This is a genomic window from Flavobacterium sp. XN-5, from assembly GCF_008033395.2.
GTDB classification, from domain to species: Bacteria; Bacteroidota; Bacteroidia; order Flavobacteriales; family Flavobacteriaceae; genus Flavobacterium; species Flavobacterium hiemivividum.
Map to the genome: position 1 here is coordinate 1 of NZ_VOGZ02000008.1, position 57,671 is coordinate 57,671.

Sequence of the window (57,671 nt, forward strand, 5' to 3'; positions counted from 1 at the left end):
GCTGTATGTTGCTCCTGAAACTAAAGGTGTTGTAAGGTTCAAAGTTGAACCAACACATAGTGGGCCATTATTCGATGCAGTTGGTGTTGCCGGTATCGGGTTAACAGTTGTTGAAATACTATTACTAGTTGCAGGATTTCCAATAGGGCATGGAGTTATGTTTGATGTTAAAACAACTGTAACAACCCATCCGTTCTGAAGTTGCGATGTTAGAAAAGTATTACTTGAGCTTAGAGTACCAATGTTTAAGCCATTTACTTGCCATTGATATAAGGGACTAACACCTCCGTTTGTTGGAGTTGCTGTAAAGATAACAGACTCACCTGCGCAAATAATGTTGTCGCCATCACTTGAAGATATACTTACACTCACAGGTATCAATGGATTTACCGCAAAGTCATTTACACTTATGTTAGTTACTGCACCAGCGGTAATTGTAATTGCTCCTGTTATTGCATCATTAGGTAATGTTACATTAATCTCTGTATCACTTATTACTGTAAAAGATGTAGCTGATAGTCCGTTAAATAATACGCCATCAACCTCTGTCGGTACTTTAAAACCGCTGCCATTTATAGTTATGGAAGCCCCTGAATTAGAGCAAGCGCTGCTAGGAGTAAAACTTGATATCGTTTGTCCAAAACTAAAAAGAGTGCTCAGAAACAATAAAATTATGAAGAAGTATTTTTTTTTCATGAGACCTACGATTTAGATTCAAAACAATTATTATTTCTGAAAAATGCAGAAGGTGGGTGCCGAGTCAATTTTATAAACAAAACAATAATCTTTACTTTAGGTAAAATATTTACAAAAAATAAAAAATGGGCTAAATTATTTTATTGTTTAATTTATGAGATTTTTCTTCTTAAATTAAAATGTAGATTTGGCTTATCTGACTTAAAGTTAGGTGTTTGAAATGTATTTTTTGATTTTTACACTTGTTTTTCGATGAACGGATTTTATCTATCGACGAATCACCTGTTTAAAAAATACATGAAAGAATTTTCTATGCTATAAGTCTGTGTAATACCAAAAAAAAACTGTCTTTTCAGACAGTTTTTGCTTTTTTTTGACTTGTTTCTTTTAATTTAAGGAATAATTATTTTCTTACTTAAATCTCCTTTGGAAGTTTGAATTCTTGCGATATAGATGCCAGAATTTATTTTCTGGATAGGTAGCTGGATGTTTTGTTGCGATTGATTTTCTGTCTTCCAAGTGTTTATAATCTGTCCAGTGCTGTTATATAACACGACTTTCTGTACTGTTAGATCTAGCGAATAGTTATTGATTATCAGTCTATTGTAATTTCGTGAATGATTGATAATAATGTTAGTTGTATCTATGATTTCCTCTTTTATCGCTAATTTTTTATCGGTAAATCGCAGTGAGAATCTTGTTTTATTTTGGCCTGCAGGAAGAGTAACTTCATAGGTATTATTACGAATGTCATTATAGCTGTCATTTTCCGAATCATAAATAAATATGTTTTGATTTTGATCGAAATTTTCTACTCCATCCAACATAAACTTTACTGTTCCCAAAGCATCAGTTTTTACGCCAATAGGATAGGAGGCACTGGCATTAAAATAGCCCACTCCTTGAATGATTAATTCCGATTCGTTTGTTAAAAAATAAATATCATTTGGTAGATTATCAAAACTGGTTCCATCATATCCATAATCAATACCATCAGTCGCTTTTTCATTCATAAAGCCTAATAAGAGCTGTTTGTGGTAATCGTTACGGGAGTTAAAGCCCAAACGAATTCTTTTGATATTATCTTCAAAAATTATGTCGCTATTGTTATTTTTCCATGTTTCCTTTTTAGTTTCTTTCATTTTATACAAGACGTTCGATGAATCATTTTCTTTAACGAAGGTTCTCTGACTGTTTTTAAAAATTAGAGTACTAGTTGTGGAGTTTGGACGACCACCAACAAAAAAGCCTTGACCCACAGGGATATATCTAGAAGGAATTCCTCCAGAGGGTGTGCCAGCTTTACTTATAAAATCAACATTTGCCGAGGAGGGCGCGATACCTCCAGTTAAATTACGGACTGCATAGCCTCCTTGATAGTCCCTTAGAACATGGGTGTTATTGCTGCTATAATGTTCCCAGAAATATAAAGTTCCATTAGTAACATCACTGGTATTGGAGTCTATCGTATTTAAGTTGTCTTGTATAAAAGCATTTGAGTCTAATGCTGAAGGATAGGGGTTTCCAGCTAATAATAGTTGATTTGGACTAATTGAATTAGTGGAGATCAAGCCATTGTTTGGTTTTCCCACAAAGGTATAGTTTTGGGTATTCGATGTTGCTCCACTTCCTTTTAGGGTGTAGCCTTGACCTACCCTTACAGTTCCGGTTTCACCAATTCGCGTCCAATTCGCATATGCATTACTATAGTTATCAAATTTATAGACCCAATAGCGTGCTAGGCTAATAGGGGATGTCGGGGATCCATCGTAACCGCCAATCCATTTTAAATTTTGTGGTGTCGAGGTAGTTCCGTCTTTCATCACATCTGCAATTGTATAATCAGTATTATTATTAGTCGTATTTATAGGACTAACGGGAGAACTCCAATAATTGTAGTTGAACTTGTTCGATTGTCCTTGCTGATCTCTTTCAATAGACCCAGAACTTGCTGTGTCTAAAATACTTCCTTCGGTTTGTACTAATTGTGACCTGCCAACTAAGTCTATTTTACCATCTAATTTTAAATAATGCGAAATTTCGATTTTATTGTCATTATTTGCTCCGAGTGTATTGCTTTCAACTAGTAATCCTAGAACTGTTTTATTACCAATTGTAGTAATATTGTTATTAGTTTTAATAATGTTCCAATCAATAAATGTAGTGTTGTCAACTCCTAATGTGTTAGGTATATTCCATACATTTCCATAGGTCCAAGTACTATTTGTTTCCCATGCACTATTTGTTGAAGAGGTGTATGGTAGAGGAGCCGTTTCAGGTTGTGCAGTAACAATACCTATTAATTTACCATTGCGATTGTTATTTGTTTTGTCAATTAAAGTTCCATTAATGATATCGCTTGATTGTATCATTGGATAATAACCTTGTAAATTACCCCAGTTAAGTCCAGGGATTATTAAGGGTACGATTGAGCCAAAAACGTTAGAACTATTATTCTCGATTTTTTGGTTCATCATCTGGCGAGTTTGTGCTTCGGTTAAAGCTACATTCCAAATACGCAGTTCTTGCATCCATCCAGTAAAGAAATTAGTTGGAAGATAAGGATATTTATTACTTTGAATCATGGCTCCTAAAATACATTTCGCATCACTATTTGCAATTGGATTAGAACCTGCAACAGCAACTTGCACGCTTACTCCGTCAATATAAAGTTTATAAGATGTTCCGTCATAGGTAACGGCGACATGATACCATCTATTTACGCTAATAGGAAAGTTAGATGTTATTGAATTTCCATTGTTCCAATTAAAAGAAAGCGTATTATTCATCAGTCTTAAATCGTAACCGTCGCTCAAAACAGTTGAATTTCTTTTGGATAAAATAGCTTGAATATTCGTATTTGCAGCGTTTGGTTTAATCCAAACCTCAATACTAAATGCCCCATTACTTAAATTAAAATTATCATTGAAATTCACGTTGTCATCAATTCCATCAAAATCTAACTTATTACAGAGGCCAATACTAACTTGAGCATCATCGATGATCGGAGCGCAGCTTCCGCCGCCATTTGGAATTGTCCATCTGAGGGTGTATATGCCAGTATTTGGGCTTGAAAATTCTGAATTTGGACTTGATGCGTTCGAAAAAACGCCGCCAGACGGGCCACTTACAATGGACCATGTACCTGAGGTACCTTCTGTGGCGCCAAGAGTTACAGCTTCTAATCCGCAAACATCTGGTGTTTTGTCGGGGCCTGCCAAGGCGGTAAAGCACGGGCTGTTTGAGCTATTAAAGTTTACTAAAATAGGTTTGTCAATGAGTCCACCACATGCTGAATTAGGGTCAATTCCTTGTGAAATTGCAGTACTAAAACTAGAATTAGAGATGGCTCCATTCCCCGTAATAGCTCCATTTAGTGCAATGCTAGAGTTACAGCCAGAATTAAATAATGTCGCACAATCAGTTGTTAGTTTAACTTTAAAACTTAAGCTAGCTAATAATGTATTTGGGTCTACAAGTAATGGTAGCGCTCCTACATTCCAAATAATTGATTTTGTACCGTCATCATAATAAGGTGCATTGGCGGGAGTAAATGAGCTATGAATATTTGATGTTAAAATACTACTCACCGTGTACCATGCTGAAGCTGGAATTGGAATCGTAATGATAGTATTTTTAGTGGCCTCAGATCCCCTGTTTTTTATGTCAATTTTATATTCTATTTCGTCTCCTGGTGATGCAGTTAACGGTGATGCAGGAGTTATACCTGCTATAGTGTTAACGACTATTACTCCTTGTGGTTCTGGTATATAAGCATCTACAGACATTGCGAAACCAAAAATAGTATATACCTCATAAGTGGAGCCAAATCTAAATGTGGTAGCCGTTTGATTGTTACCTATAACTGAATTATTAGAATTAGGAATTGTAAACATGCTAAAGTCAACTCCTGTATTGTTTTGTGAAATAGGATCGCTTTTACCTGCTGCCGGTACTGGGAAAATGGAAGAATTAAAGAAGTTATTGATTGTGTTTCCGGAATGGTATAAGGTTAAATAATTAGTTGAGTTGTATGTTTTGTTTGTATCAGCAGTAAGTTTTTGCACTGCCAAATAATCACTTCCAGATGTAGCACGTACATCTCCCTCAGCCGCCATAACCCCTAGTTTCATATTTACAGGACCGGCTCCTACAGTTGTGAATCCAGAAACACTAATGTTTCCGTACTCACCAACTCGAGTCCCACTTACAGTATTTTGTCCATTAACATAAGCATAGCCGTCGAAAAGTGTTACGGCGCGACTTTTCATTATTGGGTTTTCATAAATAACAATCATTACCCAACCACCGGATAATCCTGGATTATTATTCGTTCCTTCTGTTAAAGCGATGTCGGCAACAGTATATGCTCCAGGGCCGTGTGTTTTTACATAATCCGTTACTTCTTGGTAACCAACAAAAATTCCACTTTGCGCACTTCCGGGAAAACGGATTTCGGAACTCACTCCTTTAGGTTTTGCCGTTATGGTAGTATAGCTCGAAGCTCCTGGTCCCTTTAAAGAAATTGCTTTTTTGTTATAATTTTTTGTTATCGAGTTTTTTGTTACTGAAAAGGACTCATTGGCGTCATCTGATTTTCCTGTCCAGTAGAGTCCTGCAAAAAGTACTTTCGAACAATTTTGACTCGCGCTATTTTCTCCTGAATTAGAAACTTCAAGAGTGGCCATAGAAGAATTTAAAGTAGTGTCATCACCATCAATATCAACGTATTTCATTAAATTCCCTTCGTTGTTAGTTGTTGAACTGTAGTTATTTAGTGTTAAGTTAGTATTACCTAACATGGTAAAATCTCCCTTAATATTATAAATTACTTTTGAAGGTGTTGCACTGGAAGTTCTTTGCGTAAAATTAACCTGTGGAGCGGTAACTGTTTGAGCAGTAATACTATTTGTCTTTACTAATAAAATTAGAAAAATAATCAGGCGTATAAAATGTTTATCTGTTTTTCTTAGGTAAAGTTTTTCCATAGTTTGAATTTAATATTATAACTATTGTGTTTGTAATATTTTAAAGACAACCTTGAAACGATAATTGATTCATAGATTTTTGGGGGTCTTTTAAAAATGTAAAAATACAATTTCAGTCAAATAACGCCGATTAAATGCTTAAAAAAATCGATTAAATACATATTTCATTCTATAAAGAAAGAAAATACTTATTTTTATTTATCACTGTAAATACTTGATTTTAAGTATAAAGTAATTTGGGAGTTTTACTTTTGATTTTTTTAGTTTGAAGGATGATATTTTATTGTAATTGCTCACGCCTTTTAAATGTATATTTTAGGAGTGCTAAGTTTTCTTTTTTTTAACTAAAATAAAACAGATTATGCTTTAATAGAATAAATAAGAGTAGGTGTTTATGATAAATCCTTAATTAATGTTTAATGGTTTGTAAGTGGTTTTAGTGGAGCAATTTTCGAACCGTTTTGAAGATGATTTGAAGAAATTGAGTTAAATCTAGTAGAACATAAATTCGTACTAATTATGATTAAATATTAAAATGAGTAGATATCAATTCCTTATTTTTGTAAATTTTTTATCAGCTGAGGGATATTATTGGATTCCGACTTTAAAAAGTTAGGGTCTCACTAACTTTTACCAGATGAGAATGAGTGTTAGCTAAAGCTCAGAACGATTTTTGATATTCAAAGTTTCGTAGATAATTTTAAGATGGTATTTTACTGTATTTTCCGAAATAAACAAATCTACACCAATCTCTTTATTTGTCTTACCTTCTTTTACCAAAGCAATAATTTGACTTTGTCTTTCGGTTAATTTATAGTTGTCAAGGTTTATTTTTGCTTGTTCTACTTTATTAAGTTCTTCTCTAGCATGTTTCAAATTATTACGGACATTATTAATTTCAAGGGCTGCAAGGGTGCGTTTATGTTTGGTAGATCTGAAATAATAAAACAAAAATAATAAAACAACCACTAGTACAACAACAAGAATCATACGGATAAGGTTATGACTTTTGCGATCAAGATCTTTTCGCTTTTGGAGTAAGTCTTTTTCTATAAGATTTAATTTTCCACTTTTATTAAGGGCATCGTATTCTGTTGATAAACGCAATATTTTTTTTTGGGCAAGAAAGGCATTTTCATTATCACCAATTTCGTTATAGAAATGGGAGATATCATCATACATAGCTATGACATAAATAGTCATTTTGTGCTTTTCTGCATAATGCAATCCCTTCTTGAAGTTTTCAATTACTTTATCATTTTGTTTTTGATGCCTGTATAACCCTATTTTTTTTCGGTAAATAAGTGGAAGATGTTTTGGCGCACTTTTTAATAAAATTTCTTCGGCTTCATTTAAATATCTTTCAGCTTTACTAAAGTTTTGCTTACGTATTTCCATTGTGCCCAAAATGGATAAATAGAATGCAACTGTTGTATCATCAAGGTAATGCAAATATTCTTTTGAAATACTAGGTATAATTTCAGTAACCTTATCAAATTTCAGTAAGTCAAAATGAATTATTAATCGTTCTACGTTGACTTGAATCTTTACTTTCTCTTTTTGTGAGCTTAAAATGCCCGCCTTTAGCGCTAAATCTAAATTGTTTAATGCTTGCGGATAGTTAAATAAACTTTTATAGATTAAATATTTTTGATAGTAAGCATTGTACAAATCGTAAGGAGACGATTTTGTATCAGTGATAATGTTTTCTAAAATAAAAATCGATTTTTCGTAATTATTCTTATCGTTTAATACTGCAATTTCTGCATTTAGCTTTGTGTAATTAATTTCATTGGCTCTGTTATTTTGAATTGACAAAAAGAAGCTTAGAAGAATGATTTTTCGTAACAAAAGATTGACTTTAAATAAGTGATAATTCGCAAATAGGTGTAATTTTTTCCTGAAAAACATAGACATTCAGACTTATTGAATAATGATTTATCAGTTTACTAAACAAATTTAGTTTTTTATTCCCGTAAAACACAATAAAGAGAAAAGTACTACATTTTTTTTTTAGTTGCAACTTCTTAGTTTGTTTATATATACACATGTAATTATTTGTTTTACTGCTGTTTAAGTTCTGGACTATCCATAGGGTAGTTAGCGTGTTTTATTATTTATTTATTAAACTACTCTTATACTACCCCTTTGGTTTTATGATTCTTTAATTGATTTATAGACTTTTGTCATCGTTAAAAAACTAAAAGTGAGTATAAAAATAGATTCTCGATCACTTTTATAAGTTTTATAAAATCACAATTATTATGAACAAAAAAAAAATTCTATTAGCATTACTTTTCTCTGGATGGGTACTTCAAGCCCAAGATCGAATTGGAATTGCATTTATTCCCATTAGCTATGATCAAAATACAATTTTATCTACAGATGCTAAGCTTGTACAAGAATCTGTAGTTAGTTCTTTTGTTGCTGCTAAGAAATTTGCTGTAGTCGATAGAGAGAAATTGGTAGAGTTGGAAAATGAAAAGAAATTGCAAAAAACAGCATCTTTCATTGATAGCAAAGCAAGTATCACCGAGGGTATAAGTAAAGGAGCTAGCTATTTGATTGCAACATCAATATTAGATTTAAGACATTCGGAGGTTAAAAAAGGATGGGAGTCAATGTTGCAGTTGCAAATTAAAGTACTAGACGTTTCTACAGGTGAAATTTTGGCGACAGAAAATATTAGTAGTGCGTTTATTACTCCAGAAAATATAGTAGTAGATTCTCGTAAAAATTATGCTACTAAGGAAGAAATTAAAGCAATTGAGCAACAAGAAGAGGGTCTGCAGGAGTTGCAAAAACATAAGGGAGAGGCTTTTACAAAGTCTTTACAACGGTTAATAGAGAATGTAAGAAGGTTTTCAAATGCTAATTTTCCCATCAATGTGGAAATACTGAATTGGGATTCTAAAAACAAAAATAGATTTGTACTATCCTCTGGTAGTAAAATAGGGATTTATCCAGGTCAACTTTTGGATGTGATGCAAGTTACAGAAGCTACAGTGGGAGGAAAAACGCTTCAGAGAAACCAGAAAATTGCAATTGCTTGCGTAGTAAAAGTTGAAGATGATAACTTTTCAGAAGCGGTAATTATTTCAACAGAGAAAAATTATAAAAAAGTTCGTGAGAGCGATAATCAATTGAAAATAGTAACAAGATAAACATTAATATATAAAAGTTAAAAAATATGAAAAAAATTTACTTAGCCTTAGTGGTACTGGGATTAACATTAGCTAGTTGTTCGAAAAAAATGTATAACCCGTATTCTAATTCAGAGGTCATTAAGCACTCAACCCAAGGATCTGTAACTCTAAGAGGAACTGGAGATGAAGTAGATAATAAGAAAGGAAAAGGAGAAATTGTAGCTCTTAAATTAGCGCATAAAAAAGCACTTCAGCAATTGTTCTATTTAGGATTCACGGGAACAGATTTTAAAAATCCTATGATTCGTGCGGGACAATCTGTTGAGGATAAACATAAAGCTTACTTTGAGCAGTTTTGGAATAAAGGATATGAGCGTTTTATTACAAATTCCACTGTTACTTATTATAATTGTGTCCAAAAGCAAAATTGTATCAGCGCTATGTCTGTATTTACGGTTAACTATAATATGTTACGCAAAGAGTTAGAAGACAATAAGATAATTAATAAAATAGGTTTCTAATGCAAGTTCTAAAAAAATATATTAATAACCGGTTTCTATTTGTTTTCGTTTTGTTGCTATGCAGTAAAAATAATTTTGGGCAAGCATCACAAATTGCAGGTACTCAAAGTGCTGAATCTACTCGAGCTGCAGCAAAAATTATGGTAGTTCCCTACACTAAACAAAACGAAGATGTACGTACAGTTTTAGATGAAAACCCTCATATTAGAACAGCAGTTTCAATGGTAAAAGAAGCATTTGATCAAAGAGGATGGTCTACTGTTGATTTTGTTGCCAACCTTAGAGCAGCTCAAGCTAATGCCGCATTTACATCTGATAGGCAGTCCACTTTTAAATCAGATTTGCTAACGTCTTCCGGTGCTGATTTTTATGTTCAAGTTGATGTACAAATTACTTCGGATGAAACAGGAACAAATACGGTATTGAATCTTACGGCATTTGAAACACATACTGGAGCAAGTTTTTCTAATAAAACAGGTAGTTGTAAGTTTATGAGTACTGATTACGAAAAATTGATTAGTAAATCATTTGAAGGAATCCAAGAAGAATTTCTAAATACATTGATGGTCAAGACTGATGAAATACGCGAGATTGGTCGTGCTTGTGTGGTTGAGTTTAACTTAGATGAAAATACAGGAACCGATTTTGATAGTGAATTAGCATCTGGGGAATACCTGAATGAACTTATTGAAGATTGGATTTCCACGAATGCTTATAAAGGTAGAGCAAATTTAAGCGGAATATTAGAAAATAAAATGCTTTTTGATGAAGTCAGAATACCACTTTATGATCAAGAAACAAATAAACCGTATAATATTAACCGATTTGCATCAGAGGCAATTAAGTATCTTAGGAGCAAAGGAATACAAGCTACTAGAAATATACATGGACAAAAGATGTATGTCACTATTAAATAGTTTTTATGAGATTTAAAGGAAATAAAAAAGCATTGATGTGCCTATTGATTTGTTTGTTTTATCCGTTTTCTGGATTTAGTCAAACGGATAGTTACAAAGCAAATTATTCATTTGTTCAACCAGTAGGCAATCAAGTAGCTAGCGAAAGACATTATGAAAACTTGATTGCAATTGTAAAAGAGACCTATTCATCTAAAAACATTTTTTCAAATCAGAGTCCTTTTGTGATCGTACCAAGGATTAGTATTATTAGCGAAAAGGTTGCAGGAGAAGTTCAGATCGTAAAAGTTGTAAAACTAGAAATAGGATTGACCGCACAAGGAAAGGATGATAACTATGTTTTTAATAAGTTTAAAAAGGTATTTACAATAACGGCAGATGATTCGAGAAATGCTATTTCTAAAGCATTAGAATCAATAAGACATGATCCGAAAATTAAAACATTCATTGATCAAAGTAATAGTAGTATTTTGTCTTTTTATGAAAGTAATTGTAGTGTTATTTTGAAAACTGTAAAAGTGAATATTGATCGACAAGAATATGCAAAAGCATTTGATTATCTAAGATATGTTCCGGAAAGGGTTAGTTGTTTTAAAGAAGCAGAAGGAATTATCACTAAGATTTATTTAGATTCTAAAGAAGAAAACTGTCGTAAGTTCCTTCAAAAAGCTCATAATGCAGAAGCTCAAAAAGACTACAATAAGGCCTTGTTTTATTTGCAGTTTGTTGACACAAATGTGGCATGCTATACCGATGCATCTGTATTAGTGAATAAGATAGGTGAGCGTGTTGACGAACAGGTTTTACGTGATTTTGAGATGGAAAAGCTTGTGTTTAGTAAATTAACCGATCTTAAAAAAATGGAAATTATAGCTAAAGAGATCGATTATTTAGCTGTTACAGTTAACGAATAATTATTTGGATCTTAACTAGATAATATTTTTAAAATAATTTTAACCAAATGAAGGCTTAAATCGCTCTGTAAATAATGAAATTGACATCAGCTGTGATAAATGATAGCCTAATCAGGTTTTAAATTTTTTAAAATTCATAATCTAAAGGTAGAGAACATTAGAAAAGAAGAAGCTGTGTTTAAATGCGTCCCGATAAATGAATAACTTTTCAATTTTTCAGAAGGAATGGGGAAATGATGAGAAAAATTGGAACTGATGATTACCTATTATTTCGAGAACGAAAAGTGAAATATAAAACATTTATGAATGATCACTGTAAAGCGTTTACTCATTTCCGTAAAGGAGTTAATATTAAAAGTGATTTAAGATTAAGTAATCTTAGACAAACGTTGCGGTGATGAATAAATCAAGTTATGGGAGTTGATACTAAAGTATTATTCTCATAAGCTTCTGATGGTGTTTTGAAAGAATATTATATAGATACTAAAATTTAACTGCGATTGAAAAGGACGCATTAGGCATTAAAATATTTGGTTAAAATAGTATCGTAATAATATAAAAAGACGTAAATAAAATTTGAAAAATCATTTACGTCTCTTTTTTTATGTTCAAAATCGAGATGATTTTAAAAAATACAAGGATTAATTTATGGGTTTAACCTGTTTGAGTTGGCTAAATATGTGTATTTAATTTCTAAATTTTGATAATGATTTAAAATCTTTCTCACTGAAGAAAAAGAAAATGGAAAATCAAGAAGTTTTATTCCAATAAATAACCCTTAAACAGTTGTTGTTTCCGGGTTTGTTTTCTATCGAAGACGGGGTTTGAACCCGTGACCTCAGGGTTATTAAAATTCGAATTTCAGTTGGTTATATATATAATGAAAATTAGATAGTTAAGTGTCGTCTAGATGGATTGTGAATTTTAAAATAATAGAATCCTATTTTTCGATTTTGCTTTTATCAAGCATCATGAACTTTTTAATTTCTTGTCCAGAAATTTTAGGATTAGCTCCTTCTTGGCCAGCTACTAAAGCTCCTACCGCACATGCATAATTCAATGCCTTTTGTGGAGATTTACCTCTAAGCAAGCGCAATAGGAGTGAGGCCAAAAAAGAATCTCCAGCACCCACAGTATCTACCACTTTTACAAAATAACCGCTATTGTAATAAAATTTACCATTATAATATAGAACAGCTCCAAATTCCCCTTTAGTTACACAAAGTTGTTTTGTATTTGTTTTCTCGGCAATGAATTTGATATTTTGTTCAAACGAATTATAGGGTGAATCCAATTCTCTGCTTATTTCGCGCAATTCCTCATCATTCAACTTTATAAAGTCAGCTTTTAGCATTAATGAGTTAATTACTTCTTTTGTATAGTATGGAGCTCTTAAATTTGCATCCAAAACTTTATATTTTGCCTTGTCCAAAAGAGCAAATAAAGTTTTACGAGAGACTTCATCTCTGGATGCTAAACTACCAAAAACAAAAACATCTGCTTCAGTAATCAGTTTTTCCATTCCTTCTGTTTTTTCAATTTTGTCCCAAGCAGATGGATATGCAATATCATAGGAGGCATTCCCTTTTTCATTAATCATTACATTAACAACTCCCGTTTTATATTTTTCACCGATTTGAATTTCGTCAACATTAATTTTGTTTTCTTTTAAGAAACTGACGATTTCATCTCCATTTTCATCCGCGCCAACACGACTTATCATGTTCGTTTTAACTCCCATAGAATTCATTCGCAAAGCGACATTTAATGGAGCTCCTCCAATTTTTTTATGAGTAGGAAAAACATCCCATAGTACTTCCCCATAACATACTGCACTTAAAGCGTTCTTTTTCTTCATAGTAAAATTTATTAAAATTAAGAATAAGTATAATAACGACCTATTCAATAAAAAAATATAAGTTAAAGGCAAGAATAATCCTTGCCTTTAACTGTATTAAGTTAACATCCAACAAACAGTTTTATTCTTAATAACCTGGATTTTGTTTGTATAATCCAGCCGTAAAATTAATTTCTCTTTGTGGTATTGGGTAATATTCATCTCGGCCCGCTGTAAACTTCGCATTTGCAAGAAAGTCTCTTTTTGTTTTTTCTTCAGTAAGATAAGCATTCAATACGGGTTCAGCGATTCCCCATCTTACAAGGTCAAAAAATCGAGGGCCTTCCATACCAAACTCTAATCTTCTTTCAAACATCAATGCTTTCATTGCATAATCTTTTGATGGAAAAGCCAAGTATGGAGAAATTTTATAAACATCTGATGCACCTGCTGCTAATGGCATTGATTTACTAGCTGCAGCTCTCGCTCTTACAAGATTGATAAGAGGTAAAGCTTCATTGTGACGGTTCAATTGAATTAAAGCTTCGGCTTTAAATAATAAGACATCTGCATATCTAATGAAATCAATATTTTTAGACGTTCCAATAAATGGTCCGTTTTTTACATAACAAGAGCAGTCTGGCGATTGTTGTTCTTTCATATTCCCAAAAAAACCATAAACACCTGGATCTCTAGCCCAACTGAATTTGTAAACCATATCACCCGCATTTTTCAAGGTGTTTTTGTATTTAAATGGTCTTCCAGGAACACCTACTGTATGATCAATTCGCGGATCAAGAGTTACTCCAGCCGTTAGCGGAGCATTACCATTCGCATCAATTGTTTTAAAAATATCAGAATCATTAAACGTTTCTAATAATGGCAATCCGTTTGCATCTGTTTTAAAAGCATTCACCATATTTTGACTCGCTAAGTGAAAACCACAACATCCATAAAGAGAAGTTCCATGTGGAGAGTTTAATCCAGTTACAAAACTTACTCTTCCTGTATTTGTACCATCATTGATAGAAAACTGAACAGCCCATATAGATTCTTGTCCATTATCATTTCCATCCAAGAAGTTTTTTGCATAATCAGTTTCTAAACCACCTGTAACCGCATCGGCATAATCAATCACTTCCTGTAATCTTGCGGTATTTATGCTAGTTACTTGATGATTGTCATTTTGCTGATAGGCTTGGTACAATCTTAGTTTTGCTAAATAGGCCGCCGCTGCATTCTTATCAGCTCTACCCACTTGCTCTTGTGCTTGTTCTAAATTATTAAAGGCGAAAACGAAATCCTCCGCTATTTTATTCCATAATTCATCACTTGTCAAATCATTTGATGTCTTTAATATTTGCTCCTTAGATAAATCTTCTGATATATATGGAACTTTATTAAATAGTAATTTCAACATAAAATGCGAATGTGCTCTTAAAAAACGTAATTCTGCTTGCCTTGTTTTCTTCTGTGGATATTCAGCTTCGGTCAATCCATTTATAACAGACAAAGCAAAATTAGCTCTTGAAATGGCCTTATAATGGTTTGTCCAAGTTCTAGGTAACATAAAATCTCCATAATCAGCAATAGTTGTATTGTATTGTTCGTAACGATCAATTACATCTACATCACCACGACCGCCACCGCCTTTGTAAGCATCATCAGAACGCACACTTCCATAAACCCATTGATTGGTTATTGGCCCTACCATTTCGTCATTTCCTATTGCAGCATAAGCTGCAGTAACAAGAGCATCTGCATTTTCGGCTGTTGCAACACTTTCTGAAGTCAAGACTCCTGTTGGTTCATAATCTAAAAAATCGGAGCTACATGATGCCAAAAATAAGATTGACAGGCAGCTAATAACTATTTTATTATATTTCTTCATGATAATTGCTTAAAAATTAATGTTTAGACCTAATGAAAATGTAGTTGGAACTGGTATTCTATTTACATCTGTGCGCTCTGGATCCTGTCCTATATATCCTTTTGGTGTAAACCAAAATAAATTCTCTCCTTGTGCATAGACCCTACAATTTGTTATGAATCCTGTTTTTTCTACTAATTTCTCAGAAAGTGTATATCCAAGTTGCATGTTCCTAACTTTGAAATACGAGTTGTTTCTAAAAAAATAATCAGATGCTTGATTGTCGTTATTCGCCAAAGAAAGGGAAGGAACATCTGTGTTTGTATTCGTAGGTGTCCAAGCATTCAAGGTTCCAGGTCCCGCATTTTCTCTACCTTGAACAAAATTATTCCAAAAGATATATGGATCTTGTCCAATACGGCCTGTAACTCCTGATCCAAAGACAGAAAAATCAAAATCTTTATAAGCTAAACTAATGTTGATTCCATATTCTAGTTTTGGCAATGTGCTTCCAATGAAAGTTCTATCTTCAGAATTTATCACACCATTACCATCAAGGTCAATATATTTAATTCCTCCTAATCTGGCAGCCACTTGTGTAGCATGTGAATCTATGTCAGCTTGACTTTGAAACAAACCGTCAGTTTTGTATCCAAAAACTTCAAACTGTGAATGTCCTACGATTGAATTAGTCGCTGTCCCAGGATAGGCAGCTCTTACCTCTTCTGGTAATTCAGTTATTTTATTCTTTGTTGCACCAAAATTAGTAGTCACATTAAAAGTCAAGCCGTTATCCAAGGTTTCACCATAACCTACGCTAAGTTCCCATCCTCTGTTTGCAGTATTCGCACCATTTACAGAACGTTGTTGTCCTTCGCCAACAGCGGACGCTACAGGTGGTACAATCAAGATACCTTCGGTTTTTCTAGAGAAATAATCAAATGATCCTGATAATTTATTTGCAAAGAAACCAAAATCTAAACCAACATTATATTCCTTAGTTGTTTCCCATTTTAATCCTGAATTTACACCTTGTATAGATACAAAACCAGAAGGTAAATTTCCAGTATTAGCACCATTCAAATCGTAAGCTGTACCCACATTATAATAAACGTTAAAAAAATCAGGGAAATATACATTTTGATTAGGACCATATCGCGTTTCAAACAAACCAAAACGAGCATTGTCACCAATAGATTGGTTCCCCACCTCTCCGTAACCGGCACGTAATTTCAAGTTTGAAACTGCCGTAACATTTTTAAGGAATTCTTCATTGTTAATTCTCCATCCTGCTGTTACTGCTGGAAAAATACCATATCTATTATCTTGTCCAAATCTTGAAGATCCATCTCTACGAATGGTGAATGAAGCTAAATAACGATCTGAAAAAGCATAATTAAATTTTCCGAATTGGGAAAGCAAACGACTTCCTGTTGTTATTCCGTTATTAGTTCTTGCACCAGTTGCTGCTGCAAGTGTAAAATAGGATTCTGATTCTACTGCAAATCCTTCAGCACGAGCAAACAATGAATTGAAATCTGTTTTAGTTGATTCAGTTCCAACAAGAATTCCAATTTTATGATCTGAAAGTTTTAAATTATAATTCAAAGTGTTTGAAATGGTTAGACTTGAGTATTTATTAGTGTCTATGTTTAAACTATTTATATTTCTAGTAATAAATCCATTGTTTACGGTTGGTTCAATGTCTTTACGTTTAAAATCATTAAAATCTATACCAATACTGTTTCTAAAAACTAATCCTTTTACGATGTCAATTTCAGTGAAAACATTACCATATAAGGACATTTTTCTAGAATTATCCCATCTATTTAGATATTGCATCAACAATGGATTATTTCTATCTGAATATCCAGATCCAATAGGACCTCCATACGCTCCAGTACTAGTATAAACTGGAATAGTAGGAGCAAGAGTTATTGCTAATCCTGGCGTTGGCGCACTACCAACATCATTAGCTGCGCTTCTTTCGTCAGATTGTGTAAATTGAGAGTTAACTCCAAATCTTACTTTGTCATTAAACAATTTAAAATTAGCATTAAGTCTAGCAGAATATCTGTCATAGTCAGTATATTTTAACATCCCTGAATTATCCAGATATCCAAGATTTAAAACTGCATTTGCTTTTTCAGATCCTCCAGAAACAGACAAATCGTTATTTACAAGTAATCCTGTTTGATATACTGTATCTTGCCAATCAGTATCACCTGCAGGCACGTTCATGTCACCTCCTACAAATGGTTTTACGCTTACGCTATTTAAGATTGGATTAGCAAAATTATTATTCCAATCAAAATTATAAATTTCGCCATACCCACCAGCTGGATCAGCACCATCATTTACAGATGCTTGCCATAATACTTTACCTCTGTCTAGAGCATTAAGCATTTTATAGCGTTGTTTCTTTTCAGAAAGGACTGAAACGTTAGTACTAAATGAAACCGAAGTAACGTCCCCTTTAGCTCTATTCTTAGTGGTTACAATAATAACTCCATTGGCTGCTCGAGAACCGTAAATAGAAGAAGCCGATGCATCTTTCAAAACTTGAACGGATTCGATTACACTAGGACTTAAACTCGCAAACACCTCTGGTCTTACGGTAGGAACCCCGTCAATTACATACAAAGGATCGGTATTTCCCAAGGTACTAACTCCTCTAATCAAAATTTTGCTATTTGCACCACTTGGATCTCCTGATTTTTCAATTGCCAGACCAGCAACTCTCCCTTGGAGTGCTTGCATAGCATTACCAGAGCTCATACTTTGTCCTTCTATCGGCTTCAAATCCACGACAGTTACCGCTCCCGTTAAATCGGCTTTTTTCTCTCTAGAGTAACCAGTTACAACAACATCATCTAATTTAAGAGACTCTGATTTTAATGAAACATCTAAATTAGTTTGTCCATTAAGCTTAATAGTTTGTGTAGCAAAACCTGTATAGCTAAATATTAATGTTGCATTTTTATCTACATTATTAATTGTAAACCTACCGTCAAGATCTGTAGATGTACCTATATTTGTACCTGATACCAGTACTGATGCTCCTGGAAGAGTCATCCCATCATCTGCGGAAGTTACTACTCCTTTGATTCCTATGTTTTGGGCCGATAAAGAAATAAAGGACCCCATCAGGATTAAGTAAAGAATTATCTTGTGTTTCATAATTAAATTGGTTTAGTTAAAGTTTAGTTGGTTAATTATTAAGTTTTCAATGGTATATTCTGCATTAGCATTAGAAACCGTGAAATATTGCATTGGTTTATCTGGAAAAAATATTTCTGTCATAACCGTCTTTCCATTATTATAAAATATTTCAATTGAAGTTTTGTCAACAATTACTCTTACATCCATTTTATCAAAGTCACCTATAAAAGGAGCTTTTGAAATGTTTTTTGCAAAAACATCAGAAAAAGCTAAATTTCCAGATTTTGATCGATCGATAAAAAAGTAATTATCTTCTTTATTGATTCCGAATTGTAGTGTATTTTTTGAATCATTTGAAAATGAAAAAGTGTAAACATCCTTTTTTAGATCCTTTATAGTAAAGCGGATATCTAGTTTCGATAAATCGACTAATCCCTTATCTATTATCACTGTTTCTCTATTTATTTTAAGAGATTCTTTTTTAATAGTCTTAGCAATATAATTTTGTAATTCTTTTACCGGTTTAGAGGAGACGATAAAGTGACCGTCCTCTTTTATAAGTGCTAATTCTCTAGGTATCGTCATAGAACTTCTCCAAGTTTCAGTTGGTACTTTTTCTGCATAATTCCAATTTGACATCCAACCTATGAACAATTTTCTGCCATCAACCTCAGATATATTTGCCCAAGTTACCCCAGCATAGTTGTCTCTTCCGTAATCAATCCAAAGTCCTTTTTGTTGTTTTACATCTTTGGCAAAAGATTCATCCAACGTGAATGTTTTTCCGTCAAAATCACCAACAAAATATTGAGTAGCAGAACCACCATTAGGTCCTCCTGGGTTAATACTTAATAACATTACCCATTTGTATTCATCAGTGCCTTCAACTTGCATCGGAAAAAAATCTGGGCATTCCCAAACACCTCCATGAGCTCCAATGTTTTTCCCAAAATCTGAAAGTAGCTCCCAGTCTTTCAAATTTTTAGAACCATAAAACATAGTCTTATCTCCCGCTGCCAAAACCATTAACCATTTTTCATGAATGGCATCCCAAGTTATTTTAGGGTCTCTAAAATCTTTAATATTTGGATTTTTAATAATAGGATTAGCATCATATTTTGTCCAAGTCAATCCTTCATCTAATGAATATGCAATTCCTTGTGACTGATAGTTAGTTTCCCCTGCTTTTTCCATTTTCATATCGTGGTAAGTAAACATCGCAACCATAGGAGGATTTTTCAAGCTCCCAAAACCTGAAGTGTTATTTACATCTACAACTGCACTTCCAGAAAAGATATATCCTTTTTCATCTGGGTAAAGGGCGATTGGTTTTTCTGTCCATGAAATAAGATCTGTACTTATTGCATGTCCCCAATGCATAGGTCCCCAAACATTTGAATCTGGATAGTATTGATAAAAAAGATGGTAATAGCCATTGTAATAAAACATCCCGTTGGGGTCATTCATCCAACCTTTTTGCGGAGTAAAATGAAAATTTGGTCTATACAATTCTGCTTCTGTATAATCTTTCTTTTCTGTAAATAATGATTGCTTACAACCTACTAAGAGAACCATTCCCATAATACAACACAAGAGCCTGAAAAATTCTTTTTTAATTACTGTTTTCATAATTTTTTATTTAATTAATTTTTTACTCAATTCTTCCAAAGAAATTCCTTTTGTTTCTGGCATCATAAAAGCAACAAACAAAAGTTGAAAAACCATCATTACTGCAAAAAACAAAAACACTGTACCAGGGCCTACTGTAGAAAATAAATATGGAATTAATGATGGAATTATAGCCGCTAGAACCCAATGAGTAGTACTCCCAAAGGATTGCCCTGATGCTCTAAGATGGTTCGGGAAAATTTCTGAAATAAATACCCAGATTACTGCACCCTGACCTATTGCATGTGCTGCAATAAAAAGAAACAAAAATACCGGAACTGCCATGCCTTCCCAATGAAGGAAGAAAGCCATTGCTACTAAACTAAGTGATATGATATACCCGACAGAACCTATGTACATTAAAACCTTACGTCCCAATTTATCAATAAGAAAAACACCCAGCAGCGTAAAGATTAAATTCACGACACCAATACCTATACTGCTTAACAAGGCAGTACTTTCGCCAAGACCGGCTTCCTGAAATATTCTACTTGAATAATATAAGAATGCATTAATTCCTGACAGCTGGTTGAAAAAAGCCATTAAAAAAGCCAATATCAAAGGAGTTCTGTATTTTTTCAAAAAGATAGTATCGTTTGCAATTGCGGCGTTGTCGTTATCAAGCTCTATTTCCTCCTTCATTTTTTCGTAGTCAGCTTCTTGCCCCATCAACTGCAAAACTTTTCTGGCTTCATCATTTTTAAATTTAGATAACAGCCATCTAGGACTTTTAGGAATAAATAAAACCAGCAATACATATATTATAGCCGGAAATGCTTCAACACCCATCATCCATCTCCATGAGTTTTCTCCAATGTCTTTCAATAAATAATTAGAAAGAAAGGCAACTAAGATTCCTAAAACAATATTGAATTGATAAAACGCTACTAATTTTCCTCTGTCCTTTGCGGGAGCAATCTCTGAGATATACGTTGGCGCAGCAATTGTTGAAGCACCAACTCCGATACCTCCAATAAATCTAAAAACAGCAAAAACAATCGGATCATTTGCAAAAGCTGAACCAATGGCTGAAACCAAAAATAAAATTCCAATCCATAATAAGGTATTCTTTCTTCCTATTTTATTAGTGGGTATTCCTCCAAATATGGCACCTAGTACCGTACCCCATAATGCCATTCCCATGACAACTGTCCCGTGAAAAGCATCAGATGAATTCCAAATCGATTGTAAATTTTTATCGGCTCCTGAAATCACTACAGTATCAAAACCAAAGAGGAAACCTGCTAGTGAAGCTATCAAGGCCCAAGACGCTATTTTTTTCATTATGTATAATTATTATATTGAATTGCTAAATTATGTTTAAAAAAAACAATAATAATTTACAGATGTTACAATGTCATACGACGCCTATAAAAAAACGCAATACCTATTGCTATAGCCTTTAATTCCAGCGGATTTAACTTTAAAAATTATATATGCTACTTCGTTGTAGTTACAGTTATGTTACAAAAAGTAGAATCATGTTACATGGTTATTAATGATAATAAGAAATTAAAAGGACATCAATACTCGTATATCATTAGTCTTAAGGTTTATTTAAATAAAAGTTAAACATTGGGGTTGGTGAGTAGAAACAAAAAAACCATCAAAAGTATATTTTGATGGTTCTTAATGTTAAAATACGTCTATTATTAGGTAGGTTTTAAAAGAAGATTAAATTCAGTAAATAATAATGTACAGACAATTTATAGGAATATAATAGAACGGACAAAGCTCACATTAGCACCATAAAACTTATTTATAATCGTGTTTTCTAATTTTTGAATTCCTTTGGAGACACTCCAAATTTATTTTTAAAAGTAGTTGAGAAATAATTTGGAGAAGAAAATCCAACTGCATATGCTACTTCAGAAATAGTTTGATTCGAATTTAGAAGCAGTTCCTTTGATTTATCTAATCTTATATTATTGATATGATCACTTACACTAATCCCTAAAATCGCTTTTACTTTTCGATATAATTGCACGCGAGAAATATTCAAGTCTTTAGCTAAATCCTCGACGGTATAGATAGAATTATCAATATTTGAAGCTATTAGCTCATTAAGTTTTCTAAGAAAATTCTGTTCTGAAGTTCCGAAATTAACATTCTCATTATTTGCAATATTAGCAATGTTATTAGAATAATAAAAGCGTAATTTTTCTCGGTTAAAGAGTAATCCTTTTATGGACTGAACCAGTACTTTTAAACTAAATGGTTTTGTTAGGAAAACATCGGCACCACTTTCTAGGGCTTTCAGATAGGAATCCTGGTCATCTGAGGCAGTAAGAATAATTATCGGGATATGAGAAGTCCTTAAATCTTTCTTGAGAATTTCACAAATTTCAAATCCATTTTTTCCTGGCAAATTCAAATCACACACTATAACATCAGGTACCATATCTAGTGCGCGTTTAATTGCATCAGAGCCGTCAGCGGTATAAATAGAAAATTCAACAGACAGTTTTTGAGTCATATAATCAAGTAGATCTACATTGTCTTCGATACATAAAATAGAATATTTATCATCTGAATTTGCAACTTCTCTGTTTGGCAGAACTTCTTCCTCAAGATAATCATTCTGATTAACGAAGTCTAAAGCTGGGGTGTTCACTATACTTTTAGGATCTAAATGTTCTTTTCCTAATTGTAATGTTATAATAAAATCAGTTCCATTTTTCGATTGAACTTCGACGCTTCCCTTATGTAAATCAACAAAACTTTTGGTGAGATGGAGACCAATACCAGAGCTATTTCTAAAATTGTTGGAGCCTTGATAAAAGGCACTAAACACCTCTTTTAATTCATTTTCCGGAATTCCAATCCCAGAATCTTTAAAATAAATCTTAACCTCGTTCTTCAGTTTGTCTTCATTTATCACAATAGAAATCTTACCTTTTTCTGGAGTGAATTTAAAGGCATTGGAAAGCAAATTAAAGTATACTTTGTCCATCAGATTTCGATCAATATAAACCTCAAGATCAGGATTGTTTGTCACCAAAGAGAAATCGATACTAAGTTTCTTTGCTTCTCTTTCAAAATCCGCAATAATACTATTTGAAAAATCAAACAAATTAGTGATTGAAGCTCTTAATATAAATTTTTTGTCTTCAACTTTTCTATAGTCTAATAATTGATTGATTAATCGAAGCAACCTTCTAGAATTATTATACATCAAAGTAATCTCTTTATTTACTGAATTTCCTTTGCTTTTAAGCTCGGTTCCCAGAGACTCTACCGAACTTAAAATTAAAGTCAAAGGTGTTTTAAATTCATGTGACAAACCCATAAAGAAGTTTAATCGTGCTTCATTACTTTGTTTTAATTCCTCTGAGTATTGTTTAATTTCATTTCTTTGACTTTTAATTTTTTTGTTTCTTATTTCTAATTCCTCTTTTTTACGGCTAATCGCAATGCGAGAATAGATGCTGTACACTGCTAAACACAATGTTAAAATAAATAATGCAAATAATAGTTTCAATAAATTATTTTGAGTTGCATATTCCTTCCCTTTGCTTTTAATGATATTTTGCTGTTCTTCAATATTTGACTGTTGGATTGCTATTCTGTCAAATTGATTACTCATAATATCTGCGTTAAGCGAATCTATTATTGTAGTACTAAGTTTGTTTTTTTTGGGAACTATTTCATTATATACAATTTTCAAGGCTAATTTTATTGCTTCACTACCTCCTGTAGGGTACAAAATAGTTGCACTCAAAACTCCTTCTTTAACCAATTGAATCCCTCCAAAGGGACCATTGAGACCATCAACTCCAATAAATTTTAATTTATTTCCTAAACCTTTACTTTTAGCTGTTTTCCAGGCATTATATGCAATAACATCATTATAACAAAATACATAGTCTATATTTTGTAAGCTATCTAATAATGTGGTAAATTCTGTTTTTGGATATTCAGAGTCCACAGAACCTACTGTATGTACTTTGATTCCTGGGTATTTACTAATAATTTGTTTAAAACCTTCACTCCTTTCTACTCCTGGAGAAGTTGTGTGATCTCCTTTAATTTCAACTACAGTAGCATTCCCTTTTGACGAAGCAGCAACATGTTTTCCCGCTAAACGACCAACTTCAATATTATCTGCACCTATGTAAGTAGTGTAATTAGTTGTGTTTGCCTTTCTGTCTATTAAAATAACAGGTATACCGTTAGCCCTGGCTTTTTCTATAACGGGAACAATAGAGTCAGATTCGAATGGAGAAATTATTATTACATCAACTTTATTATCAATAAACTTCTCAATATCAAGAATTTGTTTTTTAGCCTGGTGATGCGCATTATTTATAGTCAAATTGACGTGGGGGTGAAGAGAGGCCTCGACTTCCATTGCATGATTCATTGAAACTCTCCATAAGTCATTTCCAACACTTTGTGAAAAGCCTATTGAAATTTCACGTTCTTCTGTAGCTGTTGAATTACAAGAGGTCTGTAGGAAAACGAAATTCAAAAGCAGGATATAAAAAAAGATGCTTCTTGTCATGGTTTGGTTGGCTTATTATAGTATATCATTAACCCATTACGACTAACAACTTTGAACTATGATATAAAATACAGAAGTAGTCCGTTTTTTATATTGGAAAGTATATAACTTTATAGGGGGCAGGGAAGTTAAGAGAGTTTTTTTTTGACTATATTTTCTAGAAATTATTAGAAAGGTTTAGAAACAAATATATAAAAAAAAATGATAGTATGATTTTATTAGTACAATGGTATTTGAAGTTTCTAAAATTGCAGTTACGAAAGTAAAAAAACAACTTTAAATATATTTTATTTCCAGACCGAAAAGTAAAAAATATTACAATTATGAATGATCTATCTAAAGGTTTTTCACATTATAGGAATAAGGCTAAAATTAAGAAAAAGGTTTTTTTGGCGATTTGAGGAAAACTTATTTATCTTGTCTTAACACCTTTGTGCATAAAGAGACTGGAATTTTGTCTTCTCATTCTACTCATGAAGTTTTAAAAACATTTTATCTAGATCCAAAAATATTATCTACAATTGAGGAAGCAGCACTAAAAATTCAAGTCTTTGGATCGTGATACGTCACTCCTTTACGTCACTCCTTTAATCTAGTACGTAATTTTTTTTTTTAATCTATGAATTAGCTTTTTATCTCACTCAACTCACGCGTCTGTAATTATGTCACAAAATTATAATAGATATTTTAATATTGAATAAATTTCAAAAATGTAGCTTAACTTATACTGAAGGTTTTATTTGTATATCCAGTTTTTAGTGTTTGCGATTTTAACATGTTGTAGCAGTGGATATGATTTAATTCAATTTCGATTAGCGAGACTGATTTTTAAGTTACTTAGTTGATACAATCTTTTAATCTCTTCGTTTTTGGAACGTTTCAAGACTTCACTAAACCATTCTTTAGTAGTGATCGTTTTGATGTATATTTTGTTAATATCAAAATTGAAATCGCTATTAAAAAAGGGTGAGAGTGTAAAGTAGAACCTTTTTTTTATTCCTCAAAATCAGCTTTATTCATTTTATAATATTCTAATGGAGATACACCTGCAATTTCTTTAAAGCTTGTAAAGAAAGGGTTGTACGAGGTAAATCCGACCTTTTTTGATAAAGAATCTAACGTGTTATTTTTTAAATAGTTTTGTTCAATTTGATTGATGGCATCACGAATCCGAATTACTTTTTTATATTCAGAAAACGAGATTGTTGAGTGGTATTTAAATAAATAGGAAAGATGACTTTTTGGAATTTTTAGGCTATTCGCTAAGTCTGAAATAGTTAGATCGGAATTTCTAAATAATTCAAATTTCAGTGAGATTGATTCAATTTCCTTAATATAATCAATAATATTTGAATCTATTTTTTCTTTAAGTACTAAATGTTGGTTGTTATTTAATTGAATGTCAGTATTTTTTTTCCAAATATCATTCAAGACTAAAGTGTTATTTTTATTCTCATTAATCTTCTGGTGTAGGACATTATAACCGTAAAGAATTTCTGGAGAGCGTAATATTTTGAACAAAATGGTCAACCAAATCAATGCGGATATCCATTGATAACTGTGTCCTCTGATACTTTCATCAAAATATATTTCCTTTGAAATTGATATGAAAAGTCGGGATATCGTGAGTATTAGTCCAATAAATAAAAAAAGTGTCCAGTTATTTATTAATTTATTTTGTTTCTGATTCACTTTTATATCTCCTTTTCTAGTCCAAATGGTAGTTCTTAATAGTCGAAAACATAAAATGACATACGTAATGGCAAAAATAAAAAAGATCCCATATATTATGATTTCTATTTGTTTTGAATTATGATCGAAATAATCTCGATTGATAGTAGCTAAAAATAGCGCTACGGGAAATATGAAATGTAAAAGCTCCTTTGAATTTAGTTTTCTGTTATTTTCAGATATATTTTTAAAGTACAGATAACAAATTGGTATTACTATCAGTGAAAAGTTTGAATATTTGAAATAAGTAGTTCTAAAATTGGAGTCGAAAACGAAATTGGTCAATCCGGATAAGAAAAAACGTAAAGAAATAATAAGTATAAAAAGAATAATGTATAAGTTCATTATTCTATTGGATTTATAATGTGTAAAAATTAAAAAAGTCGTTATTAATCCAATTAATCCTGTAATTATGAAAAGTAAATTTGAAAGCATTTTTGTTAATTTTTTCTAAATTTAAAATTACAATTTTTTTTTAAAGTTGAATTATTTAGTTGCTATAAATTGAAAAATAACCAAATGTTATTTTAGAATGGTCTTTTTTTGGAAAATTATAACTCCTTCTTAATGTCAATATTTACAATCAGTCGCAATATTTTTTTTTCTCTAATTTATAGTTTTAGAGTTACTAAAAACTGAAAAGTTCTTACTAATCAATTGTATTTCCGTTTAAATGCATTTTTTATCGATGAAACACATTATTTTAAATTAATATTGTCTAAAATAAATTTCATGAGGTACTTACTTATATTTTTTACGGTCACCTTTCACGGGCAAGTTTTGCACCATCAAATGATATCATCTCAAGGTACGTCTAAAATTTTGTCAGATGGAACGGTGATATCTCAAACAATCGGACAGCAAAGTCTCACTGGAACTTCAAACAAGTATTATGTTGTGATGCAGGGCTTTCAACAAAGCTTTTGGGGAAACTATATTGCTTCTAATACAGTTGAAACAATCAAAACAACAACATTTCCTAATCCATTTGTTCAAACAGTGAACTTTGAATTTTCAAAAGTCATTACTGAAGAGATAGATATTAATGTATTTGATTTAGGCGGTCATCTGGTATTTGAACAAAAGAAAAAATCTGATAATTTAATTCTGACCATTACACTTCCTTTCTTGCCGAGCTCACAATATTTAGTTCGATTAAGCACCGCAAGTTTTACACATTTCACTAAAATCATCAAAATATGATAAAAAAATACTTTTTGTTTATTGCTCTTATCACAACTTGTAAAGTTTTTTCTAAGGGATTTTACCGGAATTTAGAAAATAATTTGAATCCTGATGTAACTCAAGCTTCATTTGGACTCCCAAATGTAAACACCTGTACTTTATTCATTAATTTTTATTATTTAGATCTAATAAATCCATTTAATCAGTTTATATGTAATTCCCTTTTTTCTTGTTTTAATCATTTCTCAATAAATAGTAATGACTTAATTCCGTTAGAATCGATCGGATCTACCACGTATTTAAGAAAAGGAATAAGGGCTTAACAATCCTTTAAATTATAATAGTATTCTTTTTTATAGAAACTAATATATTATTTACAATTCTCAAGAAAAGTTATCATTTACACTAATCGAATTTAGAATTCATTTCACTGAAAATTATTGAACCATGAAAAAAATAATTTTATTTTTTATATTTTTTTTATGCGCTAAGAGTTTTGCGCAAACCAATGGGATTACCTACCAAGCTTTAATTCTAAATCCAACAGAAGGAAAAGTATCAACTGCAACTAATACAAATTCACCTTTAGTAAGTAAGGATATTTGTATGCTATTTAAATTTGTTGATGAGTTTTCAAATGTTGAGTATCAGGAAGTTATTAGAACCAAAACAGATCCATACGGTATGGTTAACCTAATCATTGGAACTGGAACACAAACGGCTGGATATTCAACATCTTTCGATAAAATTTCTTGGGATTCAGTACAAAAGAATTTGGTGGTCGGGATAAGTTTTACTGGAGACTGTTCTTCATTTACAGAAATTAGCAATCAACCTTTTAGTTCTGTTCCTTTTGCTTATTCATCAATAAATGCTGTGAATGTTACAGGTGTTGTGGCCTTAGAAAATGGAGGTACAAATGCGACTACAGTAGTTGGTGCTAAAACTAATTTGGGACTTGAAAATGTAGATAACACTACTGATTTGAATAAACCAATTAGTACTGCTTCAAAATTAGCATTAAATTTAAAAGAAGATACTATAAATAAAAGTACTAATGTAACTACAGATGGAAATTCAGATATTAAATACCCAACTGTAAAATCTGTTAAAAACTATGTAGATTCAAGTGTTTCCTTCAATTTATTAGGTTTGACCAATGAAATTTCGAGAGCGACTTTAGCGGAAAATACTATCGCAGCAAATTTGGTTTCAGAAACTGAAAGAGCAACTTTAGCGGAAGCTACGATTGCAACAGCAATAACTGCTGAAACAAATCGTGCGACTTTAGCGGAAAATACTTTAACAACAAACTTAACTGCAGAAGTAAATCGCGCCACGACTGCCGAAGCGACTAAAGAAGATGCAGCAAATAAAAGTACAGATGGAAGTTTTGCTTCAAATTCAGATGTGAAATTCCCAACCGAAAAAGCAACGAAAACATATGTTGACGCAACTGCTTCATCCAATTCTTTGGCTTTAACCAATGAGATTTCTAGAGCGACTTTAGCAGAAAATATTATCGCAGCGAATTTGGTTACGGAAACTGAAAGAGCAACTTTAGCCGAAGCTAAAAACGCAACAGCAATAAATGCTGAAATAAATCGTGCGAATTTAGCGGAAACTACTTTGAAAACAAACTTAACTGCTGAAGTAAATCGCGCCACAACTGCCGAAGCCACTAAAGAAGATGCAGCAAATAAAAGTACCGATGGAAGTTTTACTTCGAATTCAGATGTGAAATTTCCAACAGAAAAAGCAACGAAAACCTATGTTGATGCAACTGCTTCATCCAATTCTTTGGCTTTAACCAATGAAATTTCTAGAGCGACTTTAGCAGAAAATACAAACGCAGCAAATTTGGTTACGGAAACCGAAAGAGCAACTTTGGCGGAAACAAACAACGCAACTGCAATTACTTCGGAAACAACTCGTGCGACTTTAGCCGAAACTACTTTGACAACGAACGTAGCGGCTGAAGTAAACCGTGCGACAAGTGCAGAAGCAACTAAAGAAGATACAATAAATAAAAGTACCGATGGAAGTTTTGCTTCAAATTCAGATGTAAAATTCCCAACAGAAAAAGCGACTAAAACGTATGTTGATGCAACTGCTTCATCCAGTTCTTTGGCTTTAACTAATGAAATTTCAAGAGCGACTACAGCCGAAAATACTTTTGCGGCGAATTTGGTTTCAGAAACTGAAAGAGCAACTTTAGCGGAAGCTACGAATGCAACAGCAATAACTGCTGAAACAAATCGTGCGACTTTAGCGGAAAATACTTTAACAACAAACTTAACTGCAGAAGTAAATCGCGCCACGACTGCCGAAGCGACTAAAGAAGATGCAGCAAATAAAAGTACCGATGGAAGTTTTGCTTCGAATTCAGATGTGAAATTTCCAACAGAAAAAGCAACGAAAACCTATGTGGATGCAACTGCTTCATCCAATTCTTTGGCTTTAACCAATGAGATTTCAAGAGCGACTTTAGCGGAAAATACTATCGCAGCAAATTTGGTTTCAGAAACTGAAAGAGCAACTTTAGCGGAAGCAAACAACGCAATAACAATTACTGCTGAAACAAATCGTGCAACTTTGGCGGAAACGACTTTAACAACGAACCTAACTGCAGAAGTAAATCGTGCGACGAGCGCTGAAGCGACTAAAGAAGATGCATCAAATAAAAGCACTGATGGAAGTTTTGCTTCCAATTCAGATTTGAAATTCCCAACCGAAAAAGCGACTAAAACGTATGTTGATGCGAGTACTTCATCCAATTCTTTAGCTTTAACAAATGAAATTTCAAGAGCGACTTTAGCGGAAAATACTATCGCAGCAAATTTGGTTTCAGAAATTGAAAGAGCAACTTTAGCGGAAGCTACTTTAACAACAAACTTAACTGCAGAAGTAAATCGTGCCACAACCGCCGAAGCGACTAAAGAAGATGCAGCAAATAAAAGCACAGATGGAAGTTTTACTTCGAATTCAGATGTGAAATTTCCAACAGAAAAAGCAACGAAAACCTATGTTGATGCAACTGCTTCATCCAATTCTTTGGCTTTAACCAATGAGATTTCTAGAGCGACTTTAGCAGAAAATATTATCGCAGCGAATTTGGTTTCAGAAACCGAAAGAGCGACTTTGGCGGAATCTACGAATGCAACAGCAATAAATGCTGAAATAAATCGTGCGAATTTAGCGGAAACTACTTTGAAAACAAACTTAACTGCTGAAGTAAATCGCGCCACAACTGCCGAAGCCACTAAAGAAGATGCAGCAAATAAAAGTACCGATGGAAGTTTTACTTCGAATTCAGATGTGAAATTTCCAACAGAAAAAGCAACGAAAACCTATGTTGATGCGAGCGCTTCTTCAAATTATTTGTCTTTAACCAATGAGATTTCTAGAGCAACTACATCGGAAAATGCTATTGCGGTGAATTTGGTTTCAGAAACCGAAAGAGCGACTTTAGCGGAATCTACTTTAACAACAAACTTAACTGCAGAAGTAAATCGTGCTACAACCGCCGAAGCAACTAAAGAAGATACTGTAAATAAAAGTACCGATGGAAGTTTTACTTCGAATTCAGATGTAAAATTCCCAACCGAAAAAGCAATTAAAACGTATGTTGATGCGAGCGCTTTATCCAGTTCTTTGGCTTTGAACAATGAAATTTCTAGAGCGACTACAGCGGAAAATAATATCGTCGCAAATTTGGTTTCAGAAACCGAAAGAGCAACTTTAGCGGAAACAAACAACGCAACAGCAATTTCTTCGGAAACTAATCGTGCAACTTTAGTGGAAGCTACATTAACAACAAACTTAACTGCAGAAGTAAGTCGTTCCACAGCTGCCGAAGCCACTAAAGAAGATGCAATAAATAAAAGTACCGATGGAAGTTTTGCTTCAAATTCTGATATGAAATTCCCAACCGAAAAAGCGACTAAAACCTATGTTGATGCGAGTGCTTCCTCCAATTCTTTGGCTTTAACCAATGAAATTTCAAGAGCAACTTTAGCAGAAAATACTATCGCAGCAAATTTGGTTACGGAAACTGAAAGAGCAACTTTGGCGGAAACAAACAACGCAACTTCAATAACTGCTGAAACAAATCGTGCGACAACTGCCGAAGCAACTAAAGAAGGTGCAGCAAATAAAAGTACAGACGGAAGTTTTGCTTCGAATTCAGATGTGAAATTCCCAACAGAGAAGGCCACGAAAACTTATGTTGACGCTTCTGCTTCTTCAAATTCTTTGGCTTTGACCAATGAAATCACCAGAGCAACAACAGCGGAAAATGCTATCGCAGCAAATTTGATTTCAGAAACCGAAAGAGCAACTTTAGCGGAAGCTACATTAACAACAAACTTAACTGCTGAAACAAATCGTGCGACAACCGCCGAAGCTACTAAAGAAGATGCAGTAAATAAAAGTACAGATGGAAGTTTTAATTCGAATTCAGATGTGAAATTCCCAACCGAGAAAGCGACAAAAACATATGTGGATGCGAGTGCTTCATCCAATTCTTTAGCTTTAACCAATGAAATTTCAAGAGCGACTTTAGCAGAAAATACCATTGCAGCAAATTTGGTTTTAGAAACTGAAAGAGCAACTTTAGCCGAAGCTACAAACGCAATAGCAATAAATGCTGAAACAAATCGCGCGACTTTGGCGGAAACGACAAATTCAACAGCAATAACTGCTGAAACAAATCGTGCGACTTTAGCGGAAGCTACATTAAAAACAAACTTGACTGTTGAAGTAAATCGTGCCACAGCTGCCGAAGCGACTAAAGAAGATGCTGTAAATAAAAGTACAGACGGAAATTTTACTTCGAATTCAGATGTGAAATTTCCAACAGAAAAAGCAACGAAAACGTATGTTGATGCAACTGCTTCATCCAATTCTTTGGCTTTAACCAATGAAATTTCAAGAGCGACTTTAGCAGAAAATACTATCGCAGCAAATTTGGTTTCAGAAAACGAAAGAGCAACTTTAGCGGAAGCTACAAATGCAACGGCAATAACTGCTGAAACTAATCGTGCAACTTTAGCTGAAACTACTTTATCGACTAATTTAACTGCAGAAGTAAATCGTGCCACAACCGCCGAAGCGACTAAAGAAGATGCAGCAAATAAAAGTACAGACGGAAGTTTTACTTCAAATTCAGATGTGAAATTCCCAACAGAAAAAGCAACGAAAACCTATGTTGATGCAACTGCTTCATCCAATTCTTTGGCTTTAACCAATGAGATTTCTAGAGCGACTTTAGCAGAAAATATTATCGCAGCGAATTTGGTTTCAGAAACCGAAAGAGCAACTTTGGCGGAATCTACGAATGCAACTGCAATAACTACGGAAGTAAATCGTGCGACTTTGGTAGAAACTACTTTAGCAACGAACTTAAATACTGAAGTAAATCGAGCAACTGCTGTCGAAGCTACAAAAGAAGATGCTGTAAATAAAAGCACAGACGGAAGTTTTGCTACTAATTCAGATGTGAAATTCCCAACAGAAAAAGCGACTAAAACGTATGTTGATGCGAGTGCTTCATCCAATTCTTTAGCTTTAACAAATGAAATTTCAAGAGCGACTTTAGCGGAAAATGCTATTGCAGCGAATTTAGTTACGGAAACCGAAAGAGCAACTTTAGCGGAAGCTACTAAAGAAGATGCTGCAAATAAAAGCACCGATGGAAGTTTTACTTCAAATTCAGATGTAAAGTTCCCAACTGAGAAAGCAACAAAAACCTATGTTGATGCATCTGCTTCTTCAAATTCTTTGGCTTTGACCAATGAAATTTCCAGAGCAACTAAAGCGGAAAATACTATCGCTGCAAATTTGGTTTCAGAAAATGAAAGAGCAACTTTAGCCGAAGCTACAAACGCAACAGCAATAAATGCTGAAACAAATCGCGCGACTTTGGCGGAAACGACAAATGCAACTGCAATAACTGCTGAAACAAATCGTGCAACTTTGGCGGAAGCTACATTAACAACAAACTTAACTGCAGAAGTAAACCGTGCCACAGTTGCCGAAGCGACTAAAGAAGATGCTGTAAATAAAAGTACAGACGGAAGTTTTACTTCAAATTCTGATGTGAAATTCCCAACAGAAAAAGCGACTAAGACTTACGTTGATGCTAGTGCTTCATCCAATTCTTTAGCTTTGAACAATGAAATTTCTAGAGCAACTTTGGCGGAAACTGCTTTAGCAACTAATTTAACTGCGGAAGTAAATCGAGCAACTGCTGCCGAAGCGACAAAAGAAGATGCTGCAAATAAAAGTACAGACGGAAGTTTTGCTTCGAATTCAGATGTGAAATTCCCAACAGAAAAAGCCACGAAAACCTATGTTGACGCATCTGCTTCATCCAATTCTTTGGCTTTAAGCAATGAGATTTCTAGAGCAACTACAGCGGAAAATGCTATTGCGGCGAATTTGGTTACGGAAACCGAAAGAGCAACTTTGGCGGAAACAAACAACGCAACTTCAATAACTGCTGAAACTAATCGTGCAACTTTGGCGGAAAATACTCTATCAACGAATTTAACTACCGAAACAAATCGTGCGACAACTGCCGAAGCTACTAAAGAAGATTCAGCAAATAAAAGCACAGACGGAAGTTTTGCTTCGAATTCAGATGTAAAATTCCCAACAGAAAAAGCGACTAAAACATATGTGGATGCGAGTGCTTCATCCAATTCTGTTGCTTTAACGAATGAGATTTCCAGAGCGACTTTGGCGGAAACTACAAATGCAACTGCAATTACTACGGAAGTAAATAGAGCAACTGTTGCTGAAGCAACGAAAGAAGATGCTGGAAATAAAAGTACAGACGGAAGTTTTACTTCAAATTCAGATGTGAAATTCCCAACCGAAAAAGCGACAAAAACATATGTGGACGCAAGTTCATCTTCAAATTCTTTGGCTTTAACTAATGAGATTTCCAGAGCAACTTTGGCGGAAAATGCTATTGCAGCGAATTTGGTTACGGAAACCGAAAGAGCAACTTTGGCGGAAACTTCCAACGCAACTGCAATCACTTCTGAAATAACTCGTGCAACTTTAGAGGAAAATACTTTAACAACGAACTTAACTGCTGAAGTAAACCGTGCCACAACTGCAGAAGCAACTAAAGAAGATGCTGCAAATAAAAGTACAGATGGAAGTTTTACTTCGAATTCAGATGTGAAATTTCCAACAGAAAAAGCGACAAAAACCTATGTAGATGCAAGTACTTCATCTAATTCATCATCTTTAGCAACAGAAGTTACTGATAGAACTAACGCCGATTTATTAAAAGAAGACAAAAGCAATAAAAGTGTAAGTTTAACTACAGATGGAGCATCAGACACTAAATATCCAAGTGTAAAATCAGTAAAAGATTATGTAGATGGAGAAATCAATACTTCTGAAACTGATACCCAAACGGCATTAAATTTAAAAGCAAATGTAGCTTCGCCAACTTTTACAGGCACCGTTTCTGGAATTGATAAAACTATGGTTGGGCTGTCAAATGTTGATGATACAACAGATGCTAATAAACCTGTTTCTATTGCTACTCAAACGGCTTTAGATTTAAAAGCAAATTTAGTTTCTCCTACTTTAACAGGAATACCAACAGCCCCTACAGCTGACTCAGGAACAAATACCAACCAATTGGCAACCACAGCTTTTGTTACAGCAGTAGCTTCCTCTTCAAACTTTGTAGATTTAACTACAGATCAAACTGTTGCGGGTACTAAAACGTTTAGTAGTACAGTTACTGGAAATTCTTTTGTGAAATCAGGAGGAACCTCAGCACAATATTTAATGGCTGATGGAAGTGTTTCTAACGGAACAGCTCCAGTAAGAGAAGAGGCGGATGAGTTTTCGGCAATGGCATCGCAAACTAGTTTTACTTTAACGCAAACACCATCTGTCAACAGTAAAGTAAGAATGTATGTAAATGGGATTCGAATCAGCAAAACGGCTTATAGTGTAAGTGGGACTACATTAACTTATATTCCTGCGAATAACGGTTCCTATTCATTATCGGTAAACGATAGAATTCAATTTGACTATTTTTATTAATAAATAGCTTCTAATACAGTTATATCATGAAGTTTTCTAAAAAAATATTTTTCTTTTTTTTGATTGTTGCTACTTTAGAAGGTTATGCTCAAAATACTTTGGATGTGTTAGGTTTAGACAATACTACACCTGCTGCCGGAGTTTATAGTTTGAGAAAATTAAGCAGCTCTTACGTTGGTAGTGCGATACAGGTAAGACGCAGTACTGACAATACTACTCAAAATATCGGTTTTGATAGCAATGGAAATTTGGATACCAATTCACTAACTTCATTCGTTGGTTCAGGAGATGGGTTTTTGACGATTTGGTATGACCAAAGTGGGACTGGAAACAATGCAATTCAAAATGCACTTTTAAATCAACCAAAAATTATAACTACAGGAGTTATTGAAAGAGCAAATGGATTACCAACTATTATTTTTTCAGGTTCGCAATTTTTGGTTGTAACATCTACTTCATTTAATAATGATTTAACAGGTTGCCTTATTTACAAAGCCTCCAGTTTAAATACAGGTAGTGGCAGTGCCGAAACCTGGTATTTCATGAATGGTATATTTGGTTCTGAGCAGTCCGGTGGCACTACAGACTTCGCATATGGTATTTACAATAATAAATTCACTGCAGGAAACGGCGGTACACCGGATAATTCTGTAGCAGGAAATACAACCGTAAACGATAATGCTATAAGGTTACATTCCTGGACTAGAAATAGTACAACTGGACAAATAAATTTATATGAAAATGGAACAAATGACGGTACTGCAAATTTTAACACGGGAATTCGTTTAGCTGTTCCATCAGTTGCAATTGGAGCCAATCAGACTTTTAGTGGAGGGCAAATATTTTATAATGGTAATGTGAGTGAGTTAATTTTATTTGCAGCGGTATTAACTACTCAACGTCAGACAATTGAAAACAACCAACGTCTTTACTATATCAGTTGCGCACCACCAACTATCAGCAGTTTTAATAATACGACTAAGACTTATTTTGATACCAATTATACTATTGTTCCACCTTTAAGTAATAGTTCCGGAGTCTTTACTTATACGAGTAGTAATCTATCAGTAGCAACAATAAGTGGGACAACAGTAAATATTATTGGCCCAGGAAGTACAACAATCACCGCAAATCAGGATTCAGACGGAAGTTTCTGTATTGGAAGCATTTCGTCTACCTTAACAGTAAATGCGATTTCTGTTTTAACAAAAAACGGACAAGTTTCTACAACTGATTTAAAGTATATCAATAAAAATGGGGCTGTAGGGGGTGATTTTGGGGTTAATAAAAATGGGCTCTCTGTACAAACAAAATCTTATGATTTATTAACTGGTTTGGTTATGAATTTGGATGCTGGTAATCCAGCCAGCTACCCGGGAACGGGTACTACTTGGACCGACGTAAGTGGTTTGGGAAATAATGGAACATTAGTAAATAACCCTGTTTATAATTCTTCGAATGGAGGTAACCTTGTGTTTAATGGATCCAATACCTATGTAAATGCACCACTTATAAAAACCGCTTCATGTACATTTTCAGTCTGGACAAAATCAACTTCTGCAACTAATATGTTGTTTAACGCTGGAAATGATGGCTCTGGTCCTGATTTATTTTTCTGGGGTGGTAAAGTGAGTTGGAATACTTGGGATAGCGACAGTAATCCTTTTGGAATTATACCTGCTACGGCAGCAAATGGTAATTGGCATAATTATGTGGTTGTTAACGATGCTGTGTCTAATACAGCGAGATTGTATTATGACGGCGTACTTTATGGAACAACGGCTGGCTACAGAAACGCCTCTGCAAATACTAACTTATATATAGGAGGCTCTAATGGTGAGTGGCCATGGGCAGGTGCAATTGGAAATTTCCAAGTTTATAATAGAGTTTTAAGTCCAGCAGAGATTATTCAAAACTTTAATAATCTTAAATCAAGGTACGGCTTGTAGGTATAATTTAAAAGTGATTCTATTAAAATATTATAACCTCCGATTAAAACATTGTATGTCTCGCCATTATGGATATGCAAACAAAAACTGCACATTAAGTTAAGCTACATTTTTGTAATTAATTTGATTGTTAAATTCTTCAATAGTTGCATAATTCAAAGCAGACTCGAGCGATAGCGAACAGGCGAAGCAATGCCTTCTTTTTCTGTTGTGCCAAACTTCAATGTATTGCTTCGCCTGTTCGCTTCGCTCGGGTCAAAAATTTCCTGTTTCATTTGCTCTTTAGAAATCAGTTTGTTCCCATAAATTAATTCAGTTTTTAAGGGTTTAAAGAAGCTTTCAGCCACAGCATTATCCCAGCAATTCCCTCGACGGCTCATGCTACGTGTTATTTTTTTATCGGAATCAAGAACATTTACAAACTTTTTGCTCGCATATTGAACACCTCTGTCGGAATGAAAAATCAAACCTTCATCAATATTGCGGTTTTTAACCGCCATTTTCCAAGCTCCAAGCGTAGTTTCTTCTGTACTCATTCCGTTATTCAAACTCCAACCGATAATTTTTCTGTCGTATAAATCCATAATAGTGGTCAGGTATACAAACCCTTCTTTAGTTTGGATATATGTAATATCCGAAACCCAAACTTTTGAAGGCATTTTTACAATAAACGCTCTGTTTAATACATTTTGGACAACTAAATAATTATGATTTGCGTTGGTTGTAACTTTGAACTTCTTGCTTAATTTGCTTCGTAAGCCAAGTTCTTTCATATATTTTGTAACTGTAATTGCTTCGCCTGTTCGAGCAAAGCTCTCGGGTCGTGAAACTTTATAGCCTAAATACTGTAATTCCAATGTTATTCTAGGACTTCCATATCTTTGTTTGGCTGCAAAATAAATCAATGTTATCTATTCTTTAATGGTGATTTTTAGTTGTTGTCTTGCTGTGATTGCTTGTTTTTTCCATCGGTAATAACTTCCGCTGCTCACTTGTAGAACTTTGCACATTTTTTCAATCGGGAATAGTTGTTCATTGCTTTTTATGAAACTATAAATCATCGACCGCTCTTGGAAAAAATTCCGATTGCTTTTTTTAATATATCACTTTCTAACTCGGCATCTTTGAGTCTTTTCTCTAGTTCGTGGATTTTTTCTTGCTCGGGAGTGAGTTTTAAATTTCCTTTCCCAGGAAAACTTCCTTCTCCAAATTCCTCGAACTATTTACGCCATTTATACAACTGTGGTGCTGTGACTCCCAACTCTCTGGCGAGTTCTGATACATTTGTTCTATCATAACTCAATTGAACGGCTTTATCTTTAAAAGCTTTGTCATAAATTTTGCGGACTTCTTTCAAAGGCTAAAATTTAGATTATTTCTTAACTTTCTGTGATGGCTAAGTTAGCATGTCCAAAAAACTTATTTAACGTGGGTAAATCAAGTCATGAGTACGGATACTAAGATTTTGTCTTCTCATTCAACAGATGGCGTTCTAAAAGATTATTATTTAGATCCCACAGTTTTGTCTGCAATCGAAAAAGGTGCGTTAGAAATTAAAATATTTGGGTAAAATTTAAAAGGTATTAATGAAAGATTAGTATCATTAATACCTTTTCTGCTTATTATCTAATGATAATTGTTATTTAAATTGATAAAATACCTCACTCCAACTCGTCATTCCACTATGATTAGGTCGGTATTCGATCAAATATTACCCCAATAAAAAACCCTTAAACAGTTGATGTTTAAGGGTTTGTTTGTGTAGCGAAGACGGGAGTTGAACCCGTGACCTCAGGGTTATGAATCCTGCGCTCTAACCGACTGAGCTACCTCGCCAAATGTTCCTGAATAAGTAATCCCTGAACGCGGGTGCAAATATAAACATAATTTTAGAGCACACAAGTATAAATCGAAGAAAAAAAAATATTTTTAAAAACGTTTTTTTTATGGCATTATATTCTATATATTCGAAAAAAATATAAATGTAGCTCATGGATTCAAAAGTACGTTACGAAATAGAGTTTCCAATAAATTCTTCTCCACAATTGTTATATCAATATATTTCCACACCATCCGGACTATCCGAGTGGTTTGCAGATAATGTTAACTCTCGTGGTGAGTTTTTTACATTTATATGGAATGATTCTGAGGAAAAAGCTAGGCTTGCCTCAAAGAAATCAGGGGAAAAAGTGAAATTCAAGTGGGTGGATGGAAATGGAAAAGATACCGAGTATTTCTTTGAACTACATATTTTAGTTGACGAGTTAACCAAAGATGTTTCTTTAATGGTGGTCGACTTTGCCGAAAAAGAAGAAATTGATGAAGCCACACAGCTATGGGAAAATCAAATCTCAGACCTGAAACATCTCATTGGTTCTGTATAGCAAAATCGCATATTATAACTTATATTTGCCCTAAACTAAATTTAGGGCTTTTTTTATGATTAATTTTAATGGGACTATAGTATCTCAGGATACTAACATATTGACGCAGAATCGTGCTTTTCTATATGGTGATGCTGTTTTTGAAACAGTAAAAATCGTAAATTCTAAAATTCTTTTCTTAGAAGATCATTATTTTAGGTTAATGGCGTCTATGCGTGTTGTTCGAATGGAGATTCCTATGAATTTCACAATGGAATACCTAGAAGAACAAATCCTCTCTGTAGCAGCTGCTAACTCACTTTCTAGTTCTTGTCGTACTAGGATCACTGTTTATAGGAATGATGGTGGTTATTATTTACCACAAACTAATACAGTCTCGTTTTTAATTCATTCTATCGGGATCGAAGAAGTATCGTATTCATTCAATGAACAGAAATATGAAGTTGATTTGTTTAAAGATTTTTACATCACTAAACAATTACTGTCTTCGATAAAAACAACAAATAAAATTCTAAACATTACAGCGAGTATTTTTGCCAGCGAAAATGGATTTGATAACTGTTTGTTATTAAACGATAGTAAGAATGTAGTGGAGGCGATTCAAGGTAATATATTTATGGTTACAGCCAATAAATTGATTACTCCGCCGGTTTCTGAAGGATGTTTGAATGGTATTATGCGAAAACAAATTTTAGATTTTGCTGAAAAAATGGATAATTTAGAGGTTGTAGAAGAAGCAATCTCTCCGTTTGACTTACAAAAAGCAGATGAATTATTTATTACAAATGTTATAAAAGGAATACAACCGATAACAAAATACAGAAAAAAAGAATTTGATGTAGTGATAGCAAAAGTGCTATTAGAAAAATTGAATGAGGTAGTAAGCAATACTTAGTTTAAGTAGGGGTTTTCGGGCGCATTAGACCAAATCATATAATCACCGCCTAATTCTAAGATCTGTTCTTTCCAGAAATGCTCGGAGGCTTTGCCGATGATTTTATTTTTATAGTTGTTGTTTGCTACAATCCATGAATTTGAAATCATTTCTAGTTCTAATTGATTTTCTTCCCATCCGGTGTAGCCTAGAAAGAAACGGATATTGTTTTTATTTATTTTTCCGTTGTTGATGAGTGTTTTTGTTGATTCGAAATCTCCGCCCCAATAGATACCATTCGAAATTTCGATACTGTTTGGTATCAAATCTGGGATATTGTGAATGAAATAAAGGTTGTCTTGTTCTACAGGACCGCCATTGTAGATTTTAAAAGAAGCGTTAATTTCAGGAAGTAGATCATGTATCGTATATTTTAAGGGTTTATTGATGATAAATCCTACTGATCCTTCTTTATCATGGTCCGCTAATAAAATGACAGATCTATTAAATGATAGATCTCCAATTATAGAAGGCTCTGCTATAAGTAGTTGTCCTTTTATTAGTTTTTCTGAAATCATTTTCGTTGTTTTTTTTTAATAAATTTAAGAAAAAATAGCAGAAATATCCAAATAAAATCGTTTAAAGACAAAAAAAAACCCTCCATCAGGAAGGTTTTTATTATAATAGGTTTTAAAACTTACAATTAGTTTACTGCACCTTCTAATTCTGCACCTGCTTTGAATTTTACAACGTTCTTAGCTGCAATTTGAATAGTTTTTCCTGTTTGAGGATTTCTACCGTCTCTTGCTGCCCTTGCTGAAACTGACCATGATCCGAAGCCTACTAGAGATACTCTACCACCTTTGTTCAAAGTTCCACTTACATTTCCTAAAAATGACTCTAAAGCTAATTTTGCAGCTGCTTTTGTGATTCCTGCATCAGCTGCGATAGCATCGATTAATTCTGATTTGTTCATAATAATAGTTATTAATTGTTGGTTATAAATAATTGTTAATACACAAATTTAGCAGGAAATCCTTACCGCGCAAGTGTTTCGGCTGATTTTAGTGCGTTTTGTTAATAACTTATTTTTTTTGTTCATAAAACAATGGTTATTTGTTGTGATTTTTGAAAATAACCCTATTTTATTGACTTTAAGAGACTTTTGCCTGGGCAGAAAATGTGACTCCATTTAAAAATTCAGGAGTTGTCATTTTCTTCTTACCAGGAAACTGTAAGCTTAGAATCTGGATAAAACCATTTTCTACTGCAATTTTCATTTCTTTTTTCGTGCAAACCATCGTGCCGATTGCTAAATCATGATCTTCAAGTATTGTTTTAGCATCGTATACTTTTACGTTCCATTCCTCATTTTTATCTAAAAACATGCACCAAGCTGCGGGATACGGACTCAGCCCTCTAATCAGGTTGTTGATTTCTAAAGCTGGTTTTTTCCAATCAATTTTACAGTTTTCTTTGTTTAGCTTAAATGCCGATTTAATATCTGATGAATCGGTTTGAATTGTGGCCCTCACATTTCCTTTTTCAATCAGCTCTAAAGTTTCTATAACTGTCGTACTACCCAAATACATTAAACGGTCGTGTAATTGTCCAGCATTTTCAGTTGGGTCAATTTCGGTTTCTGACCTCATGATCATGGCTCCAGTGTCGATTTTATCATCAATAAAAAAAGTAGTGACTCCTGTTTTTGTTTCGCCATTTATTATTGCCCAGTTTATTGGTGCAGCCCCACGATAATTAGGTAGGAGCGAAGCATGAAGGTTAAAGGTGCCTAATTCCGGCATTTCCCAAACTACTTTTGGTAACATTCTAAAGGCGACTACAATTTGCAAATTTGCATTCAGAGATTTTAATTCTTCTAAAAATGATTCGTCTTTTAGGTTAGTGGGTTGTAGTAGGTGTAAATTATTAGCTAAAGCATATTCTTTTACTGCAGAATATTTTATTTTTTGGCCACGACCGGCAGGTTTATCTGCGGCAGTAATGACTCCTACAACATTATATTTATTTTTGGTTATAGTATCCAAAATGCCAACGGCAAATTCGGGGGTTCCCATAAATACGATTCGTAATTTTTCCATTATAATTTTAAGGTATATTTATTATTCGACTTTATCTGTATGCGTTCGTTTTCTAATAGCTGCTGCAATACAAAGATAATATCCTTTGATTTTTTATTTGTTTTATTTTCAATTTCTCTCGAATTTAAATCTTCGAGAGTTAGTAAGGTAATTATTTCTTTTGAAAGACTGGTGCTATCTGTTTTCTTACTTTTTTTACTAATGCAGTAGGAACAAATACCGCAATCAGTGTTTGTCTTTTCTCCAAAATAGTCTAGAATCAACTTGCTTCTACACGCTTTTTGTTCACTAATATAATGTAATACTGATTTGAGTTGCTCTTTCTTAAGTTGATTTTGGTTTTCTAAATATTTAGAAACTCTAGATATGGTTCTTTCATCTTCCCGAATTTCATTAAAAATCAAAGTGGCATCATTATTTTTTGACTGGTAATCTACAATGTCTTTTTCTTTTAATTTTTGTAAAACGGCTAGTACTTGGCTTTCTGTATGTTTTGATTTTTTTGCGATTAATTGCAAATTAAAGGCGGTTGCCGTATCATAAATTCCAGCGTAAGTTCTAAGGATCGCTAAAATAATTTCTTCGTCGTTGCGATTCAAACTCATGTATCGAATTAGTTCCTTGGAAGGAATAACGAACTGTAACATGATCTTTTCTGAAAATTCTTGTGACAGCGTGATAATCCCTTGTCTGTCCAGAAACTGCATCGCATTATAGGTTTTTAGAACTGGGAATTTATATTTTATACAAAATTGATTCAAGTTAAACGAAAACCGTTCGTTAATGCCTTCTCCGTATGCGATCTGGAAAAAATTACACAACTTATTATACATTTCGTTGAGAAATTTTTTGTCTGGTAGAATGTGAATAAACTGATTTTCAGCCTGTTTAATATCTGAAGGATTGGTTAAGAGTACAGCAAATGCTTTTTCGCCGTTTCGTCCAGACCTTCCTGCTTCCTGATAGTAATTTTCCATATTTTCGGGAAGCTGAATATGAATCACGGTTTTGACATCTGCTTTGTCAATACCCATTCCAAATGCGTTTGTGGCGACAATAACCTGCGCTTTGTTTTTCATCCATAACTGCATGTTTTTATCTTTTTCCCTCGAAGTAAGTCCGCCGTGGTAATAGGTTGCTTTAAATCCTAACGATTGCAATTGGGACGAAATTTCGAGACAAGATTTTCTGTTTCTAACATAGATTATTGAAGATTGAGGATTTTTCTTAAGAATCTGTTCTATTCGAAAAAGTTTATCCTCTACTTCAAAAACCATGTAAGCAATATTTTTCCTAGCAAACGATTTCTGGAAAAGTTGTGGTTCTTGTAAACCGAGTTCATTGATGATGTCTTCTTTAACTTTAGGAGTTGCTGTTGCTGTTAAAGCTAAAAAAGGAACGGTAGGAAAATGGGTTTTTAAGTTGGAGATTTTCAAATAAGCGGGACGAAAATCATGACCCCATTGCGAAACACAGTGCGCCTCATCTATGGTTATCAAATTGATGGGCAGGGCTTTTATTCTGTCCAAAATCCAGTCTGACTGCAAGCGCTCTGGTGATAAATAGAGAAATTTATAATTTCCAAATTGGCAATTGTCCAATAAGTCAATCATTTCATCAGATTTGATTCCACCTGTTAGTGCGATTGCTTTAATGTTTCGCTGTTGCAAATTAGCCACTTGGTCTTTCATTAAGGCAACCAAAGGAGAAACGACTAGGCAAATTCCGCTCTTCATCATCGCTGGAATCTGAAAACAGACTGATTTTCCTCCACCAGTTGGCATCAGAGCAAAAGTATCCTTGCCGCTTAAAACGGAATCAATGATTTCATTTTGCAGCGACCTAAAGGAATCGTGTTTCCAGTATTTTTTAAGAATTTGTAATGCTTCTGACATCAATTATGAATTAGGATTACAAATTTCGAATTACAAATAAATGAGTTATTTACTCAAACAACTAATTACTTAGAAATTTCATCTAATATAAAAAGAATTCTGTTATTTATAGTGTCTTTAGGAACTTCTATAAGAGAATAGCCATAACCTTCGTAGGTTTCTATAAGGTGGCTTTGAATCAATTTTGCTTGTTCGTAGTTTTCGTAACGGGCCTCATCACTTACGTAAATCTCTTCCCAAGGCGGGAGGATAAAAATTTTAGTGTAGACATGTTCCTTACAAATAGTGTCAAAAAAGGCTGGATAGCTGTCCCCGATATAATGCATATAAGCCAAAACATCAGGAATTCCACGATCAATAAAAACAACATCATGAGATTCATTCAACGCATCATTGAATTGTTTTTTTCTTCCTTCAAGAAGTAGTTCGCTGAACAACAAGGGTTTTTCGAGAAATAATTGCTCGATGCCTTGTTTTTTTGCTTCTAAGGTTACCTCTCTGGAAATTTCAGGGTAGCAGCAAAAACCTTTGGCTACTAACCCATTGATAAGAGTACTTTTCCCTGTCCCGGGACCGCCGATAATTACTATGATTTCTTTCTGCACTTTTTGGAAATAAGGCGCAAACTTACTTAAACTTATTGGAAAATTAAAAAATGATTGCGCTTAAAATTATAGTTTTAAGGAAAAATTCATATTTCATAATTCATAATTTACATTTGAAACCGTATATTTGCTATTATTTTCTAATATATACAATGGATAAAAACACCGAAGAATTTTATGCGCGATTAAAAGTAGAGCTGGATAATAGTAATAGCTGGCCTGCTTTATATTTGTTTAAATTTATTGTTCCTTCTGTAAACGATAACGTGGAACGTGTTGAACTGGCTTTTGATTGTATGGGTGCCGTTATTACAACGACAAAATCCAAGACCGGAAGGTTTACCAGTATTTCAGTTGATGTTCAGATTAAAGATTCTCAAGAAATAATTGATAAATACCTGGAAGTTTCTACTATCGAAGGTATCGTTTCCTTGTAAATAGGAAAAAGACTAATTAAAGCAAACGTAAATACTTGTTTTGTTTGTACTTTAAATGAGTCTGTAACACTGAATAAAAATACAATTCACTTATGAATTCAAAATACCAAAAAGAAATCGCCAACGATGTTGTACATCATTTAGAATATAATGCTGAGCGATCGCATTTAATTATTCCGGAATATGGACGTCATCTACAAAAACTTATTGAGCAAGCAGTTGCGATTGAGGATAATGAAGAGCGTAATAAAGCGGCAAAATACATTATTCAAGTGATGGGGAGTTTAAATCCTCATTTACGTGACGTATTGGATTTTCAACATAAATTATGGGATCAATTGTTTATTATGTCCGATTTTAAATTAGATGTAGATTCACCGTATCCAATTCCTTCACGTGAAGTATTACAGCTAAAACCTGACGTATTGCAATATCCACAGAATTTTCCAAAATACAGATATTACGGTAATAATATTAAGTATATGATTGATGTTGCCAATAAATGGGAGGATGGTGATATGAAAAATGCACTAGTGAAAGTGATTGCAAATCACATGAAAAAATCTTATTTGAGCTGGAACAAAGACACTGTTAAAGACGATGTGATTTTTGAGCATTTATACGAACTTTCAGATGGTAAGTTGAATATGATACAAAATCCTGAAGAGCTTATTAGCACAACAGATTTATTGCGCACAAACAAACGAATTTCGAATAAAATTTTACCATTGGGGCAACCAAAAATTCAAAGTAATAAGAATTCAAAGCCAGGTAAATCGAAAACATTCACAAAAAAACAATAATAATCAGAGTTAGTGAGAGATTAAGACAGTACGAAATGGAGGTTAATTCTCCAGTTAATTCGAGATTGTTTTAAAAAATAAACTAAATAAATTTTACTACAAATATATGGGAATTTTCAAAATAGAAGGAGGTATTCGTTTAAAAGGAGAAATTACTCCGCAAGGTGCAAAAAACGAAGCGTTACAAATATTATGTGCTGTACTTTTAACTCCTGAAAAAGTAATAATCAACAATATTCCTGATATTATTGATATCAATAAATTAATTACACTTTTAGGAAATTTAGGAGTAAAAATACAGAAAAATGGTCCTAATTCATATACTTTTCAAGCAGACGACGTCAATGTAGATTACTTAGAAACAGAAGCTTTTAAGAAAGAGGGAGGATCTTTACGTGGTTCTATCATGATAGTTGGTCCGTTTTTAGCCCGCTTTGGTAAAGGATATATCCCAAAACCAGGTGGTGATAAAATAGGTAGAAGAAGATTAGATACACACTTTGAAGGTTTTATCAATTTAGGTGCAAAATTTCGGTACAACAAAGAAGATCATTTTTATGGAGTAGAAGCTCCAAAAGGATTGAAAGGAGCAGATATGCTACTTGACGAAGCTTCGGTAACTGGAACAGCAAACATTGTTATGGCTGCTGTACTAGCAAAAGGAATAACAACGGTTTATAATGCTGCTTGCGAACCTTATTTGCAACAACTTTGTAAGATGTTGAACTCGATGGGTGCAAAAATCTCAGGAGTTGGATCTAACTTATTAACTATCGAAGGGGTGGAAAACCTTGGTGGGTGTGAGCATAGAATTCTTCCTGATATGATCGAAATAGGTAGTTGGATTGGATTAGCTGCCATGACTAAAAGTGAAATTACCATTAAAAATGTAAGTTGGGATAATCTAGGTGTGATTCCAAGTACTTTTAGAAAAATTGGTATTACTTTAGAACGAAGAGGAGATGATATTTACATTCCTTCTCATGAAAATGGATACGAAATTAAAACAGATATTGATGGTTCTATTCTTACCGTTGCCGATGCACCTTGGCCAGGATTTACTCCGGATTTATTGAGTATCGTTTTGGTTGTAGCTACGCAAGCGAAAGGGGATGTTTTGATACATCAAAAAATGTTTGAAAGCCGATTGTTTTTTGTGGATAAATTAATCGATATGGGGGCAAAAATAATGTTGTGTGATCCGCATAGAGCAGTGGTTATGGGACATGATTTTCAATCACAGTTGAAAGCGACTACGATGTCTTCGCCTGATATTCGTGCTGGCATTTCTTTATTGATTGCTGCGCTTTCTGCAAAAGGAACAAGTACGATACAAAACATTGAGCAAATAGATCGTGGTTATGAAAGAATTGACGAACGACTAAGAGCTATAGGAGCAAATATTGTTCGTGTTGAATAATAAAGTGAATAACAAGTAATGACAAATGAACAAACTGCTGTAAAAGCAACTTACTTTAGTATTATTGGAAATACCTGCTTAGCTCTTATAAAAGGCTTAGCAGGTTTTTTTGGCAATTCATACGCCTTGATTGCTGATGCGATTGAGTCCACCACCGATATTTTCGCCTCGTTTTTAGTCTTATTCGGAATTAAATATTCGAATAGACCAGCTGATAAAAATCATCCGTATGGACACGGGCGTGCAGAGCCATTAATCACCTTTATTGTTGTTGGTTTTCTAGTTATTTCGGCTACAATAATTGCTCATGAGAGTGTTTTAAATATTCGAACTCCTCATGAATTACCTAAATCATGGACATTATATGTTCTAGGAGCAATAATTATTTGGAAAGAATATTCCTTTCGGTTGGTTATTCGAAGAAGTATAGAAACAAATAGTTCTTCATTAAAAGCTGATGCCTGGCATCATAGAAGTGATGCAATTACTTCTGTAGCAGCTTTTATCGGGATTTCTGTAGCTTTATTATTAGGGAAAGGATACGAGTCGGCAGATGATTGGGCGGCACTTTTTGCTTCGGTATTTATTATTTTTAATGCCTATCTCATTTTTAGACCTGCATTAGGTGAAATTATGGACGAACATGTATATGACGATTTGATTGAGAATATTAGAGATGTAGCGTTACAGGTTGAAGGAATTATTGATACTGAAAAATGTTTTATAAGAAAAGCTGGTATGAAGTATCATGTCGATTTACATGCAATAGTAAACGGCGCTATTACCGTAAAAGAAGGACACGATTTAGCTCATAAATTAAAAGATACCTTAAGGAGAGAATTACCGGAACTGGGGCATGTTTTGATTCATGTAGAGCCTCATTTGTATGATTAAATAATATAAAAAAAGGAGTTGGATTAGAAAATCCAACTCCTTTTAAGTTTTAGTGCTTTTTTAAGGAATATTTATTCTATAAAAGATAAAACGGCCAATTCGTAGCTTTTTAATCCAAATCCAAGGATAACCCCTTTTGCATTTCCAGAAATGTAGGACTGATGTCTGAAGCTTTCACGAGAATAAGTATTAGAAATATGTACTTCTATAACAGGAGTTGTAATTGCTTTTATTGCGTCCCCAATCCCAATAGAAGTATGGGTATAGGCGCCAGCATTCAATATGATTCCGTCATAAGAAAATCCAAATTCTTGAATCTTCCCGATTAGTTCTCCTTCAATATTACTCTGGTAGTAAGTAAATTCAATTGCTGGATATTTAATTTGTAAAGTAGTAAAATACTCCTCAAAGGTTTGTTTTCCATAAACCTCGGGCTCTCTTTTTCCTAACAGATTCAGATTAGGTCCGTTGATAATACAAATTTTCATAATCGATGTTTTTGTAAAAATAAAAAAACCGTTCCAATTAAAGAACGGTTTTGATATAATTAGTTTTTTATTCTGTTAGAAAAGAAATCCAGCTGAAACTTGAACTACTGAGTTTTTTACTTCAGCATTCTTTGAAGCGTCTGTCAATCCTAGGCTATAACGACCCGCAAGAAAGAAGTTGTTTGTGATTTTAAAGCCAAGTCCTGCATTAGCTGCGAATTCGAATGTGTTAGCGTCTTTAATGTCAAAATTATTTCTTTCGCTTAATAGAAAGGAAGCTTGTGGTCCTAATTCAAGACTGACTACTTTATTCAAATAAACTTTAGCCATTACCGGAATAGACAAGTAACCTAGTTCATTTTTAAATTCTTCGACAGCATTTTTGTAGGTTGCGCCTTGTGTCGAATACAATAATTCAGGTTGAATAGCGAAACTGTTTAGCAATTTAATCTCAGCGACTAAACCCGCGTGGTAACTCGTAATAGCTGAGGTGCTATAGTTTTCGTTGTTGATATTAATTTCTGAACCATTTTGATTAGCATAATTCAATCCTCCTTTTATTCCAATTTTAACTAATTGTGCCTGTACTGATGCAGACATAGCCAATAAGGCAACTGCTGCTAAGATCGTTTTTTTCATAAAATTGTTTTTAAATAATAATTTTTAATTTGAAGCTGCAATACATAACCCTTTTTTAAGATAAATATTGTTGATGACTCCTTTTTATTTATTTGTTGTTATTACGATTTCCATAAATCAAATACTGAGCCGTAATTTGAGAATGGCAATTGTGTCAAGTTAGATTCGCGCAATCGTCTGAAATAAAATTAGAGTGTAAAAGTGCTGGGTGTTAGTGTTTTATTATTGCTATTTATAAAATCAATCCTTTTAATTAAATTTCGAGTTTAATTTAAATCTCTCTTATACAGTGGTTTGTCTAAATGATTAAATTTTGATTAATTAAGATTTTAGCGAACGGTTTTCGTATGTTTCTGTCATGAAAAAAATTCAGGAAAATAGATTTGTTCAATAATTAGAAATTGTGATTCCAGTATTTAATATTTCGAAATTTATAAATGTTTTAATTTCCACATAGATTTTAATACAAAGAAGAGTTTGTAAAGCGTTTTTACGACAGCGCCTTTTTTATAGCTAGAAAAGGCTTTTCTTTGTAAGATGAAGTGGAATTCATATATCAAAGATTATCAGTCGTATTTAAAAATCGAACGCGGTCTATCAAAAAATACGATAGATAACTACTCTTTCGATATCGAGCGACTGTGTTTATTTCTCAGTGAAAATCAAATCGATATTTCGCCACTTAAAATCCAAGAAGAAACGATTCAGGAATTTATCTATGCGGTTTCAAGTGAAGTAAATGCACGCTCGCAAGCAAGAATAATATCAGGTTTGAAAAGTTTTTTTGGGTATTTGATTTTTGAAGATTATCGTCTCGACAACCCTTTGGAACTTATCGAATCTCCCAAGACGGGCCGGAAATTACCCGATACCTTGTCTGTCGATGAAATCGATGCCCTAATTAATGCAATTGATTTGAACTCAAATGAAGGAGAACGAAATCGTGCGATGCTTGAAACGCTGTATGGTTGTGGACTACGGGTTTCGGAATTAGTTTGTTTAAAAATATCTGATTTATTCTTCGAAGAGGGTTTTATCAAAATCACAGGGAAGGGAAATAAGCAGCGTTTTGTGCCTATTGGTAGTCTAACTCATAAATACATCAATCTCTATAAAGATAATATTAGAATTCATCTCAATGTTAAGAAGGAACACGGTGATATTTTGTTTTTGAACCGGAGAGGTGGCCAGCTTACAAGAGCGATGATATTTACAATTATCAAAGATTTGGCAGTTAAAATAGAATTGAATAAAAAAATAAGTCCACATACATTTCGTCATTCTTTTGCTACGCATCTTCTCGAGAATGGTGCCGACTTGCGTTCGATTCAATTGATGCTAGGACATGAGTCAATAACTACAACGGAGATCTATTTGCATCTCGACAGGAAGTTTTTATCAGAAGTGATTAATAATTTTCATCCCAGAAAAAGCTAATGATTGCAAATAAATAAGGATCATCGATACATAGCGTATTCACAGGAATAACTATGCAAAAAAAAAAGACCTAATGAATAGAAATTCAATAGGTCTTTTTTTATTCCACTCCTTCGGAGGGGCTAGGGGAGGATTACTTAGCGATATTAACCGCTCTAGTTTCTCTAATTACTGTTACTTTAACCTGACCTGGATAAGTCATTTCGGTTTGTATTTTTTGTGAGATTTCGAAAGAAAGTGTAGCTGCATTATCATCAGATACTTTTTCGCTTTCAACGATAACTCTTAGTTCTCTACCAGCTTGAATTGCATAAGCGTTTTTAACACCATTGAATCCGTATGCTACTTCTTCTAGGTCTTTTAGACGTTGTATATATGAATCTAATACTTGTCTTCTAGCTCCTGGTCTAGCTCCTGATATTGCATCACAAACTTGAACAATTGGAGATAATAAAGATTTCATTTCTATTTCATCATGGTGTGCTCCAATAGCATTACATACTTCTTCTTTTTCGCCATATTTCTCAGCCCATTGCATTCCTAATAATGCGTGAGGTAAATCACTTTCTGCATCTGGCACTTTACCAATATCATGCAGCAAACCCGCTCTTTTTGCTAATTTTACATTTAATCCTAGTTCAGCTGCCATAATTCCACAAAGTTTAGAAACTTCGCGGGAGTGTTGCAATAAATTTTGTCCGTAAGAAGAACGGTATTTCATACGTCCTACTACTTTTATTAACTCAGGGTGTAAGCCGTGAATTCCTAAATCGATAACAGTACGTTTACCAACTTCTATAATTTCGTCGTCAATTTGTTTGGCAGTTTTAGCAACAACCTCTTCAATACGTGCTGGGTGAATACGTCCGTCAGTTACTAATTTGTGTAAAGCTAAACGTGCAATCTCTCTACGTACAGGATCAAAACAAGAAAGGATAATCGCTTCCGGTGTGTCATCTACAATGATTTCTACTCCAGTTGCTGCTTCCAGTGCTCTAATGTTACGTCCTTCACGACCAATAATTCTACCTTTTACATCGTCAGATTCTATGTTGAATACAGACACACAGTTTTCTACCGCTTCTTCTGTTCCAACTCTTTGGATGGTATTGATAATAATTTTCTTAGCTTCTTGTTGTGCAGTTAGCTTAGCCTCTTCAATTGTGTCTTGAATATGAGACATCGCATTAGTTTTAGCTTCTGCTTTTAAACCTTCTACTAGTTGGTTTTTAGCTTCTTCAGCAGATAAGCCAGAAATTACTTCAAGTTGTTGTAATTGGCTTTTATGTAGTTTGTCAACTTCTAATTGTCTTTTGTCTAAAACTTCGATTTTAGCAGTAAACTCAGTAGTTTTTGCTTCAAAATCATCATTTACTTTCTTAGCTTTAGATAATTCGTTAGAAACTTGTGATTCCTTGTCTCTAATTCTTTTTTCAACTTCAGCAACTTTTTTGTCACGTGCCAGAATTACTTGTTCGTGTTCTGACTTTAATTCGATAAATTTCTCCTTTGCTTGTAGAATTTTATCTTTTTTTATGTTCTCTGCTTCAAGATTAGCATCTTTTAAAATGGATGAAGCTTCCTTTTTTGCACTTTTAATGAGGTTAGAAATATTGCTTTTTTCTATAATTTTAGCGATTCCAAAACCCGCTGCAATACCTATAATTCCTGAAATAATGATCGTTAATATTTCCATGTTTGTTTAAAATTTATATATAAAAAAAGCCTACATTAAGTCGTTTGTATAAACTCGAAAAGACAAGTTTTGAGCTAACTCACTGTTCAAGTTTCCTCGCCGAGGCGTGGCATGCTTTAGTAGTGATGATTTGCTCATTCTAAATTGTTAGTGTTGAGTTTACCAAATGTGAACTAATGTAGGCAGTATCTTAGTTTCTGTAAAGAACGTTTAATTGTCGAGATATTGATCTAAAAGCGCGTTGATTTTTTTAATTCTTTCAATGGTTTCTTCACCATTAATAGCATTATCAATTTGTTTTTGTTCTGATTGTGAGGCAAATTGTAAAGCGCACATCGCTAATACATCTTGTTTGTCACGCACAGCATAATTTTCTTCAAATTGCTTCATCATCACGTCAATTTTTTTTGAAGCACTTCTCAGTCCTTCTTCTTGCGAAAGATCTACCGTTAACGGGTATACTCTGTCTGCGATTGATATTTTAATTTTAAGCTTTTCGTCCATATGTTTTACTAATCAGATAGCTGTGCTATACAGTAATCAATTTCACGAATTAATGAATTTATTTTAAGCTTTGTCTCTCTCTTATTATCGTCACTGCCTAGTAATGAGTTGGCAATTTTAAGTGTCTCATATTGCGATTTTAACGCTTCAATCTCATTTGCTTGAGTTTGTATGATAGTTGCAGATTTTGTTAATTCGATTTTTAACTCCTGAGTATTTTGATCTAAACGTTTTATTTTTAGAATTAGTTTTTCAACCTTATTTTCAAGAGTATCAATTATTTCTGCAATTACACTCATAATTTATCCTACGTATTACTTATTATTACAAATTTAGTATTAGTTTTTATTATTACAATATATTATTCGTTTTTTTATTATAAAATAATCAATTGGCTGTACTTTAATAGGTTACTTAATCTGCCATTTAATTCAAGGAGAACTAGTTACTTTTATTTATCTTAGCAAAAATGTATGCTATGAGATTTGTTATTTGTTTTCTATTGTTTTCGGCCACTGTACTAGCACAGACGACCTTTCCAAAGGACTATTTTAGTCCGCCTCTTGATATTCCTATGCAGCTTTCAGGAAATTTTGGTGAATTAAGATCCAATCATTTTCATGCAGGTTTAGATTATAGAACCTTACAGCGAGAAGGCTTGAATGTGCGTGCTGCGGGAGACGGTTATGTCTCTAGAATAAAGATTTCGCCCTTCGGAAATGGGAAGGCAATTTATATAACTCACCCAAATGGTTATACGTCTGTATATTGTCATTTACAAAGAGCAACTGACGCTATCGAAAGTTTTATTTTTAAAACGCATTACAAAGAAAAATCATATGAAATCGAGATGTTTTTGAAACCGGATGAGTTGGTAGTCAAAAAAGGACAAATCATTGCATTGTCTGGAAATACAGGTTCTTCAGGTGGGCCGCATTTGCATTTTGAATTTCGAGACAGCAAAACAGAAAAAGTGATCAATCCCTTTTTATTTGGATTTGACAAGGATTTCAAAGACACTAAAAAACCGACCGTTTCAGCAGTTTATGTTTACCCTGTTGACAGTAAATCTTCAGTAAATCGTTCGAAACGTCCGCTGCTTCTAAATTTATCTTTACAAAAGGATGGAAGCTATCTGGCAAATAAGGTGGTGGCAAATGGCAAAATTGGTTTTGGAGTGACCGCTGTCGATTATAATAATATGTCAGCTAACAGAACCGGAATATATAAGTTGCAGACTTTTTTGAATGGAAAACCTAATTTTGGTTTTCAAATGGACACTTTTTCATTCGACGAAATGCGCTATATAAATGCATTGGTAGATTATCCTCGCTATAAAACAACTTCACAAAAAGTACAAAAACTATTTATGGTGAATTCATATAAATTGAGTTTGATAAAGACTGATGATACAAACGGGGTGATTACTGTAGTTCCTAACTTGACATCCGTTTATCGTATTGAAGTTTCTGATTTTACAGGTAATACCACAACGATTTCCATCCCCATTAGTTATGATTCATCAGCGCCAATTGTTGAAAAAGAGGCTGTCGTTTCGAATTATTTTATAAAAGTGAATAAAGACAATAGTTTTGCTAAAAATAACATGTCGGTTTTCTTTCCCGCCGGAACTTTCTATGAAGATTTTGACATGAAATTTGACGCGAAAGGTGATACGTTGTACTTACATGATGATACGATTGCTGTACATTCTAATTTTACAATTACTATCGAAGATGATAAATACACCGATAGTCAAAAGGAGAAAGTATTTATTGCAGATATCGATAAAAGTGGAAAACTAGGTTATAACACCACTTACAATAAGGACAATGTTTTTACTGCTAAAGTGAGATCTTTAGGTACATATAAACTAGCAATGGACACCACTGCGCCTACGATTTCTATTGGTAATTCTATTGAAGGCAAGTGGATAAGTTCTCAAAAAACAATTCAACTTTCAATTAATGACAGTGGCTCAGGTATAAAGAGCTATAATGGTTATTTGAATGGCAATTGGATTTTATTCGAATATGATAATAAAACAAGAAGAATTACGCATGATTTTAAAGATGGAGTAGTGGCAGAAGGAGCTAATGATTTAAAAGTTGTGGTCACAGATAATGTAGGAAATTCTACTATCTTTGAAACTAGTTTTTTTAGAAGCCAAAAATAACCTTATACATACAACTTGAGTGTCAATAAAATAGTCTTTGTTTTTATTACTCTGTGGATGGGTTTGTCTTCGTTTGCACAATCAGCACGTGTAAAGGGAGTAATTCTTGATAATAATAATCGACCAATAGAGAATATAAATGTTACGGCAGCAGGAAACAGAACACAATCTAACGAAAACGGATTTTATCTTGTAAGAGTGCCAGTCAATGAAAAAGTCGCTATCGTTTTTACTCATATTTCGTTAAAGAAAGTGACGGTCTATCTTACTTTAAAAATAGATGAAGACTATGAGTTCAACTTGGTTATGAATAATCAAGAAGAACAAATGGGCGAAATTATAGTCACTACTAATAATAAGAAGCAGGTTCAAGGAATTACGACAATTGCCCCAGAGGTTATTCGGAAAATTCCTGGTGCTAATGCAGGTATCGAAAATATTTTAAAAACACTTCCAGGAGTTAATTCGAATAATGAACTGAGTACGCAATATGCTGTTCGCGGTGGAAACTATGATGAGAATTTGGTTTATGTAAATGAGATCGAAATCTATCGGCCTTTTCTAATTCGTTCTGGACAACAGGAAGGATTAAGTTTTACTAATACTGATTTGGTTCAAAATGTAGAATTCTCTGCGGGTGGTTTTCAAGCAAAGTTCGGTGATAAGTTATCCTCGGTATTAGATATTACATATCGAAAACCCACGAAGTTTGGTGCTACACTTGAAGCGAGTTTTCTTGGCGGAAGCCTATCAGTAGATGCAGTTTCGAAAAATAAAAAATGGACCGCAATCACAGGTGTTCGTTATAGAAACAACAGTCTTTTAGTAAATAGCCAAGACACCCAAACTAATTTTACACCCGCATTTGTCGACGTGCAAACAAACGTAAATTATCAGGCTTCGCCAAAATGGCAATGGAGTTTTCTGGGTAATATCTCGCAAAACAAATACCAATACCAACCTTTAACTCGTGAAACTAAATTTGGAACCATAGACAATCCGATGGCGCTCACGGTGTATTATGAAGGACTTGAAAAAGATAAATACGACACCTATTTTGGTGCGTTTAAAACAACTTTCGAAGCAACAGATGCTTTTACATTAAAATTTATTGGTTCTGTTTTTCATACTTTAGAGCAAGAGCATTTTGATATTTTTGCGCAATATCGCTTAGGAGAAGTGGATTCTAATATAGGATCTGATACTTATGGCGAGGTCGCTTTTAGTCGCGGAATTGGTAGTCAACTCAATCACGCTCGAAACGATCTAGATGCCCTAATTGTAAATTCCGAAATAAAAGGCTTTCACGATTGGAAAAAAAACCTGTTAGAATGGGGAGTTAAATTTACTCGGGAATCAATTCGCGATAGAGTAGTGGAGTGGGAAGTGATTGACTCCGCTGGTTTTTCGATAAATCCCCCGATTATTAATTTGCCTAAAAATGATCAGCCCTATTCGCCTTATGCCGGACCTTTACTTCCGTACCAAAATGTACGGGCAACGAATTTCAATACAATAAATAGATTTTCTGGTTATGGGCAATGGAGTAGGAAAGATAAAATAGGTAGAAGTGAAGTGTGGTACAATGCAGGAGTGCGTATTCATAATTGGGAAGTTGCCGGAGGGAATGTCAATGGAAAAGCTCAAACGACCTTTAGCCCCAGAGCACAATTTGCAATAAAACCAGATTGGGAAAAAGATATGGTCTTCAGAGTTTCGGGAGGTGTGTACCATCAACCGCCATTCTATAGAGAACTTAGGGATGCGGACGGAATTGTTCAGCCAAATGTAAAAGCACAACAATCCATTCACTTTGTGTTAAGTAATGATTATAGTTATAAAATGTGGGAGCGCCCTTTTAAACTTGTTTCAGAGTTATATTATAAATCACTTACAGATGTGAATACCTATACAATTGATAATGTGAGAATACGCTATGCGGCTTCTAATGTGGCCAAAGGGTATGCGCAAGGTGTGGATTTTAGGTTAAACGGAGAATTTGTTCCTGGAACCGAATCTTGGTTTAGCTTTGGTTATCTTAAAACAGAAGAAAATAGTGAGAATAAAGGTTATATCGCACGACCTACTGATCAGAGATTGAAGTTCGGACTTTTGTTCCAGGATTATATGCCTAATATTCCAAGTGTAAAAAT

At 33.7% G+C, this 57,671-nt stretch carries 39 protein-coding genes and 1 tRNA gene (1 of these 40 running past the window's edge); 17 read left to right on the forward strand and 23 right to left on the reverse strand.

Annotation, left to right across the window (positions count from 1 at the left end):
• From FQU23_RS12950 to FQU23_RS12960, 3 genes are all read right to left on the reverse strand, one after another.
• Positions 1-696, reverse strand: a 696-nt coding sequence (locus FQU23_RS12950) for an IPT/TIG domain-containing protein (protein ID WP_147674202.1), incomplete at its 3' end; no start/stop codon positions are given.
• Positions 697-1,088: 392 nt separating this feature from the next.
• On the reverse strand, positions 1,089-5,684 hold the full coding sequence (locus FQU23_RS12955; protein ID WP_147674203.1) for a LamG-like jellyroll fold domain-containing protein: 4,596 nt from the start codon (positions 5,682-5,684) through the stop codon (positions 1,089-1,091).
• Positions 5,685-6,338: 654 nt separating this feature from the next.
• Positions 6,339-7,535: a helix-turn-helix domain-containing protein gene (locus FQU23_RS12960; protein WP_165425771.1), complete on the reverse strand. Its 1,197-nt coding sequence runs from the start codon at positions 7,533-7,535 to the stop codon at positions 6,339-6,341.
• Positions 7,536-7,948: 413 nt separating this feature from the next.
• Here FQU23_RS12960 and FQU23_RS12965 point away from each other — a divergent pair, with 413 nt between their 5' ends.
• Genes FQU23_RS12965 through FQU23_RS12980 form a run of 4 tightly spaced genes read left to right on the forward strand, consistent with a single transcriptional unit; the run spans position 7,949 to position 11,182 of the window.
• A complete protein-coding gene (locus FQU23_RS12965) occupies positions 7,949-8,848 on the forward strand; it encodes a CsgG/HfaB family protein (protein WP_147674205.1) in 900 nt (299 codons plus the stop codon).
• 26 nt (positions 8,849-8,874) lie between these two features.
• A complete protein-coding gene (locus FQU23_RS12970) occupies positions 8,875-9,351 on the forward strand; it encodes a hypothetical protein (RefSeq protein ID WP_147674206.1) in 477 nt (158 codons plus the stop codon).
• Positions 9,351-10,268, forward strand: coding sequence for a DUF6175 family protein (locus FQU23_RS12975; protein WP_147674207.1), 918 nt, complete (start codon positions 9,351-9,353; stop codon positions 10,266-10,268). Before FQU23_RS12970 ends, FQU23_RS12975 begins: the two co-directional genes overlap by 1 nt.
• Before the next feature lie 5 nt (positions 10,269-10,273).
• The gene (locus FQU23_RS12980) at positions 10,274-11,182 is read left to right on the forward strand and encodes a hypothetical protein (protein WP_147674208.1); all 909 of its coding nucleotides are present in this window, start codon (positions 10,274-10,276) and stop codon (positions 11,180-11,182) included.
• A gap of 940 nt (positions 11,183-12,122) precedes the next feature.
• On the opposite strand, the gene FQU23_RS12985 is transcribed toward FQU23_RS12980, so the two are convergent.
• The 7 genes from FQU23_RS12985 to FQU23_RS13015 form a co-directional block, all read right to left on the reverse strand.
• A complete protein-coding gene (locus FQU23_RS12985) occupies positions 12,123-13,040 on the reverse strand; it encodes a carbohydrate kinase family protein (RefSeq protein ID WP_147674209.1) in 918 nt (305 codons plus the stop codon).
• Between the two features lie 127 nt (positions 13,041-13,167).
• The gene (locus tag FQU23_RS12990) at positions 13,168-14,910 is read right to left on the reverse strand and encodes a RagB/SusD family nutrient uptake outer membrane protein (protein ID WP_147674210.1); all 1,743 of its coding nucleotides are present in this window, start codon (positions 14,908-14,910) and stop codon (positions 13,168-13,170) included.
• A 9-nt stretch (positions 14,911-14,919) separates the two neighbouring features.
• Complete coding sequence (locus FQU23_RS12995; RefSeq protein WP_147674211.1) at positions 14,920-18,069, reverse strand: SusC/RagA family TonB-linked outer membrane protein; 3,150 nt, start codon at positions 18,067-18,069, stop codon at positions 14,920-14,922.
• Between the two features lie 12 nt (positions 18,070-18,081).
• Positions 18,082-19,680, reverse strand: coding sequence for a glycoside hydrolase family 32 protein (locus FQU23_RS13000; RefSeq protein ID WP_147674212.1), 1,599 nt, complete (start codon positions 19,678-19,680; stop codon positions 18,082-18,084).
• A gap of 6 nt (positions 19,681-19,686) precedes the next feature.
• Positions 19,687-21,003 (reverse strand): sugar porter family MFS transporter, encoded by a 1,317-nt coding sequence (locus FQU23_RS13005; protein ID WP_147674213.1) that lies wholly within the window; start codon positions 21,001-21,003, stop codon positions 19,687-19,689.
• A gap of 490 nt (positions 21,004-21,493) precedes the next feature.
• Entirely contained in the window at positions 21,494-24,223 is a 2,730-nt protein-coding gene (locus FQU23_RS13010) for a substrate-binding domain-containing protein (RefSeq protein WP_147674214.1), read from the reverse strand.
• A gap of 993 nt (positions 24,224-25,216) precedes the next feature.
• Positions 25,217-25,654: a helix-turn-helix domain-containing protein gene (locus tag FQU23_RS13015; protein ID WP_165425772.1), complete on the reverse strand. Its 438-nt coding sequence runs from the start codon at positions 25,652-25,654 to the stop codon at positions 25,217-25,219.
• A gap of 1,032 nt (positions 25,655-26,686) precedes the next feature.
• Between FQU23_RS13015 and FQU23_RS13020 the strand changes: the two genes are divergently transcribed.
• The 3 genes from FQU23_RS13020 to FQU23_RS13030 all read left to right on the forward strand — a co-directional run bounded on the left by FQU23_RS13020 (position 26,687) and on the right by FQU23_RS13030 (position 37,164).
• A complete protein-coding gene (locus tag FQU23_RS13020; protein ID WP_147674216.1) occupies positions 26,687-27,157 on the forward strand; it encodes a T9SS type A sorting domain-containing protein in 471 nt (156 codons plus the stop codon).
• A 429-nt stretch (positions 27,158-27,586) separates the two neighbouring features.
• Complete coding sequence (locus FQU23_RS13025; protein ID WP_147674217.1) at positions 27,587-35,215, forward strand: beta strand repeat-containing protein; 7,629 nt, start codon at positions 27,587-27,589, stop codon at positions 35,213-35,215.
• Between the two features lie 26 nt (positions 35,216-35,241).
• The gene (locus tag FQU23_RS13030) at positions 35,242-37,164 is read left to right on the forward strand and encodes a LamG domain-containing protein (protein ID WP_147674218.1); all 1,923 of its coding nucleotides are present in this window, start codon (positions 35,242-35,244) and stop codon (positions 37,162-37,164) included.
• Positions 37,165-37,319: 155 nt separating this feature from the next.
• On the opposite strand, the gene FQU23_RS16245 is transcribed toward FQU23_RS13030, so the two are convergent.
• Both FQU23_RS16245 and FQU23_RS16250 read right to left on the reverse strand, forming a co-directional pair.
• Positions 37,320-38,069 carry an IS3 family transposase gene (locus FQU23_RS16245; protein WP_245181120.1) on the reverse strand — a complete coding sequence of 250 codons (750 nt, stop codon included), beginning with the start codon at positions 38,067-38,069 and terminating at the stop codon, positions 37,320-37,322.
• Between the two features lie 314 nt (positions 38,070-38,383).
• Positions 38,384-38,521, reverse strand: a complete 138-nt coding sequence (locus FQU23_RS16250; RefSeq protein ID WP_245181121.1) for a transposase — start codon at positions 38,519-38,521, stop codon at positions 38,384-38,386.
• 87 nt (positions 38,522-38,608) lie between these two features.
• Between FQU23_RS16250 and FQU23_RS16320 the strand changes: the two genes are divergently transcribed.
• On the forward strand, positions 38,609-38,734 hold the full coding sequence (locus FQU23_RS16320) for a hypothetical protein (protein WP_262887285.1): 126 nt from the start codon (positions 38,609-38,611) through the stop codon (positions 38,732-38,734).
• A gap of 192 nt (positions 38,735-38,926) precedes the next feature.
• Here the strand turns inward: FQU23_RS16320 and FQU23_RS13040 are convergent.
• Positions 38,927-39,000, reverse strand: a tRNA-Met gene (locus FQU23_RS13040).
• A 155-nt stretch (positions 39,001-39,155) separates the two neighbouring features.
• On the opposite strand from FQU23_RS13040, the gene FQU23_RS13045 reads away from it, so the two are divergent.
• Positions 39,156-39,548, forward strand: coding sequence for an START-like domain-containing protein (locus tag FQU23_RS13045; RefSeq protein ID WP_132111458.1), 393 nt, complete (start codon positions 39,156-39,158; stop codon positions 39,546-39,548).
• A 55-nt stretch (positions 39,549-39,603) separates the two neighbouring features.
• Entirely contained in the window at positions 39,604-40,443 is an 840-nt protein-coding gene (locus FQU23_RS13050; protein WP_147674219.1) for an aminotransferase class IV, read from the forward strand.
• On the opposite strand, the gene FQU23_RS13055 is transcribed toward FQU23_RS13050, so the two are convergent.
• From FQU23_RS13055 to FQU23_RS13075, 5 genes are all read right to left on the reverse strand, one after another.
• Positions 40,440-41,000 carry a YqgE/AlgH family protein gene (locus FQU23_RS13055; protein WP_132111462.1) on the reverse strand — a complete coding sequence of 187 codons (561 nt, stop codon included), beginning with the start codon at positions 40,998-41,000 and terminating at the stop codon, positions 40,440-40,442. The two genes, FQU23_RS13050 and FQU23_RS13055, sit on opposite strands and share 4 nt — an antisense overlap.
• A gap of 125 nt (positions 41,001-41,125) precedes the next feature.
• Positions 41,126-41,398 (reverse strand): HU family DNA-binding protein, encoded by a 273-nt coding sequence (locus FQU23_RS13060; protein WP_091092421.1) that lies wholly within the window; start codon positions 41,396-41,398, stop codon positions 41,126-41,128.
• 178 nt (positions 41,399-41,576) lie between these two features.
• On the reverse strand, positions 41,577-42,524 hold the full coding sequence (fmt, locus tag FQU23_RS13065; RefSeq protein WP_147674220.1) for a methionyl-tRNA formyltransferase: 948 nt from the start codon (positions 42,522-42,524) through the stop codon (positions 41,577-41,579).
• The gene (locus FQU23_RS13070) at positions 42,524-44,419 is read right to left on the reverse strand and encodes an ATP-dependent DNA helicase RecQ (RefSeq protein WP_147674221.1); all 1,896 of its coding nucleotides are present in this window, start codon (positions 44,417-44,419) and stop codon (positions 42,524-42,526) included. The genes fmt and FQU23_RS13070 overlap by 1 nt, the downstream gene beginning before the upstream one ends.
• 65 nt (positions 44,420-44,484) lie before the next feature.
• Positions 44,485-45,024, reverse strand: a complete 540-nt coding sequence (locus FQU23_RS13075) for an AAA family ATPase (protein ID WP_147674222.1) — start codon at positions 45,022-45,024, stop codon at positions 44,485-44,487.
• A gap of 152 nt (positions 45,025-45,176) precedes the next feature.
• Between FQU23_RS13075 and FQU23_RS13080 the strand changes: the two genes are divergently transcribed.
• From FQU23_RS13080 to FQU23_RS13095, 4 genes are all read left to right on the forward strand, one after another.
• Positions 45,177-45,461 (forward strand): DUF493 family protein, encoded by a 285-nt coding sequence (locus tag FQU23_RS13080; RefSeq protein ID WP_132111470.1) that lies wholly within the window; start codon positions 45,177-45,179, stop codon positions 45,459-45,461.
• Between the two features lie 92 nt (positions 45,462-45,553).
• Complete coding sequence (locus tag FQU23_RS13085) at positions 45,554-46,264, forward strand: DUF4290 domain-containing protein (protein WP_147674223.1); 711 nt, start codon at positions 45,554-45,556, stop codon at positions 46,262-46,264.
• A 106-nt stretch (positions 46,265-46,370) separates the two neighbouring features.
• Entirely contained in the window at positions 46,371-47,684 is a 1,314-nt protein-coding gene (gene murA, locus FQU23_RS13090; RefSeq protein WP_147674224.1) for a UDP-N-acetylglucosamine 1-carboxyvinyltransferase, read from the forward strand.
• Positions 47,685-47,702: 18 nt separating this feature from the next.
• On the forward strand, positions 47,703-48,578 hold the full coding sequence (locus FQU23_RS13095) for a cation diffusion facilitator family transporter (protein WP_147674225.1): 876 nt from the start codon (positions 47,703-47,705) through the stop codon (positions 48,576-48,578).
• Between the two features lie 71 nt (positions 48,579-48,649).
• Here the strand turns inward: FQU23_RS13095 and aroQ are convergent, their stop codons facing one another.
• Both aroQ and FQU23_RS13105 read right to left on the reverse strand, forming a co-directional pair.
• Positions 48,650-49,066, reverse strand: coding sequence for a type II 3-dehydroquinate dehydratase (gene aroQ, locus FQU23_RS13100; protein ID WP_147674226.1), 417 nt, complete (start codon positions 49,064-49,066; stop codon positions 48,650-48,652).
• Between the two features lie 75 nt (positions 49,067-49,141).
• Complete coding sequence (locus FQU23_RS13105) at positions 49,142-49,705, reverse strand: porin family protein (RefSeq protein WP_132111480.1); 564 nt, start codon at positions 49,703-49,705, stop codon at positions 49,142-49,144.
• A gap of 537 nt (positions 49,706-50,242) precedes the next feature.
• Between FQU23_RS13105 and xerD the strand changes: the two genes are divergently transcribed.
• Positions 50,243-51,142, forward strand: a complete 900-nt coding sequence (gene xerD, locus FQU23_RS13110) for a site-specific tyrosine recombinase XerD (protein ID WP_147674227.1) — start codon at positions 50,243-50,245, stop codon at positions 51,140-51,142.
• A 133-nt stretch (positions 51,143-51,275) separates the two neighbouring features.
• Here the strand turns inward: xerD and rny are convergent, their stop codons facing one another.
• The 3 genes from rny to FQU23_RS13125 form a co-directional block, all read right to left on the reverse strand.
• The gene (gene rny / locus FQU23_RS13115) at positions 51,276-52,838 is read right to left on the reverse strand and encodes a ribonuclease Y (protein ID WP_132111484.1); all 1,563 of its coding nucleotides are present in this window, start codon (positions 52,836-52,838) and stop codon (positions 51,276-51,278) included.
• Positions 52,839-53,048: 210 nt separating this feature from the next.
• The gene (locus tag FQU23_RS13120) at positions 53,049-53,342 is read right to left on the reverse strand and encodes a cell division protein ZapA (RefSeq protein WP_132111486.1); all 294 of its coding nucleotides are present in this window, start codon (positions 53,340-53,342) and stop codon (positions 53,049-53,051) included.
• Between the two features lie 8 nt (positions 53,343-53,350).
• Complete coding sequence (locus FQU23_RS13125; RefSeq protein ID WP_132111488.1) at positions 53,351-53,641, reverse strand: hypothetical protein; 291 nt, start codon at positions 53,639-53,641, stop codon at positions 53,351-53,353.
• A gap of 179 nt (positions 53,642-53,820) precedes the next feature.
• On the opposite strand from FQU23_RS13125, the gene FQU23_RS13130 reads away from it, so the two are divergent.
• Together FQU23_RS13130 and FQU23_RS13135 are read left to right on the forward strand one after the other, a co-directional pair.
• The gene (locus FQU23_RS13130) at positions 53,821-55,518 is read left to right on the forward strand and encodes a M23 family metallopeptidase (protein WP_147674228.1); all 1,698 of its coding nucleotides are present in this window, start codon (positions 53,821-53,823) and stop codon (positions 55,516-55,518) included.
• Positions 55,519-55,575: 57 nt separating this feature from the next.
• Positions 55,576-57,671, forward strand: the 5' portion of a protein-coding gene (locus FQU23_RS13135; protein ID WP_147674229.1) for a TonB-dependent receptor plug domain-containing protein. The gene runs 331 nt beyond the window's last position; 2,096 of the gene's 2,427 nt are visible here — the first part of the coding sequence; it begins with the start codon at positions 55,576-55,578; the stop codon falls past the right edge of the window.

Excerpts from the sequence above, each read along its gene's own strand:
- FQU23_RS16320 (WP_262887285.1), top strand. The coding sequence starts at position 38,609 with ATGAGTACGGATACTAAGATTTTGTCTTCTCATTCAACAGATGGCGTT.
- FQU23_RS13005 (WP_147674213.1), bottom strand. The coding sequence starts at position 21,003 with ATGAAAAAAATAGCGTCTTGGGCCTTGATAGCTTCACTAGCAGGTTTC.
- FQU23_RS12955 (WP_147674203.1), bottom strand. The coding sequence starts at position 5,684 with ATGGAAAAACTTTACCTAAGAAAAACAGATAAACATTTTATACGCCTG.
- FQU23_RS12990 (WP_147674210.1), bottom strand. The coding sequence starts at position 14,910 with ATGAAGAAATATAATAAAATAGTTATTAGCTGCCTGTCAATCTTATTT.
- FQU23_RS13120 (WP_132111486.1), bottom strand. The coding sequence starts at position 53,342 with ATGGACGAAAAGCTTAAAATTAAAATATCAATCGCAGACAGAGTATAC.
- FQU23_RS12970 (WP_147674206.1), top strand. The coding sequence starts at position 8,875 with ATGAAAAAAATTTACTTAGCCTTAGTGGTACTGGGATTAACATTAGCT.
- FQU23_RS12985 (WP_147674209.1), bottom strand. The coding sequence starts at position 13,040 with ATGAAGAAAAAGAACGCTTTAAGTGCAGTATGTTATGGGGAAGTACTA.
- FQU23_RS13070 (WP_147674221.1), bottom strand. The coding sequence starts at position 44,419 with ATGTCAGAAGCATTACAAATTCTTAAAAAATACTGGAAACACGATTCC.
- FQU23_RS13045 (WP_132111458.1), top strand. The coding sequence starts at position 39,156 with ATGGATTCAAAAGTACGTTACGAAATAGAGTTTCCAATAAATTCTTCT.
- murA (WP_147674224.1), top strand. The coding sequence starts at position 46,371 with ATGGGAATTTTCAAAATAGAAGGAGGTATTCGTTTAAAAGGAGAAATT.
- FQU23_RS13030 (WP_147674218.1), top strand. The coding sequence starts at position 35,242 with ATGAAGTTTTCTAAAAAAATATTTTTCTTTTTTTTGATTGTTGCTACT.
- FQU23_RS13105 (WP_132111480.1), bottom strand. The coding sequence starts at position 49,705 with ATGAAAAAAACGATCTTAGCAGCAGTTGCCTTATTGGCTATGTCTGCA.
- FQU23_RS12980 (WP_147674208.1), top strand. The coding sequence starts at position 10,274 with ATGAGATTTAAAGGAAATAAAAAAGCATTGATGTGCCTATTGATTTGT.
- FQU23_RS13025 (WP_147674217.1), top strand. The coding sequence starts at position 27,587 with ATGAAAAAAATAATTTTATTTTTTATATTTTTTTTATGCGCTAAGAGT.
- FQU23_RS13020 (WP_147674216.1), top strand. The coding sequence starts at position 26,687 with ATGAGGTACTTACTTATATTTTTTACGGTCACCTTTCACGGGCAAGTT.
- fmt (WP_147674220.1), bottom strand. The coding sequence starts at position 42,524 with ATGGAAAAATTACGAATCGTATTTATGGGAACCCCCGAATTTGCCGTT.
- FQU23_RS13060 (WP_091092421.1), bottom strand. The coding sequence starts at position 41,398 with ATGAACAAATCAGAATTAATCGATGCTATCGCAGCTGATGCAGGAATC.
- aroQ (WP_147674226.1), bottom strand. The coding sequence starts at position 49,066 with ATGAAAATTTGTATTATCAACGGACCTAATCTGAATCTGTTAGGAAAA.
- FQU23_RS12965 (WP_147674205.1), top strand. The coding sequence starts at position 7,949 with ATGAACAAAAAAAAAATTCTATTAGCATTACTTTTCTCTGGATGGGTA.
- FQU23_RS13055 (WP_132111462.1), bottom strand. The coding sequence starts at position 41,000 with ATGATTTCAGAAAAACTAATAAAAGGACAACTACTTATAGCAGAGCCT.
- FQU23_RS13130 (WP_147674228.1), top strand. The coding sequence starts at position 53,821 with ATGAGATTTGTTATTTGTTTTCTATTGTTTTCGGCCACTGTACTAGCA.
- FQU23_RS13125 (WP_132111488.1), bottom strand. The coding sequence starts at position 53,641 with ATGAGTGTAATTGCAGAAATAATTGATACTCTTGAAAATAAGGTTGAA.
- FQU23_RS13000 (WP_147674212.1), bottom strand. The coding sequence starts at position 19,680 with ATGAAAACAGTAATTAAAAAAGAATTTTTCAGGCTCTTGTGTTGTATT.
- FQU23_RS13010 (WP_147674214.1), bottom strand. The coding sequence starts at position 24,223 with ATGACAAGAAGCATCTTTTTTTATATCCTGCTTTTGAATTTCGTTTTC.
- FQU23_RS13095 (WP_147674225.1), top strand. The coding sequence starts at position 47,703 with ATGACAAATGAACAAACTGCTGTAAAAGCAACTTACTTTAGTATTATT.
- FQU23_RS13050 (WP_147674219.1), top strand. The coding sequence starts at position 39,604 with ATGATTAATTTTAATGGGACTATAGTATCTCAGGATACTAACATATTG.
- FQU23_RS13085 (WP_147674223.1), top strand. The coding sequence starts at position 45,554 with ATGAATTCAAAATACCAAAAAGAAATCGCCAACGATGTTGTACATCAT.
- FQU23_RS13080 (WP_132111470.1), top strand. The coding sequence starts at position 45,177 with ATGGATAAAAACACCGAAGAATTTTATGCGCGATTAAAAGTAGAGCTG.
- xerD (WP_147674227.1), top strand. The coding sequence starts at position 50,243 with ATGAAGTGGAATTCATATATCAAAGATTATCAGTCGTATTTAAAAATC.
- FQU23_RS12975 (WP_147674207.1), top strand. The coding sequence starts at position 9,351 with ATGCAAGTTCTAAAAAAATATATTAATAACCGGTTTCTATTTGTTTTC.
- FQU23_RS12995 (WP_147674211.1), bottom strand. The coding sequence starts at position 18,069 with ATGAAACACAAGATAATTCTTTACTTAATCCTGATGGGGTCCTTTATT.
- rny (WP_132111484.1), bottom strand. The coding sequence starts at position 52,838 with ATGGAAATATTAACGATCATTATTTCAGGAATTATAGGTATTGCAGCG.